Origin of the sequence: Pseudoalteromonas sp. NBT06-2 (assembly GCF_002276045.1) — a bacterium.
In the GTDB taxonomy this organism is placed as follows: Bacteria; Pseudomonadota; Gammaproteobacteria; order Enterobacterales; family Alteromonadaceae; genus Pseudoalteromonas.
This window is the reverse complement of the sequence record NZ_NQMR01000072.1, coordinates 1-45433: the sequence shown is the minus strand read 5'-3', so window position 1 is coordinate 45433 and position 45433 is coordinate 1. Positions and strand designations below refer to the sequence as shown.

Genomic DNA, 45433 nt, shown 5'->3' with positions numbered 1-45433 from the left:
AAGTGGTTTGGGTATATAAGTAAATCAAAGTGATTCATAAACCTACAGCTGTTTGTGATAGATCGTATTTAATACTTATTTTGTTTGCATTTTATTTAATAAATTTAAATAGATAAAGTCATGTTGAACTCATCCGAGCTGTAGTTTTTTTGTATAAATAGCGTTAATTCATGTTTTTATGTCATGTTTTTGGCAATTCTCAGTGAATATTCATTGCATTTTTTTATATAACCATAATAATTAACTATTGAATTGAACACATTAAAACGCTAGAGAGACAATGAATAATCAAAGCTACTTATATATCCCTTATTCGGGCCCAAGCCTATTAGAAACACCTTTATTGAATAAAGGTAGTGCATTCACAGAACGAGAAAGAGAAAGCTTTAATTTAACTGGTTTATTGCCTCCACGTTATGAAACAATCGAAGAACAAGTTGAGCGTTGTTATCAGCAATACACCAAGTTTGATGAAGATTTAAATAAACATATCTATTTACGTGCAATACATGACAATAATGAAACATTGTTTTACCGCTTAGTACGTGATCATTTAGAAGAAATGATGCCCATTATTTATACGCCAACCGTAGGTGATGCATGTGAACAATTTTCAGATATCTACCGCAGTTCACGTGGTTTATTTATATCTTATGAAGAACGTCATCAAATTGATGATATTTTACGTAACGCAACTAAAAATAGCGTAAAGGTAATTGTAGTTACTGACGGAGAACGAATCTTAGGTCTTGGAGATCAAGGCATAGGCGGAATGGGAATTCCAATTGGTAAATTATCTTTGTATACGGCATGTGGCGGTATTAGCCCTGCTTATACCTTACCAGTCATGCTTGATGTAGGTACTAATAATGAAAAGTTATTAAACGACCCTATGTATATGGGCGCACGTCATAAACGTATCAATCAAGATGAGTATGATGAGTTTGTATATTTATTTATCAATGCAATTAAACGTCGTTGGCCAAATGTTTTATTACAGTTTGAAGATTTTGCACAACCAAATGCAATGCCTCTACTAAAACGCTATAGAGATGAAATATGTTGTTTTAACGATGATATTCAAGGTACCGCTTCAGTAACTGTTGGTACTTTATTAGCTGCTTGTCGTGTTAAGGAAGTTAAACTATCAGATCAAAAAGTTGTATTTGTTGGGTCAGGATCTGCAGGTTGTGGTATTGCCGAACAAATAATTAGCCAAATGATCACTGAAGGCATTAGTGAAAAGCAAGCGCGTAGTCAAATCTTTATGGTTGACCGCTTTGGTTTATTAAGTGAAGGCATGGGTGGCTTACGCGATTTTCAAGCTGCATTAATACAGAATAAAGATGCGCTAAAAGACTGGAATTACAGTGGTGAATTTGCATCATTGTTAGATGTAATGCACTGCGCCAAGCCTGATATTTTAATAGGTGTTTCTGGACAGCCTGGTTTATTTACAGAGCAAGTAATCAAAACCATGCATCAAGGCTGTGATAAACCAGTCATATTTCCACTAAGTAATCCCTCAAAGCAAGTCGAAGCAACGCCTAAAGATGTTATTACTTGGACCGAAGGCCAGGCAATTGTTGCAACGGGTAGCCCATTTTCACCATTTGAATTTAAAGGTAAAGAATTCAAAATACCACAATGTAATAACAGTTATATTTTCCCGGGTATAGGATTAGGTGTCATTTCAGCTAATGCAAACCGTGTAACTGAAAGTATGTTAATGATTACGAGTGAAACACTTGCTGAAAACTCTCCACTAGCAAATACAGGTGAGGGAAGTTTACTTCCCGCATTGACTGATATTGAATCTTTAAGTAAAAAGATTGCTTTTAAAGTTGCTAAAAAGGCAATTGAAGAAGGTGTTGCATTAGAAATTTCCGATGATGCAATTAAAACTGCTATCGACAAGAATTACTGGTTACCAGAATATAGAAATTATAAGCGTTGTAGTTTATAAGCGGTTAAAAAACCCCCTGACACTGGTGTGTAAGGGGTTTATTTTATTTATGGGTTATGCAATTGATATTAATTCTTAGTTATTTTTTATTACTTGATACTCCCCATTTTCAATATTATCGATAGACCATTTACCAATACTGTACCTTATAAGTCTAAGTGTTGGGTGTCCTATATGTGCCGTCATTCTTCTTACTTGTCTATTTCTTCCTTCAGTTATTTTTATTTCTAACCAAGTTGTTGGGATATTTTTACGTTCACGTATTGGCGGGTTACGCTCCCAAACAACGGGGTTATTCATAACTTGTACTTTTGCAGGCAAAGTCATTCCATCTTTTAATTTGATGCCTTGGCACAAGACTAATATGAGTTCTTTGCTGGGCACTCCTTCTACTTGAACCCAGTAAGTTTTTTGTGTTTTATGTTTAGGAGAAGCTAGCTTATTTTGTAATTTTCCATCATTTGTTAAGATCAACAACCCTTCACTGTCTCTATCAAGTCTGCCTGCAGCATATATGTCTTTAATATCAATAAAGTCGGCTAAGGTTTTTCTGGATTTTTGTTCATTTTTTTCATCGGTAAATTGGCAAAGCACATCAAAAGGTTTGTTAAAAAGCACAACTTTAGCTGGGCCTTTCGGCTTTTTTTCAGTTGATTTATGAGACTTATATTTATTTGTTGGCTTTGAGGATTTATAACCAGATTTGGTAGGTCTTATTTTAATTTGTGACATTTAACATAAAATTTAAAGGCATCTTAAACTAATTATACTAAAAAAGGGCATCGTATGATGCCCTTTTATAAACAAAATCAATAATAGCAAATATTAAATATTGCTGATGATCTCATTTAAAGTAATACTCGGACGCATTTCTTTACTTACAAGTGCAGTATCTGCTTTGAAGTAACCTTTAATGTCAACTGATACACCTTGCGCATCGTTTAATTCAGCAACAATCTTTTGTTCATTATCAGTTAATAACTTAGCAGGTGTAGTAAATTTAGCTTTTAGTTCTACATCATCTTTTTGTGCAGCAAGTTCTTGTGCCCAAAATAATGTTAAGTAGAAATGGCTACCACGGTTATCAAGTTCGTTTACACGACGTGAAGGAGATTTATTTTCTTGTAAGAATTTAGCTGTAGCTAAGTCAAGCGTATCGCCTAATACTTTTGCTTTTGCGTTATCAGTTGTAACACTTAAGTGTTCAAATGATGCTGCTAATGCTAAGAATTCACCTAAAGAATCCCAACGTAAGTGGTTTTCTTTTTCGAATTGTTGAACGTGCTTAGGTGCTGAACCACCAGCACCTGTTTCAAATAAGCCACCACCGTTCATTAGAGGAACGATGGAAAGCATTTTAGCACTTGTACCTAACTCTAAAATTGGGAATAAATCAGTATTGTAATCACGTAATACGTTACCAGTTACTGAAATTGTGTCTAAACCTTGCTTGATACGAACTAAAGAGTATTTAGTTGCTTCAACAGGAGACATGATTTGAATATCTAAACCGGTTGTATCGTGAGTAGGTAAATATGTATTTACTTTTTTGATTATTTGCGCATCATGTGCACGGTTTTCATCTAACCAGAAAATAGCTGGAGTTTGAGAAGCACGTGCACGGTTGACAGCTAGTTTTACCCAATCTTGGATTGGTAAATCTTTCGCTTGACACATACGCCAGATATCACCTTTCTCTACTGTATGTTCAAGTAAAGTAGTGCCGTTAGAATCAACAACTCTTACAGAACCGGTAGCTTCAATTTCAAATGTTTTATCATGAGAACCGTATTCTTCAGCTTTTTGGGCCATTAAGCCAACGTTAGGTACACTACCCATAGTTGTTGGATCAAAAGCACCATTTTCTTTACAAAATTCAATGGTCGTTTGGAAAACACCTGCGTAACAACGATCAGGAATAGTTGCTTTAGTATCTTGAAGTTGACCTTCAGCATTCCACATTTGGCCTGAAGAACGGATACAAGCTGGCATAGATGCATCAATAATTACGTCACTAGGTACGTGTAAGTTAGTGATACCTTTATCAGAATCAACCATAGCCAGTGCAGGGCGTGTATCATAAACAGCTAAGATATCTGCTTCGATTTGTGCCTTTTGCTGTGCTGGAAGGTTTGAAATTTTAGTATAAACATCGCCAAGACCGTTTTTAACATCAACACCAAGTTCTGCAAATACTGCTGCGTGCTTTTCAAAAACATCTTTATAGTAAACAGTTACAACGTGGCCAAAGATGATGGGATCAGATACTTTCATCATAGTTGCTTTTAGGTGTAGCGAGAATAAAACACCTTGCTCTTTCGCTTCAGCCATTTGTGTTTCTAAAAAGTCACGTAATTGTGCAACACTTAATCTTGAAGCATCAATTACTTCGCCATCTAATATGGGTTGGCTTGCTTTTAACACAGTGATTGAACCATCTTGTGCGACATGTTCAATACGTGTATCTGTTGCTTTTTCAACTGTAACAGATTGCTCAGAACCAAAAAAATCTCCCTCACTCATTGCTGCAACATGAGATTTTGAATTACTTGACCAAACACCCATAGAATGTGGGTTTGTACGAGCATACTGCTTTACAGAAGCTGGTGCTCGGCGGTCAGAGTTACCCTCACGTAAAACTGGGTTTACAGCACTGCCTTTAATTTTATCATACGTTGCTTGTATTTTTGCAAGGGCTTCAGTGTTTGCATTTTCAGGATAATCTGGTAATGCATACCCTTGCAATTGAAGTTCAGCTATAACTGCTTTTAATTGTGGTACAGATGCACTTATGTTTGGTAATTTAATGATATTTGCATCAGGTGACTTAGCTAATTCACCTAGTTCAGTAAGTGCATCAGCAATACGTTGCTCTTCATTTAAATATTCTGGAAAGTTTGCAATTACGCGGCCTGCTAAAGAGATATCACGCGTCTCAACAGAAACATCAGATGCATTAGCAAATGCTTGAATAATGGGTAGCAATGAGTGTGTTGCTAACGCTGGTGCTTCATCTGTTTCTGTGTAAATGATTTTTGATGTTTTTGTAGTCATCATATTTCCTAATATTCCAAGGCGTTTAAGCCTATTTTCAACAATGCAATCATGGATACTAAATTTAGGTTATTCCGTTTTAAACGCCTAAATAGATAATTTATCGCCGGGTAGTATAGCAAAAAAGTGTCAAATAAAACAAATAGCAAAGAATAGTTTATAAAGATAGTGAAACGCTTTATTTACAGTAAACTTATACGGATTTACAGTGAATATAAAAATATTTCATACGCGTACTTTACTCTAGGATATACCCAAGCCACTTCAAGATGTGAGGTTCAGGACTGCTGAGCAATTCATGATCTAGGCGCATCTTTGCATTAATGGTTACTCCCTTAAAAAAAGATGGAGCAACGAGCATGATTTGCTCAGATGTCCCTGTAAGGTTGATTTATAAATACTTTATGCAGCGTTATTGATTTTGAAAAGGGAATAACCATGTTCTTCAATCAATACCTTGCCTAAAGCATTTCTAATTCCAACTGAATCCTGCATCTTGAAGTGGTTTGGGTATATATGAACAGAATTATTAAATTTTTTAATAATTGAGGAAACAGAAAGATTGGAGTACAAGGCTCCATAATGTAGAGCCTGACATCTTGATAATTTAAGTTAAAGTATCATCTGTAGGGGCTATATTTGTTGCATGCAACCCTTTAGGGCCTGCTTGCAACTCAAAAGTGACATCTTGACCTGCTTTAAGTGTTTTATATCCATCCATGACAATTGTTGAGTAATGAGCAAATATATCTTCATCGTCTTTATCATCTGCAACAATAAATCCGAAACCCTTTGCATTATTAAACCATTTAACTTTACCGCAAGCCATACTGCTAATCCTTCTATAAGTTGACTAATTAATATTTATATTGAATTTATATGTTATGTTGTCAATATATATAAATGTTATTAAGTTGTTCCTGTACAATGCTGATGTATACTTACTAATAGTATTTTATGATTCTTAAACTGCTATTAGTAAGTGGATATTTTCATTGAACTTACATGATATATCTTGAAGTTTCAGGTTAAACTGTTTATTGATTAACCAAACTTAATTCTGACTGTAGTTTATTTAGTCAAACAGTCAAGTTTTTTGATTAATTTTTAAAGGTTTATTTTTTTTACACTTTTTTGCAATCAAGTTTGCTTGACTGCATGAGAAATGACTATATTTAATTATGAGTGGTTTAAAACAAGCTGACGAGATTGATACGGTACGTGATAGTGAAAAGCAAAAATTGCAACCACCACGTAAGTATCAAGTAATTTTAAATAATGATGACTTTACCCCGATGGACTTTGTAGTTGAGGTTTTAATACAATTTTTCAACATGAATAGCGATCAAGCAGCAGAAATTATGTTGAAAGTACATTATGATGGTAAAGCAATTTGTGGTATTTATTCAGCGGATATTGCCCAAACAAGAGTTGAACAAGTAAATAAGTATGCCAGAGATAATGAACACCCTCTGTTGTGCCAATGTGAACAAGTTTGATCTTCCATCTTAGGAGAGTTGCCTATGCTAAATAAAGATCTTGAAATGACACTAAATTCAGCTTTTAGAGAAGCACGGACTCATCGCCATGAATTTATGACTGTCGAACATTTATTACTAGCCTTACTCGATAACCCTTCTGCGGCTGAAGCGTTAGGTGCATGCGGAGGTGACACTGCGATATTAAAAACAGCGTTATCAGAGTTTATTAATGAAACAACGCCGCTTATTCCTGAAATAGATCAAGATAGAGAAACACAACCAACACTAGGCTTTCAACGTGTATTGCAAAGAGCAGTGTTTCATGTGCAATCTTCGGGTAAAAATGAAGTAACAGGTGCCAATGTACTTGTCGCTATTTTTAGCGAGCAAGAAAGCCAAGCTGTTTATTTATTGAAAAAAAGTGATATTAGCCGTCTGGATATTGTGAATTTTATTTCGCATGGTATTTCAAAATTGGATTCATCTGATGAACAAATCAATAATGATGAAATGATAGAAGAGCCTATTGAAGCACCTAATGATGAAAATAATATGCTTGAAAACTTCACAACAAATTTAAATCAAGAAGCGGAGCAGGGCAGTATAGACCCTTTAATCGGTCGAGACTCTGAAGTTGAGCGTGTTGTGCAGGTACTCTGTCGTCGTAAAAAAAACAATCCGTTATTAGTAGGTGAGGCAGGAGTTGGTAAAACAGCAATAGCTGAAGGTCTAGCTTATAGAATCGTTAATGATGATGTGCCTGATGTTATTAATAATGCAGTGGTATTTTCTTTAGATATGGGCTCATTGCTAGCGGGTACAAAATATAGAGGGGATTTTGAAAAACGTTTTAAATCTTTATTAAAACAACTACAAAAAGAACCGGATGCTATTTTATTTATTGATGAAATTCACACTATTATCGGTGCCGGTGCTGCATCTGGTGGTGTGATGGATGCTTCCAATTTAATTAAACCATTGTTATCCAGTGGCAAATTACGCTGCATGGGTTCTACAACCTACGGTGAGTTTAAAAATATATTTGAAAAAGATCGTGCACTTGTAAGACGTTTTCAAAAAATAGATATACTCGAACCAAGTGTGTCCGATACAACAAAAATATTAAATGGTTTAAAAGAAAGATACGAGCAACATCACGGAATTCGTTATACTCAAAAAGCGCTGCGTGCTGCTGCAGAATTAAGTGCTAAATATATAAATGAGCGTCAGTTGCCGGATAAAGCGATTGATGTAATAGATGAGGCAGGTGCTAGTCAGAGGTTAATTCCTGTATCAAAACGTAAGAAAACCATTGGTGTGGCTGATATTGAGCAAATTATTGCAAAAATGGCACGTATTCCACAGCAAAGTGTTTCATCATCAGACAAAGATACACTTAAAAATTTAGACCGTAACTTGAAACTGCTTGTATTTGGCCAAGATGAGTCAATTGATGCATTAACATCTGCAATTCGTTTATCACGCTCAGGGTTATCAAGTGAAGATAAACCGATAGGTTCTTTTTTATTTGCAGGACCGACAGGTGTCGGTAAAACTGAAGTAACTAAGCAACTTGCAAAATGTATGGGAATTGAACTTGTTAGATTTGATATGTCAGAATATGTGGAACGTCATGCGATCAGTCGATTAATAGGTGCACCTCCTGGCTATGTTGGATTCGATCAAGGCGGTTTATTGACCGAAGCAGTAATTAAGCAACCCCATTGCGTTATTTTGCTTGATGAAATTGAAAAAGCGCATTCCGATATTTACAATATTTTATTACAAGTAATGGATCACGGTACATTAACGGATAATAATGGTCGCAAAGCTGATTTCAGAAATGTTGTCGTCGTAATGACCACAAATGCGGGAGTTACTGAAACAACACGTTCTACTATCGGTTTTAAACAGCAAGATCATAGTTTTGATGCGATGAGTGAAATTAATAAAACTTTCTCTCCTGAGTTTAGAAATCGCTTGGACAACATAATTTGGTTTAACCACTTAGACGAAGAAGTTATTTTGCATGTGGTTGATAAATTTATTGTGGAACTGCAAACACAGCTAGATAAAAAATCAGTTTGTTTAGAGATGACAGATCAAGCGCGTCAATGGTTAGCAATCGAAGGTTATGATAAAACAATGGGTGCAAGGCCGATGGCACGAATCATCCAAGAAAAACTGAAAAAACCGTTAGCGAACGAAATTCTTTTTGGATCTTTAAGTGATGGTGGAGTAGTGAAAATTAAAGTGAAAGCTAAAAAGTTGCATTTTGAATTTGAAAATGAATTAACACCGGCTTAGCTTTACAATGTTATAAAAAAACAAGCTCAGTTTTCACTGAGCTTGTTATTTTATCAAAAATTTACTTTCGATTCTTCTGGTGCTTAGCGGGCACGGAAAACGATACGTCCTTTTGATAGATCGTAAGGTGTTAATTCAACCGTTACTTTATCACCTGTCAGTATACGAATGTAGTTCTTACGCATTTTGCCAGAAATATGAGCTATAACAACATGACCATTCTCAAGCTCTACTTTGAACATAGTATTTGGTAAAGTGTCAAGGATTGTACCTTGCATTTCAATTACGTCTTCTTTCGCCATCTTAAGCGCATCACCTCTAGAATATTTTAAGGTGCAGATTTTGCCCAAAACTAGACGATAAGTAAAGGAGGATAAGTGATATTTGTTAATTAAATACTAATCCATCGGTCAAATTCCAATATTTGATGGTTTTTGAACTGATTTTTGTAATTCATCTTTTTACATTCATCAATTTGATAGCCTAAATATACAAAAAGCTTGTTTTGTTTTTTTGCTAATTTTATTTGTTCAATCACCATTACTGTGCCCAAACTAAATTGTTCAAACTCAGGGTCAAAAAAAGTATAGATTGCGGATAAAGAATTTGAGAGTTGATCTGTTACAGCAACAGCTATCAGTTTATCGTCTTTATAAAGTTCGATATAAGTAATAGGTAGCCAGGTACATAATAAAAAACTTTTATATTGTTTTTCATTCGCCGGAAACATACTGCTATCACTATGACGTTGATTTATATATTTTTCATATAATGAATAATACTCACTAGAAGCAGAGTTACTGTATTTTACTGTAAATTGTTTTTTTGCACTTTTGATTTTTCGTTTTTGCGAGCGACTAGGTATAAAATTATTTACGACTACGCGTATTGCTTTACATTTAAAACAAGGTGCACAATGCGGCCGGTATATTTGATCACCACTTCTACGAAACCCTAAAGATAATAAATGCTCATAACCAAATTCGGAATAGCAAGAAGGTTCGAGTATAACTAATAGCTGCTCTTCTTCATCGGCTAAATAACTACAAGGGAAACTTTGACTGAGTCCTAATTTACTTGGCAACTGTTTATTCATATATATTGTCTAATTGTTGTGGTTTCCACATATCTGATGGCATTTTAAACTTGTTTGCTAATTTAAGCTTAGTCAAAAAATCACATCTTGTGAGCTCTGTTGCACCAAGAGAGGTTAAGTATGGGTTAGTTAGCTGACAGTCAATAAAGTGTGCATTATGCTGTTTAAGCCAATTAACTAACGCCCAACTGGCTAGTTTTGATGTATTTGTCATAGTATGGAACATGGATTCACCACAAAATACGCCATTTTGCATTATTCCATACAAACCACCAACAAGTTTATCATTTAAACTCACTTCAATACTGTGTGCAATTTCTAATGTGTGGAGCGCTAAATAAGCTTGTTTCATGTCATCTGTGATCCAAGTACCTTCTTCATTTATACGCTGTTGCTGACATCCGTCAATAACCGATTTAAATTGTGTATTGATGCTGATTTTAAAGTTATTTTTTTGCTGATATTTTTTGAGGCTTTTGCTTATATGAAAATCAGATAGCTCAATTACCGCACGTGTAGACGGTGACCACCACATAATAGGTTCATCTTCACTAAACCAAGGGAAAATTCCCGATTTGTAGGCAAGCTTAAGTCTTTGAATCGTTAAGTCGCCACCAAAGGCTAATAAACCGTCTGGTTCATCTAACGCTAATTTTGGATCTGGAAATCCATATTGAACAGGGCCTAATTGATAAATTTGTTTAGACATGACTTTTCAAATAAAAAAGCCGAACATTTAAAAAGATGTTCGGCTTTTATAAAATTAATAAATAATTAAAGGTTGTCTAAATACTTTTCAGCATCCAGAGCAGCCATACAACCCGTACCCGCAGATGTAATTGCTTGACGGTAGATATGATCAGAAACATCACCTGCGGCATATATACCCTCTACACTTGTTTGTGTTGCATTACCGTGAGAACCGGTTTGAACAGCTAAGTAGCCATCGTTCATATCTAACTGACCAATAAACATATCTGTATTAGGTTTATGGCCAATCGCAATAAATACTCCCATTACAGCAAGTTCTATAGTATCGTTTGATTTAGTTGATTTAAGACGAACACCTGTTACGCCCATATCATCACCTAATACTTCATCAAGCGTGTTATCCGTATGTAATACAACATTTCCGTTTTTAACTTTTTCCATTAAACGGTCGATTAGGATTTTTTCACTTCTAAAAGTGTCTCTGCGGTGAACTAAATGTACTTTTGAAGCGATGTTAGAAAGATAAAGCGCTTCTTCAACAGCAGTATTACCACCACCAACTACTGCGACCTCTTGGTTACGATAAAAGAAACCGTCACACGTAGCACATGCAGATACACCACGGCCTTTAAATGCTTCTTCAGATTCCATGCCTAAATACTTAGCTGAGGCACCTGTTGCAATAATTAACGCATCACATGTATAAGTACCAGAATCACCCGTTAGAGTAAATGGGCGACTTTTAACATCTACAGTATTAATATGATCAAAAATAATTTCTGTTTCAAAACGCTCAGCATGTTCTTTCATTTGCTCCATTAAACCTGGACCAGTCATATCTGCACTACCACCAGGCCAGTTTTCAACTTCAGTCGTCGTAGTTAATTGACCACCTTGTTGCATGCCAGTAATTAAAACTGGGTTTAAATTTGCTCTTGCTGCATAAACAGCTGCAGTGTAACCCGCAGGGCCTGAACCTAAGATAAGTAATTTACTATGTTTTGATGTCATGAAAATATTCCAGATACTTTAAATATAAATTTATTTATTATTTTTTAGATGGTGGTTGATTCTAAGAAAAACAAGCTGCAAGTAAACAATTTTGCAAAATGTTTGAAAAGTTTATTTTATATAAAAAGCAAACTTGTGCATTTTTGTGTACTATTTCCGATTGTTATTCAGGCAATAAGTTGTTTTCACGCGCTAACTCAGATAAAAAATGGTTTTCGGTAATAACACGATGATATTCCAATGCTTGTTCAATGGCTGTAATGAATTCAAGGTTATGCCAAGGTTTATTAATAAAACGGTATATTTCTGCGTCATTTACTGCACTGACAATCGTATTTAAATCAGCACATCCTGATAAAATAATACGTTGTGATCTTGGATGGATTTCTTTTGTTTTTGAAAGAAACGTGACCCCATTCATTAAAGGCATATTATAATCAGAAATAAATAACTCAAATAACCCACTTTCAGCTCTTTCTAATGCTTTATTTGGTTCAGAAAAATATTCAACTTGTAGATGATTTTTTCTCGCCAATAGTCTTTTTAATGAATCTAAAATATTTAAATCGTCGTCGAGTATCATTATTCTAGCCATATAACATCCTACAAATAATAAATTGAACTTTATACCTATTCCCTAGAAGGGCTTACATATTTAAAGATAGTACAGCTTTGTAAAACTGTAATGTTTTAACAGTTAAATCACTGATTTATTGAAATAAGAATCTAATTATTGTCAAGTTATCAAATGATAACGACACATGTGAGCTATAGGGAGATACTGGTATTAGCATTTAAGAATCACAATTAACTAAAAATATGGAGTGTCGAATGTCACCGTCTAATACTCATTATCCAAAACTTTTTACACCATTGGATTTAGGTTTTACCCAATTAAGAAATCGGATAATAATGGGTTCAATGCATACAGGTTTAGAAGAACAACATAATGGTCTAGAACGTATGGCTGTATTTTTTGCTGAAAGAGCTAAGGGTGGGGTTGCATTAATTGTAACTGGTGGTTTTGGTCCCAACGCTGAAGGTGCAACCCATCCTCATACAAATTTAATTAGCACAAATGAGGAAGCATTAAAACATCAGATAATAACTGATGCAGTTCATAATGAAGGTGCAAAAATATGTATGCAAATATTACATACAGGCCGGTATGCGTTTAACAAAACTTTAGTCGCACCTTCAGCAATACAAGCTCCTATTAATCCATTTATACCTAAAGCACTTGATCATAATGGAATTGAAAAACAAATCTCGGATATTGTTAAAATGGCTCATTATGCACAAGTTGGCGGATATGACGGTGTTGAAATCATGGGTTCTGAAGGTTATTTCATAAATCAATTCTTAGTTAAAAGAACCAATCAACGAGAAGACAAGTGGGGAGGAAGTTATGAAAATAGAATGAAACTTGCTGTTGATGTTGTTAAAAGAACAAGAGAAGCAGTGGGCGATGAATTTATTATTATATATCGCTTATCGATGTTAGATTTAGTTGAAGGCGGAAGTACTTTTGAAGAAGTCGTTCAATTGGGTAAAGCTATCGAAGCGGCAGGGGCTACACTAATAAATACGGGAATTGGTTGGCATGAGGCAAGAGTACCAACGATCGCGACAAAAGTACCGAGAGCTGCGTTTACTTGGGTGACTGCTAAATTTAAAAAAGAACTATCAATTCCATTAATTACATCAAATCGTATTAATATGCCTGATGTTGCAGAAAAAGTACTTGATCGTGGTGATGCGGATTTGATTTCTATGGCGAGGCCTTTTTTAGCAGACTCTAAGTTTGTTGAAAAAGCAGAATTAGGATTATCTGAACAGATCAATACCTGTATAGGTTGTAATCAAGCATGTTTAGATCATGTTTTTAATGGAAAAATGACGAGCTGTTTAGTTAATCCAAGAGCTTGTCATGAATCAGAAATAAAAATAGAAGATACGCACAATAAAAAACACTTAGCTGTAATAGGTGCAGGCCCTGCGGGCTTAGCATTTGCAACTACGGCTGCAAAACGAGGTCACAAAGTAACTTTAATTGATGCAGACTCTAAAATTGGCGGGCAATTTAATGTTGCAAAACAAGTTCCAGGTAAAGAAGAGTTTAACGAAACGATCCGTTATTTTGATTCACAAATTAAAGCATATGATGTGAACTTACGTTTGAATGAAAAAGTAAATGTAGCGGATTTAAATAATGACAGTTTTGATGAAATTATTCTTGCAACAGGCATAGTACCAAGAAAAATTAATATTAAAGGAATAGATCATCCTAAGGTTTTAAATTACTTAGATGTATTAAAACATAAAAAAGAAGTGGGGAAAAAAGTTGCTGTTATAGGTGCTGGAGGTATCGGTTTTGATGTCAGTGAGTTTTTATGTCATCAAGGTGAATCAACAAGTCAAAATATACCTGCTTTTATGTCGCAGTGGGGTGTTGATATGTCATTGAAAGCAAGAGGCGGTATTGAAGGTATTGAAAAGCAATTAGTCGCTTCTCCCAGAGAGGTTTACCTATTGCAACGTAAAGCAACAAAAGTAGGTGCTGGTCTTGGTAAAACAACAGGCTGGATCCATCGTAGTGGGCTCAATAAAAAAGGGGTTAAAATGCTGTCATCTTGTGAATATTTAAAAATTGATGACTCAGGTTTACACATATCAGTTGATGGTAAAGAAGCGTTATTAGAAGTTGATAATATTATTCTGTGTGCAGGACAAGAACCTCTTAATGAATTGACAAATGGTTTAACTAAACCATATCACTTAATTGGCGGTGCATATGAAGCTGCTGAACTTGATGCAAAACGAGCAATTGATCAAGGTGTTAGATTAGCTGCTGTCATTTAATTTGTATGGGTATTTTATTCTCATATAAAAATGGGAGCACTATGGCTCCCTAATAAATCATACAAAGCTAAAATTGGTATCCTAAAGTTATTTTGTAGTTTCGACCTAGTTCACTAATATCACTCGACTCGCTAGCTGGAGCACGTAAGTATCTCTCATTTGTCAAATTATCAACTCCAATATTGATATTCAAACCAGATAGAAAATCATGTGCTTTATAGCTTGCATTTAAACTATAAACCTTATAGTTATTAGTGCCATAACCGGCATTTAAATATTGGTCAGGCAATCTTTTTTGTTCATTATAACTAAGCATCTGAGCACCTAAATTTAAGTTATCAAATAACTGGTAATTTAAATTTAGGCTTAATTTATTGGCAGGTGCTTCAGTATAAGGTTGTTTATTATGATCAATTGTTCCTAGGTAAAAATTAGGCATACCATAAGCATTCATATCAATTTCAGAATAACCCAGATATGTATCCAATTTCCCAAATGTATAACTTAGTTCAGCCTCCCACCCATTACTCTCTAAGCGTCCTATATTTTTAGCGCTGTAATCACGATGAGTCGCAACAGGCACGCCATTAGATGGTTCAGGGCCTGGTGAACCTTGCTTTTTAACTCCATTTCCATCTATGTAATACATAAATGGAACGTTATCAATAAAGTTATCAATTTTATTATTAAAATATATAACTTTTAAAGTTAAGCTATCAGCAAAATCGATATCCTGCCAAAAAAGGCCAAAGCCTGTTTCAAAATTTTCAGATGTTTCAGGTTTTAAATTAGGCTGCGGCTCCTGGTAACAAATTTTCCCCCCAATATGACAGCGCCAACCATCTTTTTTGTATAATTCTTGAACAGAAGGTGCTCGAAATGCCTCCGCATATTTAATATAAATATTAATGTTTTTAGATGCTTTAAAGGTTACACCTAGTTCATTTGAAAGTTCACCATCTGTATTACTATCGTAATCACTATAAGTACTATTACTACGTTTAAAAGTATCATAACGTAGTCCTGCTGTTACAAGTATCTGTTCATCATAAAAATTGGCCTGTTCTATAACTGATAAAGAAACATTTTGTGATTTACTGTTGCCATAAAATGTTGATATTTCAGAGCTTGAAGCGTCGGATTGTTTAAAACTTTCATTTTCATAGTTAACTTCAATTGCTAATTGATGGTCTATTAATCCGCTAAATTGCGATAAATTAGCTAAACGAATATTATACCGTTCAGTGCTGCCCTTACTCAAGTTTGTAAAGTCTCTTTTGTTTTCACCTCTTAAAATATAACCAACAGTATTTTTTTCATAGTTTTTATCTGAATAAACTAATTGTAGGTCAAAATCGATAAAATCATTATTCGGTTGATATACATAATTACTCATAAACTCTACATATTCATTGCTATAGTCTTCTGATAAAGTCGGGTAATGAATACCATAGCTCTGATTCTGACGATAAGGTTGATCTTTTGATTGTGTTTCTGCCCAATCAAATTTAGTTTGTAAACTATGTTCAGGCATAAAATACCAAGTATTTTTTAATGTTAAATTAGTGCGATAAGCGTTATTTTTAATTTTTGTCAACCTAGCTGAATCTTGTATAGGTGTGTCTTCAGAATCTTGCGAAGTATTTGGGATAACATCAACATCTGAAAAAGAGACTTTACTGACATTTAGTACCATATCGCTTATATCATTTAAATTAAATAGCGAGGTTGAAATACTGTTTGAATCAGAGACTGATTGATGTAAAACTTGTGCTCGTCCTCCAAATCCATTTTTATTACTTAAATAATCACTCGCATCTTTAGTTACTAACCGAATACTACCGCCAATAGCCCCTGAACCTACCGTTAGAGAATCAGCACCTCGTAAAATATGTACTTGTTTTACTTGCGAAGGATCTAAGCTTAAGCTATTGATAGTCGCTATATTACTTGTACCATCAGAATCAGTTTTACGTTTAACATTATCAATAGATATATGAATACGTTCCCCATATAGACCTCGAATAGAGGGCTGTGAAGATAGCGGAGAGACACTACCGTTTAACTCAATTCCTGGTAACTCACGCAGTACCTGACTTAATTCGGATTCTTGATTCCTTTGTATCGTTTCATCTGTTATTGAGGATATAGATGAAGCCACATCTCTGTTTAAAATTGAAAGTTTATGGCCAAATACTTCAATATGATCATCAACTTGTTGCTTTGATGTACTTTTATCTTTTGCTAAAACGGGAGTATGTATTGCTAAAAACACTGAAATAAATAATGAGCTACGTATAAGTTTCATAATAATCCATTTAAATGATAATGAGAATTAATTGTATTTTTGAGTTGCGACGCTAGAGTAAATCTTCTAATATTAAAAGGCAATAACAAATGTCGATTTAATATAACGAATTTATAATTATCTAAAACAATGACTTGTAAGTTTATTGTAAATAAAACACAGTGTTTATTTTAATCAGTTGAATGTCGAAACATCTAAAAAGGTAGGGGAAAAAATGGGAAACTGTTTTAAGTTGAGTTTAATTATCGGTTGCTCATTGATATTTACAAGTCATGTTTATAGCAAAGAAATTAATGGTGGAGCAGATATGAGTAAGTTAACCTCTATATCTACAATATTAACAAAACCTGAAAATTATTATAAAAATCCAACCACAATAACAGGAACAGTGGTCAAGGTCTGTCAAAAGCGTGGTTGTTGGATGCAGTTAGCTACAGATAAATCATATGACACATTAACAATTAAGGTTCCTGATGGTGAAATGGTTTTCCCAATGACAGCTATGGGTAAGACTGTATATGCAACCGGTACATTGAAAGCTATTGAAATGACTTTAGAGCAAACAAATATTAGGTTAGAGAGGCAAGATAAACCTACAGTTGAAAAACCAATGACTTTCTATCGCTTTTCACCAACAGGAGTAACGATAGTTGACTAAAAAAAAGTCAATTAAATTTTTAGAAATAAAAATGAAGCAAACAAATTTTGAATCTAACTTATTAGCGGAGCTTAATGAGGACGGAATAATAAAAGCACGCTTTTGGCAAGATAAAAATACACTTAAATTATTTATTCAAGATAAAACTTTATTAGTTATACCAGAAGAAAATCTTATTATCATAGAAGAAGTTAAGCCTCGCTTTCTATTGCGGCAACTTAATTTTCTTCATTTAAATGAAGCTAAAAAAGCATGGGTTTGGTTTTCAGACTTTTATGCAGTATTACTTTTATTATAGGTTTTAATATAGTAACTTTTAACTCAAGGTTATTTTAAAATTACAAATATATAAGTTAGTGAAATAGAGCTTATTGTTGGTTTTAAATTTTGCTATTGATATTAATAAAGCGATTATACCCAAACCACTTCAAGATGCAGGATTCAGTTGGAATTAGAAATACTTTAGGAAAGGCATTGATTGAAAAACATGGTTATTCCCTTTTCAAAATCAATAACGCTGCATAAAGTATTTCTAAACCAACCTTACAGGGACTTCTGAGCAAATCATGCTCGTTGTCCCATCTTTTTTTAAGGGAGTAACCATTAATACAAAGATGCGCCTAGATCATGAATTGCTCAGCAGTCCTGAACCTCACATCTTGAAGTGGCTTGGGTATATATAACGGATGATAAATCTAAATTGTGGGGTAAGAGCATCTTTGTTTATGGCTTTAACTCCTCTGTAACTTTAATTCGGGTATTCATGATTAACGAGTAGTTGTTTGTTTTTTTAATCAATTTTATTTTTTAATCTTGATAACGAGACTGGAGTTATACCTAAAAAAGAGGCTATATGGTACTGAGGCAATTTTTCATTAAGTTCCGGAAATTCTTTAATAAACCATTTATACCTTTGTTCTGCGTTGCCTAATAACAATTGTGCTTCACGTTTTGCATTTTTAATAAATACTGTTTGTAATAACTTAACCTCTAGCTGTAACCATTGGTTTTTATCACAGGTTAAACTCTTTAAGTCGTTATAATTTAAGAGTATTAAATCAACAGGCTCAAGGGCTTGAATATAATATTCACATGGTTGGGCTGAGATTAATGCGCTAATAGGAGCTAAGGCTTCATTGGCTTGATAAAAATGCTGATTTACTTCATTTCCATTACTATCAATATAATAAACACGTATCAGACCATTTAGAATAAAACCAATATCTTTACAAACATCTCCAGCATTTATCCAGTGTTGATTTTGGTTGAGTATTTTATGTTTGAAATTATCAGAAAAAGAAGACCAATCATCAAAAGGCTCATTTATTTGCTTTTCAAAATTAACTTTTAATTGTTGATATAAATCATGTTTGTTTTGTAATGTCATATAGATTAGAAGTTAATTAGTTTATCAAATCATAAAATTGATAATGTATAAAGTCTATTAAAAATTTAATTAATAAAAAACCCCAAATTTTATTGGGGTTTTTATTGTGAAAGTTTGTTATTTAAGCATTATTTGTTAAATAGCACTTTTAAATTTTCGATAATTGTATCTAATTCAAGCATCGTCTTTTCGCCAGTACGACGATTTTTCAATTCAACCTTGTTTTCATCAAGGTTACGCTCTCCTATTACTAATGTATATGGAATACCCATTAGTTCCATATCATTAAACATTACACCAGGGCGTTCTTTTCTATCGTCAAATAAAACTTCAATACCCGCTTGAGTAAGTTTGTCGTATATACCATTTGCGATATCTGGAATACGATGAGATTTATGCATATTCATCGGTACGATTGCTAATTGAAAAGGCGCAAGCGCTTCAGGCCAGATTATACCGTATTTATCGTTGTTTTGCTCAATTGCAGCGGCTACAATACGAGAAACGCCAATACCGTAACAACCCATAGCCATAGCTTGGTTTTTACCTAACTCATTTAAAACACCAGCATTCATCGTTTCAGAATATTTAGTACCTAACTGGAAGATATGACCTACTTCAATGCCACGTTTGATATTAACTATACCTTCCCCACATGGGCTTGGATCACCTTCAACAACATTACGAATATCAGCAATGGTGTAATCAGTGACATCTCTATCCCAATTAATACCACTATAATGTACTTGGTTTTTATTTGCACCAGCCACAAAGTCAGCCATAACAGCTGCACTGCTGTCAACAATAATCGGTATTTCAAGGCCTACAGGACCTAAAGAGCCAGGTGTTGCACCTATTGTGCTAATAATATCATCCTCTTTTGCAAGTTCGAATGGGCTATCAACTAACTCAAGTTTTTGTGCTTTTAATTCGTTCAGCTCATGATCGCCACGCACTATAAATGCAACTAATCCACGCTTACCTTCATCATCAGCTGTACCATAAGCAATTAATGTTTTAACGCCTTTATGTGGTTTAACACCATGTTTTTCTTTTAATTCTGCAATTGTTTTTGCTTCAGGTGTATTAAAAGTATTTAATTCTTTTGACGGTTCTGGACGAGTATCAGTCGTAATAGCTTCTGCTTTTTCTATGTTTGCTGCATAACCACTTTGTGAACTAAATGCAATTGCATCTTCACCAGATTCAGCTAGTACATGAAATTCATGTGAAACACTGCCACCAATAGAACCCGTATCTGCGATAACTGGACGGAATTCTAAATTCATTCGTTTGAAGATATTACAGTATGCAGCATGCATTTTTTGATAAGTTGCATTTAAACACTCATCACTTAAGTGAAATGAATATGCATCCTTCATCGAGAATTCACGTGCGCGCATTACACCAAAGCGAGGACGAACTTCATCACGTACTTTCGTTTGCACTTGATATAAAGCCAGAGGTAACTGTTTATAGCTTTTAATTTCTTTACGTACAAAATCAGTGATCACTTCTTCATGTGTCGGGCCCAATGCAAATTCACGATTATGACGGTCTTTAATACGAAGTAATTCAGGGCCAAACTCATCAAAACGACCTGATTCACGCCATAAATCAGCAGGTTGGATCACAGGCATCAACATTTCGATTGCACCCGCTTTGTTCATTTCTTCGCGAACAATGTTTTCAACTTTACGTAAAACACGTAAACCTGTGGGTAACCAAGTATATAAACCCGATGCTAGACGTCGAATCATGCCAGCTCTTAGCATTAGTTGGTGACTGATGATCTCAGCATCAGCAGGCGTTTCTTTTAGTGTCGCGAGTATATATTGACTGGTACGCATGTTTTTTCCGTTATATATTGGGGTATTAAATTTTTTAATTCATTAAGTGCACTAGTGTAGCAGTGCTTAGGGCTTCAAAAAAGCTTAAGTTATCTATTGGTGACTAATTTCTAGCACGGTATTAATATTATTCTCAATTTTCCACTTTATATTAAAATCATAAAGGCACATGCCATAGTTTTGTATGCCACCTTTACTCTTTTTATATGCAGGTCTAGGGTCTTGTTTTAAAACCTTTGCAATAAATTGATGTAAATCTGGAAATTTTTTTTGTTGCTTGATGCAAAATTCAGTTGCTTGTTCGCTAAAATACACTTCAAGTTCAGTTTCTGATCGGGTATCTGCAAATCCTGCAATGGCTTCTGGTATACTATCTGAGTAAGGTAAGTAAGGCTTAATATCAATGATGGGTGTGCCATCTAATAAGTCAATACCAGAAAGTTCAAGCCAGAGTTTGCCATTTATGTAACAAATATCTTCTAGTTTTACAGCACTCATCCCAATAGCATTAGGTCTAAAGGTCGCACGAGTCGCAAAAACGCCCTTTTTTGCATTACCACCTAATCTAGGAGGGCGTACTAAAGGCGACCAGCCTTTGTCGGCGGTTCCATGAAACCTAAATAATAACCAGATATGACTAAAATCTACTAGTCCACGAATAAATTCTTCACGCTTAAATTCACCTGAAAACTCTAACTGCGCGCGTGCCTCAGGTATTAATCGTGGTTGACGAGGAATTGCAAATTTTTGTTTATAAGGTGAACGTATAGTTCCAATCGGACTAATTTGATAGGTTTCCATGAGATATTTTTCAAAAAAATTTATAAGTTGATCATATCAAGAGAGATTAAATCTAGCTAGCGAATGAGTTTATGATTTATGCATTATTTAGATAAGAAAAGGTGAAACTAAATAGGATATACCAGTTAGCGTATAACTCACTGGTATATTTTAGGAAGTTATTTAGTAAGTTGCATTACCTTTTGTGCGAGGAAATGCAATTACATCACGTACATTACCCATACCAGTTACATAAGCAACTAAACGCTCAAAACCTAAACCAAAGCCAGAATGAGGGACAGTTCCGTATTTACGTAAATCACGGTACCAACTGTAATCGTCTTTATCTAACCCCATTTCTTCAAGGCGAGCATCAAGTACATCTAAGCGTTCTTCGCGTTGCGCACCACCAATGATTTCACCAATACCAGGTGCAACAACATCCATCGCAGCAACTGTTTTACCATCTTCATTTGCACGCATGTAGAAGGCTTTAATATCTTTAGGATAATTTTTGATAACGACAGGAGCATTAAAGTGTACTTCTGCTAAGTAACGCTCATGCTCAGATTGTAAGTCTACGCCCCATTCAACAGCATAGTCGAATTTTTTACCACAGGCTTTTAGTATTTCTACTGCTTCAGTGTAATCAACTTGAGCAAAGTCTTTATCAACAAAATTTTCTAAACGTTCAATCGCCGATTTCTCTACGCGTTGTGCAAAGAACTCCATGTCATCACGACGTTCATCGAGAACTGCTTTGAATACATACTTAAGCATATCTTCAGCTAGTTTTGCGATATCTTCTAAATCAGCAAAAGCAACTTCAGGTTCGACCATCCAGAACTCAGCTAAGTGTCGAGAAGTATTTGAATTTTCGGCTCTAAATGTCGGGCCAAAAGTATAAATATTGGACATGGCTGAACAGTAAGTTTCGCCATTTAATTGTCCTGAGACTGTTAGGAAGGCCTCTTTACCAAAGAAATCTTCAGTGTAATCAACGTCACCTTTATCAGTACGGGGTAAGTTTTCCATATCTAGAGTAGATACTTTAAACATTTCACCCGCACCTTCACAGTCACTTGCTGTGATGATTGGTGTGCTGATCCAAACAAAACCGCGGTCATTGTAAAAGCGATGAATCGCTTGTGCTAAACAGTTACGAACACGCGTTACAGCACCAATCATATTAGTACGAGGGCGAAGATGTGCATGTTCACGTAAATATTCAATACTATGACGCTTTGCTGACATTGGGTAAGTATCTGGGTTATCTATCCAACCAACAATGTTTACGGTGTCGGCTTGAATTTCAAAAGACTGACCTTTACCTTGTGATTTAACTAAAGTACCTGTAACTTCTACAGAGCAACCTGCTGTTAAACGTGTGATTTCTTCATAATTATTAAGTGAATTAGGAACCACAGCTTGGATAGGATCAAAACAAGAACCGTCATGAACGGCTAAGAAAGAGATTCCGGCTTTAGAATCACGACGTGTACGGATCCAGCCTTTAACTGTAACCATAGATTCGGCTTCTACTTTGCCTGCTAATAATGCTGTGATAGCTGTGTGGCTCATTTTCACTCCAATGATTCTGCAATGTATTTTTGTATAAACAATACAGATGTAAATATAATTTTAATTTTTCAGGCAGCTATATTACCTGTGTAACAGAAATAAAAAAAGTGTATTGGGCTATTTAAATCAGTATTTTATTGCATTATATATTGATATATTAAATTAAATTTAAAAGAGAGATTTATTCATTGCAAATAAAACGTAGTAATAAGCCCGACTTACTGTTGAAATTTGTATTTGGGTTAAATATTTTATCTTGGTTTATTTTCATTGCTGCATTGGTGATGTTTCATTTCGCTCGCCCTGAAATTGAATATGGAATTGTGAGGTATTTTGGTTTGTCGGTCAGAAAAGCTTGGTTATCAAATCCAAAAGATATTTTATTATTTTTGCTATATACATGTTCCTTTATATCGATTTTAGCCATGGTTATTGGGCGAGTTAGAAATAGAAGGCGGCATGATGCACAAAGGTATAATTTATTTATGCTGTTGTTAGTTTGTATTGGCTTTATTTTAGTCATGATTTTATAAATAAGTTTTTATTTGGTGTACCAAAACAGAGAAAAACACTCAAAACTTTCTCTCGAATATTATTGAGTGTTACAAAGGTTTATATATCTAAAATAGAATAAATAACATCGGCTAACTTTTTGATATCATTTTTAGGTGTGATATAAGGTGGCATAAGATATATCAATTTACCATAGGGTCTGATCCAAACACCTTGTTCAATACATTTTTTTTGAAATTGCGCAACATCTACAACCTTGTCTATTTCAACAACACCGATAGCACCCAAAATACGAACATTTTCAACTTGCTCTAAATCATTACAAGGCGCTAAAAATTGAGTTAACCAAGCGTTTAAATCCTGAACAGTATTTTGCCAATTAGATGCTAACAATAAATCTATACTGGCACATGCTACAGAGCAAGCAAGTGGGTTTCCCATAAATGTAGGACCATGCATCATGACTCCTGCTGCACCTTCACTAATCCCTTTTGCTATTTTATCACTGGTAAGGGTAGCTGAAAGTGTCATATAACCACCTGTGATTGCTTTACCTATACACATAATATCAGGAGTAATTTTTGCATGTTCTACCGCAAACATTTTACCGGTACGACCAAAACCAGTTGCAATTTCGTCACAAATTAATAAAACATTATATTTATCACATAGTTCACTCAATCCTGCAAGGTAATCAGGGTGATAAAAGTTCATACCGCCAGCATTTTGCACTATGGGTTCTATAATAAAAGCAGCAACATTTTCATGATGTGCAATAAAGTAATTTTCTAGAATATTTAGTTCATTTGCATCAAATTCAGCATCAAAACTAGAAATTGGTGCAGGTGCAAAAATATGTTGAGGTAAAAAATCTTGATAAAGAGCATGCATGGAGTTGATAGGATCACATATGCTCATAGCTGCGAAGGTATCTCCGTGATAACCTTTTGTAACAGTCATTAGTTTTGTTTTATTTTTAATATTTTGGCTTTGCCAGTACTGCAGGGCCATCTTTATAGCTACTTCTACAGCGACAGAACCGCTATCAGCTAAAAACACTTTAGTTAGCTGTTCGGGTGTTATTTCAATTAACTTCTTACATAAATTCACAGCGGGAGCATGCGTAATGCCACCAAACATGATGTGACTCATTTGAGATATTTGATTGGTAAGTGCTTCGTTCAATACAGGATGATTATACCCATGTATTGCACTCCACCAAGAAGCCATACCATCAATAAGATTCTCTCCTGATTCTAAAGTAATGATATTTTTATTAGCTGATACAACAGGATAAACAGGCAAGGGCGCTGTCATTGAAGTATATGGGTGCCAAATATGCTTTTTATCAAATTCTAAATCAACTGAAATTTGCGATTGTTTATTATTCACTTGTTAACCTTGCATTTTTTTTTAATGTTGACAATCAATCTTTGCTCCGTAGACTAACCCATCAGTATGTAGTGAGACAAATATAAAAAGAGAATAATATGCAAGTACGTCACGACTGGACGCATCAACAAGTAAAAGAATTGTTTGAAATGCCATTTAACGATTTATTATTTCAAGCAGCGACGGTTCACCGTGCTAATTTCAAACAAAATGAAGTTCAAATATCAACTTTATTATCTATCAAAACAGGTGCGTGCCCTGAAGATTGTGCGTACTGCCCACAGTCAGCTCGCCATAAAACAGCCTTAGAAAAAGAAAGACTGTTAGAAGTTGAAAAAGTTGTTGAACAAGCTAAAATTGCGAAAAACAAAGGCGCAACACGTTTTTGTATGGGGGCTGCTTGGTCAGATCCTAAAGATAGAGATATGCCTTATATTGAAAAAATGGTTAAAGAAGTAAAAGAACTCGGTCTAGAAACCTGTATGACGTTAGGTATGCTTACAAACGAAAAGGCACATACTCTACGCGAAGCAGGATTAGATTATTATAATCATAATTTAGATACTTCAGAAGATTATTACGATAAAATCATTACCACTCGTACATTCCAAGATAGATTAAACACTATTGATCACGTTCGTGATGCAGGAATGAAAGTGTGTTCAGGTGGTATTGTTGGTATGGGCGAAAAAGCCCATGATAGATATGGTTTGTTAATGCAGTTAGCTAACCTTGAAAAACAACCTGAAAGTGTGCCAATTAACATGTTGGTAAAAGTAAAAGGCACACCGCTGGAGAATGTCGACGATTTAGATGATTTTGAATTTATTCGTACAATTGCAGCTGCACGCATTATGATGCCACTTAGTTATGTACGTTTATCTGCCGGTCGTACAGAAATGAATCCTCAAATGCAATCTATGTGTTTCTTTGCGGGGGCAAACTCTATTTTCTATGGCGCTAAATTATTAACAACAGAAAACCCTGCTGCAGATACTGATATGGAACTTTTAAGAAAACTAGGTATAAAACCAGAGCAAAGACATGGTTGTTCTGATGAAGCGCATGAAGCCACAATTAGTAAAGCAATAGATGATAAAGCAACAGAACATTTGTTTTATCCTGCATAATTGAACTAAAGCATAAAGAGAGATTAGGGTAACGCTTACACCTCTTTATTATGTTTAAGGCGTTTAAGGTTTATTATGGCTTTTGAGTACTTATCTGAGCAAATCAATCAGCGAAAAAAACAATCATTGTTCCGACAACGTTTCGTTATTCAAACGAGTAGTGAGCGTTTTATTGAAATAGAAAACAAGCAATATCTTAATTTTGCCAGTAATGATTATTTATCTGTTAATGCCAGCTGTACTAAGCTTGATAGCAATACTAAACAGGGAAGTACGAGTTCTGCTTTAGTAACGGGCTTTCATCAAGAACATGTAGATCTCGAAAACTATTTATCAAAGTTAATGGGTTATGAATCGTGTTTACTGTTTAGTAGTGGTTTTAGTGCTAATGCAAGTGTATTAAAAACCTTAATGAGTAATAGCGATACCGAAATTTTTCAAGATAAATTAAATCATGCAAGTTTGATTGATGGTGGTTTAGCTAGTAAGGCAAAAATGTCACGTTTTAGACATAACGATTTAGAACACTTAACTACAAGATTAGAGAAATCAGATAGTCGTCATAAATTAATTGTGACTGAAGGTGTTTTTTCTATGGATGGTGATAAAGCGCCCGTATCTAAATTGAAGAGCTTAGCTCATAAATATAATGCTTGGTTAATGGTAGATGATGCGCATGGTTTTGGGATTTGTGGTAATACTGGTTTAGGAAGTTGTGAAGAAATAAAGCCCGAATTATTAATATTAACCTTTGGCAAAGCTGTTGCCAGTTCTGGAGCCTGTATTTTGTGTTGCAATGAGGTAAAAGATTACTTATTGCAATTTAACAGAGAATATATTTTTTCAACAGCCATGTCTCCTTTTATGGCAAAAGTTACGCAAGATGCAATTACTGAAGTCGTTAATGCAAATACCCAAAGAAATAAACTTAGACATAATATAAATTTATTCAAAATAAGTTTTAAAAAGAACTGTGCTCAATTTGATGTACAGCTACTTGATTCAGGTACTCCAATACAACCCATTATTGTTAAAGATCCACAATTAGCATTAGATATATCAAATCAAATGAAACAAAAAAAAATTTGGTTGACCGCAATAAGGCCTCCAACGGTGCCAAAAAATACAGCTAGATTAAGAATAACAATTACAGCAGCGCATAGTGAAAGTGATATAGCATGTTTAATAGATGCACTTGTTAGAGTATTTGAAAATAATTTATGAGTTTAGTAAACCCAGAGCAACAGTGTAAAATTGCAACACAAATAAAATTTTCACAAGCCGCACTTAAATATAAAGAACATGCTTGTGTGCAAAGTCAAAGTGCAAAAATATTATTAGATCACATTGTAGATAATAACTCTGGTAGATGTTTAGATATAGGAGCTGGTCCAGGTGTTAATACATTCGCTTTATCTCAAAAGTATTCTGAAGTGGTATCTCTCGATTTAAGCATTTCTATGTTAGATAAAATTAATACGATTAATGGCAAAGGTACATTTAAAGTGTGTGCGGATATGGATTGTTTACCTTTTAAAGATAATAGCTTTGATGCCATATTTAGTAATTTTGCCACTCAATGGTCACAAAACCTGCCTAAGTTGCTTAAAAATATTCATCAGATTTTAAAGCCTGGGGCAAAGTTCTATTTAACAATTGTCTGTGATGGTACTTTAAAAGAAATTGCACAGGCATGGCAAGCTGTAGATAAAGAAAAACATATAAATGATTTCGTTAAACCCAGAGATTTGCTCAAATATATTGAACAAGCGAAGTTTAAACTTAAAAGTTATGATTTAAACTGCCATCAAGATCATTTCTCAGATCCTTTATCAGCGATTAAATCTATCAAACAGATAGGCGCATCTAATATGGTACAAAAAAAAATGAATAAAGGTTTAATGGGGAAAAACCAGTTAAAAATCTTACTAAATGCTTATCCGAAGAGTGAAGCAAAGTTTGATGTGAGTTATCAAGTTGCATATTTAACATTAGAAAAAACAAAATAAAGAATTGAGAATGAATTTAATGAATCGCTATTTTATTACAGGTACAGATACAGATGTAGGTAAAACATTTATTACAAGCTTATTGATGAAATTTGTCAAAAAACAAAAACATAAAGTGCTGGGATTCAAACCTATTGCAGCAGGGGCTGAATATGCCTTTGGCGAACTTGTAAATGAAGATGCTCTAACACTGTTAGAAAGTGGTAATGTTTCGGTACAGTACAAGCTTATAAACCCATATATCTATGAACAAGCTATTGCACCACATATAGCATCAAAAATAGAAGATGAAACAATTACAGTTGAAGGAATCAATAAAGCATATTCGTTGATTAACAATGAAATTACAAAAGATGACTATTTGTTCACCGAAGGAGCGGGTGGTTGGGCATTACCTATAAATGATAAAGAATATTTATATGATTGGGTGTGTGAACAAAATATACCCGTTGTTTTAGTAGTGGGTTTAAAATTAGGTTGTTTAAATCATGCTTTACTAACTCAAGCACATATGAAGTCTCTGAGTATCAATTGCGTGGGTTGGATAGCAAATCATATAGATCCAAACATGGCAATGCAGCAACAAAATATTGAATCTCTAAAAGAAAGGCTCAATATGCCATTACTAGCGGTTGCGCCTTTTCATGATAAAAAATCAAATAGCATGCCAAAACTACAGATATATAAAGCACTAAAAGCAGTATTAAACTTAGAATAATTAAAGAGAATAAATATGAGTGGAACACAAAGAGCAAATATAAAATCGGGTCTGGAAGTCAAAATTGTTTTAAAACAAGACCAAAGAACAGGAAAATTAACCCAAGGGATCGTAAAAGATTTATTAACAAATTCATCTAATCATCCCCATGGTATCAAAGTGAGATTACAATCGGGAGAAGTAGGGCGTGTTAAAGAAATATTAAGTTAATATTTATTGGACAAATTAAGAATTTTAGACATATTAAAAACTCGTCTATTTATAAAGATATTTTAATGACTGAGCTTGAATTCAAAGATATAAACTTTATTACAAAAGAGCTTCTCGACAATACGTCTGCAGCGACTTATTTTGAGCAATTCGATCAATTGTTTAAATACATGTTTGATAAAGCACAATATGAAACAGATGAAGCAATGTACGAAATTGCCCGACTCAATAAAGAGCATAAAGTATAAAATCTTATTGATTTCAATAAGCTTTTATACAAATTTAAGATTTAAAAAGTGCCCCATACAGAGAGTTTAATCTCAGGTTCTCTTTTTCTTTTTTCGATCTGACTACCTTCGAATATACCAGAACGATCATCCTCATAAATAAATCTAGATCGTGTATATTCTCCAGTGTTAAGATGTTCTACTAGAAGTTGTACTTTAAGGCCATCAAAATAAGTCGTTTCAATAAATGCTTCAATACGATTATTTCCCTCAAAAGTACGAATTTCATCTACAAGATAAAAAGTATCAGTAAAATGACTGATTAACTCAACTCCCCAAGCTAATTTGTACTCTGTTAAATCCTGTCTAAATTCAATATTAAACTGCTCAGGAGTATAATCATTGATAATACGATCTTGATTGATAATAGAATCAAAATACTCGGAGCGATTATATTCATAAGAAATTTCAAGTAAACCATTAGGAATAAAGCTATCTAAAGGTAAATTAAGATCCGTTTCAAAACCCCAAAAAATGGCATCGCCAGCATTTCCTATAGCATGACTTACATTACCGTTATCTGATGGTAATATAATGTACTCTAATATATCTGTATGCCATTTATAATAAAGGTTAACAGATAAGCTTCCTTTCTCACTGAATCCCCAATCAAGCTTAGTACTTAATTCAGTATATTGATTTGGTGCGAGGTTTGGGTTCCCCGCTGTATTCCGATCGTCAGTGGTATCTGTACTTGCTGCAAAATCATTAAAATTAAGTTGCCCTACGTTATGCTCAGCCAAGATATTTAATTGTAAGTCGGAATTAATACTATAGTTAGCTGATAATCTCGGCTTTAAAAATTTGAATGTTTGTTCGTTTGTTGCATCACCGGTCAATTCGATTTTTGAAATTTCACCAGTTAAGCCACCCTCAATTGATAAATCATCTGTTGCGGTGTATACAAAAGTTACAAAGGCTTCACCTCTAAATTCTTCTACGACAACATTAGCAGCCTCAAGATTTAGGACTTGGTTATTCTCAATATACTCTAATTCTGTATCAAGTTTATTGTTTGCTATCTCAAAGCCATATTCAGGTTTAAACTTACTATCGCTAATTTTTCCATAGGTATTTCTAAATATATACTCTGTTTTATGTCGATCTTGTTTGAATTTACTATCAGAGTTATTATCTTGGGATAAATAGTTTTGGTGAAAAGCATTTTCATAATTTTGTTTTTTGTTAACAGCTAAACCTAATATGTGCCATTTCCAGTCATTATCATTTCCAACCCAATCTATACCAAACTCAAGCTCTGTATTTGTATTATTTTCATTGAGTAGCCAAAATTCATCAATTTGTACAGTGGGTGAGTCGCTATGAGTGATATCTCTTGTTATATCTCCTTGCCATTGTTCACCACCCACTCGACCATTGAGTGTGAGTTTACCTGTTGTAAATTTTTTTGCACCTTGGGTATTAATATATCCAAAGTTATTTTTTTCATCTCGAATTTCATTGGCACTTTTTGTTATTTCGTCTTCACTATCTTTATTTTCAACAATAGCTGTTCTATAACCGACCCAACCACCAATGTCCGTATCAAAAGTAGTATCCCATTGACCTATTTGCGTTGTGATCGCAGCCTCTATATTTGGCCTTAAATCATCATCTGGTGCTCTTCTTGCTTTAATAGCCCAAGTGCCACTTGTGATATTTTTTTTACGTATGATATTTGCGATAACAGATTGTCCAGCTACTTCACTTGAGCCTTTACCACCTCGAATTATTTCAATTTTTTCAACTTGCTCTACTGGAATTCTGATTAAAGCGGCCCTGAGGCCACCTGATTTCGAAGTAGGGCGCGACCCATCAATTAATACATTTCCAGCATTACCGCCAAAACCACGTTCATTTGAGCCACCATCAAACGAAAAACCGGGCAGTCTATCTATCATATCGTAGGCATTTTGAGGATGGTATTGCATGAAAAATGAAGATAGATAAGAGGATGAATTATGTGAAACGTTTGATTCATTGGCACTAAGATATAAAGAAGGTAAAATAAAGAGACTAATCAAACCAGACTTACGCTTAAAGGGGGCTTTAAAATTCATGATATTTATATAAACTGTTTAATTGAAACGTATTTTACAATTGTAACTGATTTGTACAATGATATTCAGGGAAAACTGTTTCAAATTATGTCTTTGTATTAATATTAGATGTTTATTTATTCATTAAATATGCTTTACGATTAATTTCATTTAAAATAGCTTTTATTCCATTACCACGAGATGGGCTTAGGTGTTTTAAAAGAGCCATTTCCTCAAATTCTTTATTGGCATCGATCAAAAGGATTTGATTAGGTGTTAAATCAGAATATAAGTACAAAATAATACTTAAGAGTCCTTTTACTATTCGGGTATCTGAATCTGCGGCTATCAATAACTTACGCTCTTCATTATTAAAATTGATATACAACCAGACATTGCTTTCACAGCCATCAACTATTGCACTATCAACCTTAAGTTCTTGAGGAAGAACTGGAAGTTCTTTACCTAGGGTCATAATTTCACGATATTTTTCTTGCCATGAACCTGCTTGAGTTATTTGATTTTTTACATTTATATAAGAATCATTCATATTAGTACTTGTTTGTTAATCTAATAGCGATAAACACTGTTTTAGATGTATAATAAATTGTTGAATTTCATTTTTTGTATTATAAAAAGCTAAGCTGATACGGACTGTTCCTTCAATATTTAAACATCTCATTAAAGGCTGTGTACAGTGATTGCCAACTCTTACAGCAATACCGCATTGGTCTAATAAAGTTGCGATATCAAAAGGGTGCTCATTTTTGTAATTAAAACTAATAGTACCTATATTTAGTTCTAAATCACCATATAATATAATACCTGAAATTTTTTCAAGTTGGGATTTTAAATATATAAAAAGTGACTTCTCGTGTGTTTTTTGATCTAAAAAGTCTATTTTGTTCATAAAATCTATGGCACAACCAAATGAAATTACCCCTGATATATTGGGTGTACCCGCTTCAAACTTTCCAGGAGCATCGGTAAAAGTACTAGTGTCGAAGCTGACTGATTTAATCATTTCCCCTCCGGTTTGATAAACGGGTAAGGAATTTAATAGTTCATATTTACCATATAAACCACCTAAACCTGTTGGACCAAGCGATTTATGGGCAGAAAACACATAAAAATCACAATTTAATTTTAACATGTCAGGCCTTAAGTGCATAAAAGCTTGAGCACCATCAATAATTGTAATTGTCTGGTATTTTTTGCTGTATTGAATGATATCCGTTATAGGTTGAATGTTTCCTAAAGTGTTCGAAGCATGAGAAATACTCAGTATTTTAGGTTTATAAAGATCAATTAGTTGGTATGTAGTTTCTAATTTTATTTTTTCAGTAGTCTCATCTAGAGGGATTATTTTTAAAATAGCGCCAGTGTTAGCACAAACTTGTTGCCAAGGGACTATATTTGCATGATGTTCTAACGCACTGATTAATATTACATCCCCTGGATGTAAAAAGTTCGAAAGACCATTAGCTAATAAGTTAAGAGATTCCGTAGCTCCTTTAGTCCATACAATTTCTTTAGCTTGAGCATTTATAAACTTTGCTACTTTATTACGTGCCTCTTCATATGAAACAGTCGCACGATCACCTAAGGTATGTATACCACGATGAACATTTGAATTTGAATTTGAGTAAAAATAATTTATTGAATCTATAACACATTGTGGTTTTTGACTTGTGGCACCTGAGTCGAAATATATAAGAGGTTGCTTGTTAACTACTTGTTTTAAAATAGGAAATTTTTTTCGTACTTTATCAATATCTAGCATTATATAAAATCAAACAGAAAATAAAGCGGTATATTAAGGGAATTGTACAATAAAAGCGAGATAGAAGTAATAGTTGAATTATAAGAATAAGGTACATTCTAGGTGTACCTTATTCATTATTGACTAATAATTATCTTTTATCAGCGTTATCGTAGTCACGCTTAGTATAACCAGTATACATTTGGCGAGGACGGCCAATTTTTTGACCAGGTTGAGATAACATTTCATCCCAATGTGAAATCCAACCAACAGTGCGTGCCATCGCGAAGATAACAGTGAACATACTTGTTGGAATACCAATTGCTTTTAATATGATACCTGAGTAGAAATCTACATTAGGGTATAGTTTTTTCTCAATAAAGTACGGGTCTTCTAAAGCAATTTTTTCTAGGCCCATAGCAACTTCTAGTAATGGATCTTGTATATTTAACTCTTTTAAAACTTCATGGCAAGTTTGACGCATAACTGTCGCACGTGGATCGAAGTTTTTATAAACACGATGACCAAAGCCCATTAGACGGAATGGGTCATTTTTATCTTTAGCTTTAGCAACATACTCTTGAATACGGTCAGCAGTACCTATTTCTTCAAGCATAGTTAAACATGCTTCGTTCGCACCACCATGAGCAGGACCCCAAAGTGAAGCAACGCCAGCAGCGATACAAGCATATGGATTAGCGCCTGAAGAGCCTGCGATACGTACTGTTGAAGTTGAAGCATTTTGCTCATGATCTGCATGAAGCATGAAAATGCGGTCCATTGCTTTGGCAAGAACAGGACTTACTTTGTATTCTTCAGCAGGTACAGAAAACATCATATGTAAAAAGTTTTCTGCGTAGCTTAACTCATTTTTAGGGTAAACAAATGGTTGACCTATTGTGTATTTGTAAGCCATTGCAGATATTGTTGGTAATTTTGCAACTAATTTAACAGCGCTACGTTTACGTTGTTCTGGATCAGTGATATCTAAATCATCATGATAGAATGAAGATAAAGCACCAACAACACCACATAGCATAGCCATAGGGTGTGCATCTACACGAAAACCTTGGAAAAATGCACCTATTTTCTCGTGCATCATAGTATTTGTAGTTATCTCATTTTCGAAAATAGCCATCTGCTTTTTGTTTGGCAATTCGCCTTCAAGTAACAAGTAACATAATTCAAGGTAGTTAGACTGTTCTGCAAGTTGGTCTATTGGATAACCACGATGTAAAAGAACACCTTTAGCACCGTCGATGAAAGTGATAGCTGATTCACAAGAACCTGTAGACATAAAGCCTGGGTCGTATGTGAAATGGTTGTGAGCGCCTAAAGTACGTACGTCGATTACATCTTGACCAGCTGTGCCTGAATAAATTGGTAACTCAATTGGTTCAAGACCATCGATATGAAGTACTGCTTTCTTGTCTGCCATCTAAATCATCTCCTGTTATAACAAATCAATTGTTATGATTTTAAGTCTATTGTTAAGCAAATTAGTTCTATTTTAACGTATAAATGGGGATAAAAGTCAATATTAATGGAAAATAATGCAAAAAAGTATGATAAATATTCAGAAAAGATTGAATAGTATACTAAAGGCTAATTTGCAAGGTATTATAATTAAACAAAAATTGTAAAATCTTCAGGGGGAATATATACTAAGTAAGGTTTATTCTTATGAATTAAACCTACTGCATCTGAAGTAAACGTGTAGTACCTGTTTTGGCTCGTCACCTTAGTGGGTTTGTTTATTTTGATAGTTCCATTTTATTTTATTAAATTCAATAAGATTAGATGGGTGTGTAAAAACAATAGTTGGGTCCTAAATGGGCCAGATGGGCAAGTAACTGTGAAAAAGCAAAGACCTGTAAATCTCGATCTATCGACTATTTCTATGCCTGCAACTGCTAAAGCGTCAATTTTGCACCGTGTAACCGGTGTTGCGTTGTTTTTTGCTTTAACTTTTGTAATTTGGGCTTGGTCAGAGTCTCTTTCATCACCAGAAAATTTTGAATTTGTAAAGGGCCTATTTAGTGGGTTCGTTGCCAAGTTCATTGCATGGGGTACTGTCACTGTATTGGCATATCACATTATCGGTGGTATCCGTCATATCATTATGGATATGGGATATTGGGAAGAACTTGAATCAGGCAATAACAGCGCAACAATCTCACTTATTTTGTGGGCTGTAGCTGCAGTATTAGCAGGGGTATGGATATGGTTGTAAATCAAGCATCTCTAAAACGTAATGGCGTACAAGATTTTGTATCTTTACGTGTTACAGCATTAATATTAACGGCATATTCGTTATTCATTATTGGTTATTTCTTAACAACTCCACAAGTCACTTTCGAGGCTTGGCAGGGATTATTTTCAAACTTAGCTGTTAAAGTTTTTACATTTTCAGCTTTAGTCTGCATGATGTTACATACACAAATAGGTTTATGGCAAGTACTAACTGATTACGTTAAATCTGCAAAATTACGTGCAGTATTAGGCTTTATTTTGAACATGATGTCATTTGTGTATGTTGCGGTTGGTTTATTTGTATTGTGGGGTGTGTAAGTGAATTATTCAGTTCGTGAATTTGACTCAGTTGTAATTGGTGCTGGCGGTGCCGGCATGCGTGCAGCGCTTGCTATTACAGAATCAGGTAAAACCTGTGCACTTATTTCTAAAGTTTTTCCTACACGTTCTCATACAGTATCAGCACAAGGTGGTATCACTGTTGCGCTAGGTAATAGTCATGAAGATCATTGGGAGCAGCACATGTATGATACTGTTAAGGGTTCCGATTTTATCGGTGACCAAGATGCTATCGAATATATGTGTAAAACAGGTCCAGAAGCAATTATCGAATTAGATAAGATGGGTCTGCCTTTTTCTCGTTTTGAAAATGGTACTATCTATCAAAGACCATTTGGTGGCCAATCGAGAAACTTTGGTGGTGAGCAAGCAGCACGTACAGCAGCAGCAGCAGACCGTACAGGCCATGCTTTACTTCATTGTTTATACCAGCAAAATGTTAAAAATAAAACAAACGTATTTTCTGAATGGTACGCACTTGATTTAGTCAAAAATCAAGAAGGTGCCGTTATAGGTTGTACTGCAATTGATATTGAATCAGGTGAAGTGGTTTTCTTTAAATCTCGTGCAACTGTTTTGGCAACAGGTGGCGCAGGTCGTATTTTTGCATCAACAACCAATGCACACATCAATACAGGTGATGGTGTTGGTATGTCACTTCGTGCAGACATACAAATGCAAGATATGGAAATGTGGCAGTTCCATCCAACTGGTATAGCGGGAGCTGGTGTACTTGTTACAGAAGGTTGTCGTGGTGAAGGCGGTTATCTTTTAAATAAAGATGGCGAGCGTTTCATGGAGCGCTATGCTCCAAATGCTAAAGATCTTGCTGGTCGTGATGTTGTGGCACGTTCTATGATGACAGAGATCCGTGAAGGTCGTGGTTGTGATGGTCCTTGGGGTCCACATATAAAGCTTAAACTTGATCATTTAGGTCAAGAAACATTAGAAAAGCGTTTACCAGGAGTGTGTGATTTATCAAGAACATTCGCCCACGTTGATCCTGTTAAAGAACCAATTCCAGTTATTCCTACATGTCATTACCAAATGGGTGGTGTACCGTGTAATGTAAACGGTCAAGCATTATCTATTGATCATAACGGTAACGAAAAAATCGTTGACGGTTTATTTGCAGTAGGCGAAATTGCATGTGTATCTGTACATGGTGCTAACCGTTTAGGCGGAAACTCATTATTAGATTTAGTTGTATTTGGTCGTGCTGCGGGTAATTTCCTTGGTACATACTTGAATGATACACAATCTTCAGAACATTCTAATTCAGATGTTGAATCAGCTCTTGCTCGTTTCAATAGGTGGGAAAGCTCTAAACCTGGACAAGGTGAAGATCCTGTTCAAATCAAAAAAGACCTTCAACAATGTATGCAATTAAACTTCTCGGTATTCCGTGAAGGTGATGCTATGGCACAAGGCATGAAAGAGTTAACTGAAATTCGTGAACGTTTGCAGCATGCACGTCTTGATGATAAATCAACAGAGTTCAATACGCAGCGTATTGAATGTTTAGAGCTGGATAACTTAATGGAAACTGCTTTCTGTTCTGCAAAAGCTGCTAACTTTCGTACTGAATCTCGTGGTGCACATGCCCGTCAAGATTTCACTGAACGTGATGATAAAAACTGGTTATGCCATTCTATCTATTCACCTTCTACTGAAGAAATGACAAAGCGTGATGTAAACATGGCGCCAGTGCATCGTGAAGCTTTTCCACCTAAAGCACGTACATACTAGGAGCAGTTCGATGAACTTAGCATTTTCAATCTATCGTTATAATCCTGATGTTGATACGGCACCACGTATGCAAGAATACCAACTTGTATTAGAAGATGGTAGCGATATTATGGTACTGGATGCATTAATCCAGTTAAAAGAGCAAGATCCAACCCTATCCTTTAGACGTTCATGTCGAGAAGGTGTATGTGGTTCTGATGGTCTTAACATGAATGGTAAAAATGGATTAGCCTGTATTACGCCTTTATCGACTCTGAAAAGAGGCAATAAAGCAATTGTAATACGTCCACTTCCTGGTCTACCTGTAGTACGTGATTTAGTAATTGATATGACGCAATTCTATACTCAGTACGAAAAAGTAAAACCTTATTTGATCAACAATGATATTAATCCTCCAGCGCGTGAGCACCTTCAAAGTATTGAAGAGCGTGATAAGCTAGATGGATTATACGAATGTATTTTATGTGCATGTTGTTCAACGTCTTGTCCATCATTTTGGTGGAATCCAGACAAGTTTATAGGACCTGCTGGTCTTCTTCATGCGTATCGTTTTCTTGTGGATTCTCGCGATACAGCAACAGAAGAACGTTTAGCAGATCTTGATGATGCATTTAGTGTTTTCCGTTGTCACGGGATCATGAATTGTGTCAGTGTGTGTCCAAAAGGCCTTAATCCAACTAAGGCTATTGGTAATATCAAATCTATGTTACTTAACCGTTCTATCTAAGTAACCAGATTTAACAATATTTAGATGGCTATATATCAATCTTATGGCTATCTTTGTGTTAAACTATTTCTGCGCTAGAGAAAAGGGCTTATAAATGCACGAAGGTGTAATGAAGGCATGGTTAGATTCATCTCACATGAATGGCGGAAACGTCGCTTATGTAGAAGACCTATATGAAGCGTATTTAGATGATGCGACTTCGGTGCCAAATGAATGGCGTGAAGTGTTCGACCACTTACCAAAAGTAGATGGTGTTGATGTTGAGGCGAAACACTCAGATATCAGAGCACAATTTCAAACGCTTGCAAAAAACAAACATAAAGAAGTCGTTGTTGCGACCGGTGGAGCAGCTGATGCGAAGCAGGTCAAAGTTCTACAACTAATTAATGCATTTCGATTTAGAGGCCATCAAAGTGCCAATCTTGATCCTCTCGATTTGTGGAAACGAGATAAAATTCGTGAATTAGAGCTTTCGCATCACGACTTATCTGAATCAGACTTCGAACGCGAATTTAATGTAGGTTCTTTTGCCATTGGCAAAGATACCATGCCTTTAGGTGAGCTATATAAAGCACTAAAAACTACCTACTGTGGTTCTATTGGCGTTGAATATATGCATATCACTTCGACAGAAGAAAAACGTTGGTTACAACATCGTTTTGAGTCAGTCCAGTCTACGCCAAACTTCACTAAAGAATCGAAACTGCGAATCCTTCAGGGATTAACAGCAGCTGATGGTCTTGAAAAATATTTAGGTGCGAAGTTCCCAGGTGCAAAACGTTTCTCACTTGAAGGTGGTGATTCGTTAGTTCCAATGTTAAAAGAACTTGTTCACCGTGCTGGCGAAAGCGGGCAAAAAGAAGTTGTTATTGGTATGGCTCACCGTGGTCGTCTTAACGTACTTTTAAATGTGCTAGGTAAAAACCCATCAAATTTATTCGATGAATTTGCTGGTAAAGCACAAGTTAATTTAGGTTCAGGAGATGTTAAGTATCATATGGGTTATTCATGTGATTTTGCTACCAAAGGTGGCAATGTTCATATGGCATTATCATTTAACCCATCTCACTTAGAAATCGTAAATCCTGTTGTAATGGGCTCTGTTCGTGCGCGTCTTGATCGCTTAGGTTGTAAAGATGGCTCAAAAGCATTACCCATTACTTTACATGGAGATTCTGCAATTGCAGGTCAAGGTGTTGTACAAGAAACATTTAATTTATCACAAACACGCGCCTTTAGCGTAGGTGGAACAATTCGCATAGTTGTAAATAACCAAGTTGGTTTTACAACATCGAAGCAAGAAGATGTGCGTTCTACTGAGTACTGTACTGATATTGCAAAAATGGTTCAAGCGCCTATCTTTCACGTAAATTCGGATGATCCTGAAGCGGTTACTTTAGTAACGCAAATTGCGCTTGATTACCGTAATAAATTTAAACGTGACATCGTAATTGATTTAGTGTGTTATCGCCGTCACGGTCATAATGAAGCTGATGAGCCAAATGCAACTCAGCCTATTATGTATCAAAAAATTAAAAAACATCCAGTTCCTCGTCAGATTTATGCTGAACAACTTAATGCTGAAAATGTTATTTCACTTGAAGAATCCAAGAAAATTGCAAATGATTATCGCAACAGTTTAGATGAGGGAAAATGTGTTGTTGAAGAAAAACTACCTGAAACATCACATTCATCTGACTGGAGTAGTTTTGTTGGTCATGATTGGGATGCAGAATACGATGGTAGCCTTTCAGTTGAAAAACTTAGAACACTTGCTACAAATATCTCAAAATATCCTGATGATACTAAAGCACAATCACGTGTAGCAAAAATTTACGTTGATCGTAAATTAATGGCTGCTGGTGAAAAGCCTTTAGATTGGGGCATGGCTGAAAACTTAGCATATGCTTCAATTGTCAATGATGGTAATGATATTCGTATGACAGGTCAAGATTCTGGTCGTGGCACATTCTTCCATCGTCATGCTGTTATTCATAATCAAAAAGATGGTACTACCTTTACACCTTTAGAAAACATTCGTGAAGGTCAAGGTAAATTTGAAGTATATGATTCAGTTTTATCTGAAGTTGCTGTTCTTGCTTTTGAATATGGTTATGCTACAGCGGAACCTACTACATTAGTTATGTGGGAAGCACAGTTCGGTGATTTCGCTAACGGTGCTCAAGTTGTTTTTGATCAATTTTTAAGTTCCGGTGAGCAAAAGTGGGGTCGTTTATGTGGTTTAACTTGTATGCTACCTCATGGTTATGAAGGTCAAGGACCAGAACATTCATCTGCTCGTCTAGAACGCTTTTTACAACTGTGTGCCGATCATAATATGCAAGTTTGTGTGCCATCAACACCTGCCCAAGTTTATGCTATGTTACGCCGCCAATCAGTTAGACCACTGCGTCGTCCACTGATTGTAATGACACCTAAATCATTATTACGTCATCCTTTAGCTGTTTCTTCTTTAGAAGAATTATCTGAAGGTGTTTTCCATAATGTAATAGATGAAATTGATGATCTTAAAGTTAACGATGTCGAACGGGTTGTATTTTGTAGTGGTAAAGTATATTACGAATTATTACAAGAGCGTCGTGCAAAAGAGCTAAATAACATCGCCATTGTTCGTATGGAACAGCTATACCCATTTCCTCATGCGGAAATGGAAAATATAGTCAAACGTTATAGTCACGTAAAAGATTTTGTTTGGTGTCAAGAAGAGCCACAAAACCAAGGCGCATGGTATTGTTCTCAGCATCACTTTAGACAAGCAATTCCAGCCGGTACATATCTAAAATATGCTGGGCGTCCAGCTTCTGCAGCACCTGCATGTGGCTCTAAATCTTTACACGACATTGAACAAGCAACATTAGTTGCAGACGCTCTTACAATTAATAAATAAAGGACCAGAGATGACAATCGAAATTAAGGTTCCAGTTCTTCCTGAATCTGTAGCAGATGCAACAATCGCAACTTGGCATGTAAAAGTTGGTGATACTGTTAGCCGCGATCAGAACTTAGTAGATATCGAAACAGATAAAGTTGTACTTGAAGTTGTTTCACCAGAAGATGGTGTTGTAACCGAAATTAGCCAAGAAGAAGGTGCTACCGTATTAGGTGAGCAACTTATCGCATTAGTTGGTGCAGCTGGTGCTGTAGCAACTCCAGCAAATACACAAGCGTCTGCAGCTGCAGCGCCAGCATCAGAAGGTAACCCAGTGGATATTAATGTTCCAGTACTTCCAGAGTCAGTTGCAGATGCAACAATCGCTACATGGCATGTTCAACCAGGTGAAGCTATATCACGTGATCAAAATCTAGTTGATATTGAAACTGATAAAGTTGTTCTTGAAGTTGTTGCACCTGAAGATGGTGTTATGGGCGAACATCTTCATGCTGAAGGCGATACAGTTCTTGGAGAACAATTAATCGGTAAAATCCTTGCTGGCGCAGCACCTGCTTCTGAGGTGTCAGTAAGCGCTCCAGCGGTTTCAGATGAAAGCTCAGATGTATTAACTCCTTCTGTACGTCGCCTAATAGCAGAAAAAGGTCTAGATGCTTCTAAAATTAATGGTACCGGTAAAAATGGCCGTGTCACTAAAGAAGACGTCGATAAGTTCTTAAAAGCACCTGCACCAGTAGCTAAAAAAGCACCAGAGTCTGTGGTTGCAGCACCCGTTGGTGAGCGTACGCAAAAACGCGTACCTATGACTCGTTTACGTAAAACAATTGCTACACGTTTACTTGAAGCTAAAAACTCTACTGCAATGTTAACAACATTTAACGAAGTAAACATGAAACCAATCATGGATCTTCGTAAGCAGTACAAAGATGCATTTGAAAAGCGTCATGATATCCGTTTAGGCTTCATGTCCTTCTATGTAAAAGCGGTAACAGAAGCGCTTAAACGCTTCCCTGCGGTTAATGCATCAATTGATGGCGATGATATTGTTTACCATAACTTCTTTGATATGAGCATTGCAGTATCAACTCCACGTGGTCTAGTAACACCTGTACTGCGTGATTGTGATAAAATGTCTTGCGCAGAAATTGAAAAGAATATTCGTGAACTCGCGCTTAAAGGCCGTGATGGTAAATTAACCATCGATGATATGACAGGTGGTAACTTCACCATCACTAATGGTGGTGTATTTGGTTCATTACTTTCAACTCCTATCTTAAACTTACCACAAGCAGCTATTCTTGGAATGCATAAAATCCAAGATCGTCCTATGGCAGTTAACGGTAAAGTTGAAATCTTACCTATGATGTACTTAGCATTATCTTATGATCATAGATTAATTGATGGTAAAGAATCAGTTGGTTTCTTAGTAACAATTAAAGAGTTACTAGAAGATCCTGCTCGTTTATTACTCGATGTATAATACATTAGATTAATACTTAAGCTGCACTTTAGGTTGCAGCTTTTTTTTGATTGATTTTTAGCTCTTATTTAGATTGAAAATTAACAACTGCGAATAAATATCAATTTTATTGGCAATTCTTGATACAGGGTATTTCTTTGTATCGTGCGGGGATCTATACTATCCGCGCAATTTGGGAAGCTGAATAAAAATTCAGCTTGATTAGTACAAATAAATTGGATAAAGCATCATGAATTTGCATGAGTACCAGGCAAAACAACTTTTTGCCGAATATGGTTTACCAGTGTCGGAGGGGTTCGCTTGTGATACTCCTCACGAAGCTGCTGAAGCCGCCGACAAAATCGGTGGTAATATGTGGGTTGTTAAAACTCAAGTTCACGCAGGCGGTCGCGGTAAAGCTGGCGGTGTTAAGTTAGTTAAAACTAAAGAAGAAATTAAAAATTTCGCACAACATTGGTTAGGTAAAAACTTAGTTACTTACCAAACTGATGAAAATGGTCAACCTGTAGCTAAAATTTTAGTTGAAAGCTGTACTGACATCGCTAACGAGTTATATCTTGGTGCTGTTGTTGACCGTGCTTCACAAAAAATCGTTTTTATGGCTTCTACCGAAGGCGGTGTGGACATTGAAAAGATTGCAGAAGAGACTCCTGAATTAATTCATCAAGCTGAGATTGATCCACTTGTTGGCGCTCAACCTTACCAAGCACGTGAATTAGGTTTCAAATTAGATTTAAATCCGACTCAAATGAAGCAATTTGTTAAGATCTTTATGGGTCTTGCTAAAATGTTCCAAGATTTCGATTTTGCTTTATTAGAAATCAACCCGTTAGTTATTACTGACGAAGGTAATCTTCACTGTTTAGACGGCAAAATTGGTATTGATGGTAACGCTTTATACCGTCAACCTAAAATCCGTGCGTTCCACGATCCATCTCAAGAAGATGAGCGTGAAGCACAAGCTGCACAATGGGAACTAAACTACGTTGCTCTTGATGGTAACGTGGGTTGTATGGTGAATGGTGCAGGCCTTGCGATGGGTACTATGGACATCGTAAACCTACATGGTGGCAAGCCAGCTAACTTCCTTGATGTTGGTGGCGGCGCAACGAAAGAGCGTGTTGCAGAAGCATTTAAGATAATTCTTTCTGATGAAAACGTTAAAGCTGTTTTAGTTAACATTTTTGGCGGAATCGTACGTTGTGACATGATTGCTGAAGGTATCATTGGTGCAGTTAAAGAAGTTGGAGTCAGTGTACCAGTTGTTGTACGTCTTGAGGGTACTAACGCTGAAGCTGGTCGTGAAGTATTAGCAAACTCTGATGTTGACATCATTGCTGCAGTGTCTTTAACTGATGCTGCTGAAAAAGTAGTTGCTGCTGCGGAGGGCAAATAATGTCTGTATTAATCAATAAAGATACAAAAGTAATCTGTCAAGGTTTTACTGGCGGCCAAGGCACTTTCCACTCTGAGCAAGCGCTTGAGTATGGTACGCAAATGGTTGGTGGCGTTTCTCCTGGTAAAGGTGGACAAACTCACCTTGGTTTACCTGTATTTAATACAGTTCGTGATGCTGTAGAAACTACGGGTGCAACAGCATCTGTTATCTATGTACCAGCACCTTTCTGTAAAGATGCAATCTTAGAAGCAATCGATGCTGGCATCGAACTGATCGTGTGTATCACTGAAGGTATTCCTACATTAGATATGGTTGATGTAAAAGTTAAACTAGATACTTCTGGTGTTCGAATGATTGGTCCTAACTGTCCAGGTGTTATCACTCCAGGTGAGACTAAGATTGGTATTATGCCTGGCCACATTCATAAGCCAGGTAAAGTAGGCATCGTATCGCGTTCGGGGACTTTAACTTATGAAGCTGTTAAACAAACTACTGATGCTGGTTTCGGTCAATCTACTTGTGTTGGTATCGGCGGAGATCCAATTCCAGGTACTAACTTTATCGACGTTCTAGAAATGTTCGAAAAAGATCCACAGACAGAAGCAATCGTAATGATTGGTGAAATAGGTGGAACTGCGGAAGAAGAAGCTGCAGAATACATCAAAGCAAACGTGACTAAACCTGTTGTATCTTACATTGCTGGTGTTACTGCTCCAGAGGGTAAGCGCATGGGTCACGCTGGAGCTATTATCGCTGGCGGTAAAGGTACTGCTGACGAGAAATTTGCTGCATTAGAAGCTGCTGGTGTTAAAACTGTACGCTCACTTGCTGAGATCGGTAAAGCTCTTACAGAAAAAACTGGCTGGTAATCAACCATTTAGTTTATGTTTATAAAAAGGTCACTTAGGTGGCCTTTTTTAATGTGTAAAATAAAGTTATTTAACAAATTAAAATATTAATGTTAGTATCGAAAACATGAAAATAAATACTAAAATAACTAATAATAAAAAGCTTCACTCTTGCTGCTGCTGTAAATCACTGCGGCAAACTTTTAGTATCTAATTTTAAAATAAATTTTTAAAAAGGCCGTAGAGAAATCTATGGCCTTTTTTTGTGCCTTATTATAAATATAAATAGTGAGATGATAATGGAATATAAAACCAAAAAATTAGAAATATATGATACATATGAACGAAAAATTCGACCATTTAAATCGATAAATAAAAATAATGTCGGCTTATACGCTTGTGGGCCAACAGTTTATGATTATGCACATCTTGGAAATTTAAGAACATATATCTTTACAGATGTACTCAGAAGAGTATTAGAAATTAATGATTATAATGTCAAGCATGTAATGAATATCACAGATGTCGGTCATTTGGTTTCGGATGGAGATACAGGTGAGGATAAAATGGCTAAGGGAGCTAAAAAGCAAAATAATACCAATCAGATTATTTAAA

General features: G+C 35.4%; 41 protein-coding genes. 22 read left to right on the top strand and 19 right to left on the bottom strand.

The features are described 5' to 3' along the window. Positions 1 to 280: 280 nt before the first annotated feature. Positions 281 to 1966: an NAD-dependent malic enzyme gene (locus CJF42_RS14765; RefSeq protein ID WP_095367429.1), complete on the top strand. Its 1686-nt coding sequence runs from the start codon at positions 281 to 283 to the stop codon at positions 1964 to 1966. A gap of 75 nt (positions 1967 to 2041) precedes the next feature. Here CJF42_RS14765 and CJF42_RS14760 read toward each other — a convergent pair whose 3' ends face one another. The 4 genes from CJF42_RS14760 to cspD form a co-directional block, all read right to left on the bottom strand. Beyond that, positions 2042 to 2698 (bottom strand): pseudouridine synthase, encoded by a 657-nt coding sequence (locus CJF42_RS14760; protein ID WP_095367428.1) that lies wholly within the window; start codon positions 2696 to 2698, stop codon positions 2042 to 2044. 93 nt (positions 2699 to 2791) lie between these two features. Further along, a complete protein-coding gene (locus CJF42_RS14755) occupies positions 2792 to 5020 on the bottom strand; it encodes an NADP-dependent isocitrate dehydrogenase (protein ID WP_095367427.1) in 2229 nt (742 codons plus the stop codon). A gap of 238 nt (positions 5021 to 5258) precedes the next feature. Continuing rightward, positions 5259 to 5381 (bottom strand): hypothetical protein, encoded by a 123-nt coding sequence (locus tag CJF42_RS29095; RefSeq protein ID WP_286203502.1) that lies wholly within the window; start codon positions 5379 to 5381, stop codon positions 5259 to 5261. Positions 5382 to 5627: 246 nt separating this feature from the next. Then, positions 5628 to 5849 (bottom strand): cold shock domain-containing protein CspD, encoded by a 222-nt coding sequence (gene cspD, locus CJF42_RS14750; RefSeq protein ID WP_095367426.1) that lies wholly within the window; start codon positions 5847 to 5849, stop codon positions 5628 to 5630. Between the two features lie 352 nt (positions 5850 to 6201). Here cspD and clpS point away from each other — a divergent pair, with 352 nt between their 5' ends. Both clpS and clpA read left to right on the top strand, forming a co-directional pair. Next, entirely contained in the window at positions 6202 to 6519 is a 318-nt protein-coding gene (gene clpS / locus CJF42_RS14745; RefSeq protein WP_095367425.1) for an ATP-dependent Clp protease adapter ClpS, read from the top strand. Positions 6520 to 6543: 24 nt separating this feature from the next. Continuing rightward, a complete protein-coding gene (gene clpA, locus CJF42_RS14740; RefSeq protein ID WP_095367424.1) occupies positions 6544 to 8808 on the top strand; it encodes an ATP-dependent Clp protease ATP-binding subunit ClpA in 2265 nt (754 codons plus the stop codon). Positions 8809 to 8891: 83 nt separating this feature from the next. On the opposite strand, the gene infA is transcribed toward clpA, so the two are convergent. The 5 genes from infA to CJF42_RS14715 all read right to left on the bottom strand — a co-directional run bounded on the left by infA (position 8892) and on the right by CJF42_RS14715 (position 12221). Further along, entirely contained in the window at positions 8892 to 9110 is a 219-nt protein-coding gene (gene infA / locus CJF42_RS14735) for a translation initiation factor IF-1 (protein WP_042144174.1), read from the bottom strand. An 89-nt stretch (positions 9111 to 9199) separates the two neighbouring features. Continuing rightward, entirely contained in the window at positions 9200 to 9904 is a 705-nt protein-coding gene (locus tag CJF42_RS14730; protein WP_095367423.1) for an arginyltransferase, read from the bottom strand. After that, the gene (gene aat, locus CJF42_RS14725; protein ID WP_095367422.1) at positions 9897 to 10613 is read right to left on the bottom strand and encodes a leucyl/phenylalanyl-tRNA--protein transferase; all 717 of its coding nucleotides are present in this window, start codon (positions 10611 to 10613) and stop codon (positions 9897 to 9899) included. Before aat ends, CJF42_RS14730 begins: the two co-directional genes overlap by 8 nt. 65 nt (positions 10614 to 10678) lie before the next feature. Then, complete coding sequence (gene trxB / locus CJF42_RS14720) at positions 10679 to 11626, bottom strand: thioredoxin-disulfide reductase (RefSeq protein WP_095367421.1); 948 nt, start codon at positions 11624 to 11626, stop codon at positions 10679 to 10681. Between the two features lie 163 nt (positions 11627 to 11789). Next, positions 11790 to 12221, bottom strand: coding sequence for a response regulator (locus CJF42_RS14715; protein WP_095367420.1), 432 nt, complete (start codon positions 12219 to 12221; stop codon positions 11790 to 11792). Between the two features lie 236 nt (positions 12222 to 12457). Here CJF42_RS14715 and CJF42_RS14710 point away from each other — a divergent pair, with 236 nt between their 5' ends. Next, positions 12458 to 14488: an NADPH-dependent 2,4-dienoyl-CoA reductase gene (locus tag CJF42_RS14710; RefSeq protein WP_095367419.1), complete on the top strand. Its 2031-nt coding sequence runs from the start codon at positions 12458 to 12460 to the stop codon at positions 14486 to 14488. Positions 14489 to 14555: 67 nt separating this feature from the next. Here CJF42_RS14710 and CJF42_RS14705 read toward each other — a convergent pair whose 3' ends face one another. Then, a complete protein-coding gene (locus tag CJF42_RS14705) occupies positions 14556 to 16796 on the bottom strand; it encodes a TonB-dependent receptor domain-containing protein (RefSeq protein WP_095367418.1) in 2241 nt (746 codons plus the stop codon). Between the two features lie 214 nt (positions 16797 to 17010). On the opposite strand from CJF42_RS14705, the gene CJF42_RS14700 reads away from it, so the two are divergent. Beyond that, on the top strand, positions 17011 to 17454 hold the full coding sequence (locus CJF42_RS14700; protein WP_095367417.1) for a DUF4920 domain-containing protein: 444 nt from the start codon (positions 17011 to 17013) through the stop codon (positions 17452 to 17454). A gap of 31 nt (positions 17455 to 17485) precedes the next feature. Further along, complete coding sequence (locus CJF42_RS14695; RefSeq protein WP_141235566.1) at positions 17486 to 17752, top strand: hypothetical protein; 267 nt, start codon at positions 17486 to 17488, stop codon at positions 17750 to 17752. 492 nt (positions 17753 to 18244) lie between these two features. Here CJF42_RS14695 and CJF42_RS14685 read toward each other — a convergent pair whose 3' ends face one another. From CJF42_RS14685 to asnS, 4 genes are all read right to left on the bottom strand, one after another. Beyond that, a complete protein-coding gene (locus CJF42_RS14685) occupies positions 18245 to 18841 on the bottom strand; it encodes a Crp/Fnr family transcriptional regulator (protein ID WP_095367415.1) in 597 nt (198 codons plus the stop codon). A 128-nt stretch (positions 18842 to 18969) separates the two neighbouring features. Then, positions 18970 to 20691, bottom strand: coding sequence for a proline--tRNA ligase (locus CJF42_RS14680; RefSeq protein ID WP_095367414.1), 1722 nt, complete (start codon positions 20689 to 20691; stop codon positions 18970 to 18972). Between the two features lie 93 nt (positions 20692 to 20784). Next, on the bottom strand, positions 20785 to 21492 hold the full coding sequence (tsaA, locus tag CJF42_RS14675; RefSeq protein WP_095367413.1) for a tRNA (N6-threonylcarbamoyladenosine(37)-N6)-methyltransferase TrmO: 708 nt from the start codon (positions 21490 to 21492) through the stop codon (positions 20785 to 20787). A 162-nt stretch (positions 21493 to 21654) separates the two neighbouring features. Further along, the gene (gene asnS, locus CJF42_RS14670) at positions 21655 to 23052 is read right to left on the bottom strand and encodes an asparagine--tRNA ligase (RefSeq protein ID WP_095367412.1); all 1398 of its coding nucleotides are present in this window, start codon (positions 23050 to 23052) and stop codon (positions 21655 to 21657) included. 188 nt (positions 23053 to 23240) lie between these two features. Between asnS and CJF42_RS14665 the strand changes: the two genes are divergently transcribed. Then, positions 23241 to 23585, top strand: a complete 345-nt coding sequence (locus tag CJF42_RS14665) for a hypothetical protein (protein ID WP_095367411.1) — start codon at positions 23241 to 23243, stop codon at positions 23583 to 23585. 79 nt (positions 23586 to 23664) lie between these two features. On the opposite strand, the gene bioA is transcribed toward CJF42_RS14665, so the two are convergent. Beyond that, the gene (gene bioA, locus CJF42_RS14660; protein WP_095367410.1) at positions 23665 to 24957 is read right to left on the bottom strand and encodes an adenosylmethionine--8-amino-7-oxononanoate transaminase; all 1293 of its coding nucleotides are present in this window, start codon (positions 24955 to 24957) and stop codon (positions 23665 to 23667) included. Between the two features lie 98 nt (positions 24958 to 25055). On the opposite strand from bioA, the gene bioB reads away from it, so the two are divergent. From bioB to CJF42_RS14630, 6 genes are all read left to right on the top strand, one after another. Beyond that, a complete protein-coding gene (gene bioB / locus CJF42_RS14655) occupies positions 25056 to 26087 on the top strand; it encodes a biotin synthase BioB (RefSeq protein ID WP_095367409.1) in 1032 nt (343 codons plus the stop codon). Positions 26088 to 26162: 75 nt separating this feature from the next. Continuing rightward, entirely contained in the window at positions 26163 to 27311 is a 1149-nt protein-coding gene (locus tag CJF42_RS14650) for an 8-amino-7-oxononanoate synthase (RefSeq protein WP_095367408.1), read from the top strand. After that, positions 27308 to 28096, top strand: a complete 789-nt coding sequence (locus CJF42_RS14645) for a methyltransferase domain-containing protein (RefSeq protein WP_095367407.1) — start codon at positions 27308 to 27310, stop codon at positions 28094 to 28096. The genes CJF42_RS14650 and CJF42_RS14645 overlap by 4 nt, the downstream gene beginning before the upstream one ends. 19 nt (positions 28097 to 28115) lie before the next feature. Beyond that, the gene (gene bioD, locus CJF42_RS14640) at positions 28116 to 28814 is read left to right on the top strand and encodes a dethiobiotin synthase (RefSeq protein ID WP_095367431.1); all 699 of its coding nucleotides are present in this window, start codon (positions 28116 to 28118) and stop codon (positions 28812 to 28814) included. A gap of 15 nt (positions 28815 to 28829) precedes the next feature. Further along, the gene (locus tag CJF42_RS14635; protein ID WP_095367406.1) at positions 28830 to 29024 is read left to right on the top strand and encodes a YwbE family protein; all 195 of its coding nucleotides are present in this window, start codon (positions 28830 to 28832) and stop codon (positions 29022 to 29024) included. 65 nt (positions 29025 to 29089) lie between these two features. Beyond that, positions 29090 to 29272 (top strand): hypothetical protein, encoded by a 183-nt coding sequence (locus CJF42_RS14630; protein ID WP_095367405.1) that lies wholly within the window; start codon positions 29090 to 29092, stop codon positions 29270 to 29272. A gap of 41 nt (positions 29273 to 29313) precedes the next feature. Here the strand turns inward: CJF42_RS14630 and CJF42_RS14625 are convergent, their stop codons facing one another. From CJF42_RS14625 to CJF42_RS14610, 4 genes are all read right to left on the bottom strand, one after another. Continuing rightward, entirely contained in the window at positions 29314 to 31371 is a 2058-nt protein-coding gene (locus tag CJF42_RS14625; protein ID WP_095367404.1) for a TonB-dependent receptor domain-containing protein, read from the bottom strand. Between the two features lie 112 nt (positions 31372 to 31483). Next, positions 31484 to 31900: a SufE family protein gene (locus tag CJF42_RS14620; protein ID WP_095367403.1), complete on the bottom strand. Its 417-nt coding sequence runs from the start codon at positions 31898 to 31900 to the stop codon at positions 31484 to 31486. 15 nt (positions 31901 to 31915) lie between these two features. Next, positions 31916 to 33133, bottom strand: coding sequence for an aminotransferase class V-fold PLP-dependent enzyme (locus tag CJF42_RS14615; RefSeq protein ID WP_095367402.1), 1218 nt, complete (start codon positions 33131 to 33133; stop codon positions 31916 to 31918). A gap of 130 nt (positions 33134 to 33263) precedes the next feature. Further along, the gene (locus tag CJF42_RS14610; RefSeq protein ID WP_095367401.1) at positions 33264 to 34550 is read right to left on the bottom strand and encodes a citrate synthase; all 1287 of its coding nucleotides are present in this window, start codon (positions 34548 to 34550) and stop codon (positions 33264 to 33266) included. A gap of 417 nt (positions 34551 to 34967) precedes the next feature. Between CJF42_RS14610 and sdhC the strand changes: the two genes are divergently transcribed. From sdhC to CJF42_RS14565, 9 genes are all read left to right on the top strand, one after another. Continuing rightward, a complete protein-coding gene (sdhC, locus tag CJF42_RS14605) occupies positions 34968 to 35345 on the top strand; it encodes a succinate dehydrogenase, cytochrome b556 subunit (protein WP_095367430.1) in 378 nt (125 codons plus the stop codon). Then, complete coding sequence (gene sdhD, locus CJF42_RS14600; RefSeq protein WP_095367400.1) at positions 35336 to 35683, top strand: succinate dehydrogenase, hydrophobic membrane anchor protein; 348 nt, start codon at positions 35336 to 35338, stop codon at positions 35681 to 35683. The genes sdhC and sdhD overlap by 10 nt, the downstream gene beginning before the upstream one ends. Then, entirely contained in the window at positions 35684 to 37453 is a 1770-nt protein-coding gene (gene sdhA, locus CJF42_RS14595; protein ID WP_095367399.1) for a succinate dehydrogenase flavoprotein subunit, read from the top strand. A gap of 10 nt (positions 37454 to 37463) precedes the next feature. Then, entirely contained in the window at positions 37464 to 38180 is a 717-nt protein-coding gene (locus CJF42_RS14590) for a succinate dehydrogenase iron-sulfur subunit (RefSeq protein WP_095367398.1), read from the top strand. 94 nt (positions 38181 to 38274) lie between these two features. Beyond that, on the top strand, positions 38275 to 41088 hold the full coding sequence (gene sucA / locus CJF42_RS14585) for a 2-oxoglutarate dehydrogenase E1 component (RefSeq protein ID WP_095367397.1): 2814 nt from the start codon (positions 38275 to 38277) through the stop codon (positions 41086 to 41088). Positions 41089 to 41098: 10 nt separating this feature from the next. Continuing rightward, on the top strand, positions 41099 to 42571 hold the full coding sequence (odhB, locus tag CJF42_RS14580; protein ID WP_095367396.1) for a 2-oxoglutarate dehydrogenase complex dihydrolipoyllysine-residue succinyltransferase: 1473 nt from the start codon (positions 41099 to 41101) through the stop codon (positions 42569 to 42571). Positions 42572 to 42800: 229 nt separating this feature from the next. Beyond that, complete coding sequence (gene sucC / locus CJF42_RS14575; protein ID WP_095367395.1) at positions 42801 to 43967, top strand: ADP-forming succinate--CoA ligase subunit beta; 1167 nt, start codon at positions 42801 to 42803, stop codon at positions 43965 to 43967. After that, a complete protein-coding gene (gene sucD / locus CJF42_RS14570; protein ID WP_095367394.1) occupies positions 43967 to 44839 on the top strand; it encodes a succinate--CoA ligase subunit alpha in 873 nt (290 codons plus the stop codon). The genes sucC and sucD overlap by 1 nt, the downstream gene beginning before the upstream one ends. Positions 44840 to 45117: 278 nt before the next feature. Continuing rightward, the gene (locus CJF42_RS14565; protein WP_095367393.1) at positions 45118 to 45432 is read left to right on the top strand and encodes a hypothetical protein; all 315 of its coding nucleotides are present in this window, start codon (positions 45118 to 45120) and stop codon (positions 45430 to 45432) included. Position 45433 lies beyond the last annotated feature (1 nt).

Coding starts and splice junctions, on each gene's coding strand:
- CJF42_RS14565 (WP_095367393.1), top strand. CDS start 45,118: ATGGAATATAAAACCAAAAAATTAGAAATATATGATACATATGAACGA.
- CJF42_RS29095 (WP_286203502.1), bottom strand. CDS start 5,381: ATGCTCGTTGCTCCATCTTTTTTTAAGGGAGTAACCATTAATGCAAAG.
- CJF42_RS14700 (WP_095367417.1), top strand. CDS start 17,011: ATGGGAAACTGTTTTAAGTTGAGTTTAATTATCGGTTGCTCATTGATA.
- sucD (WP_095367394.1), top strand. CDS start 43,967: ATGTCTGTATTAATCAATAAAGATACAAAAGTAATCTGTCAAGGTTTT.
- trxB (WP_095367421.1), bottom strand. CDS start 11,626: ATGACATCAAAACATAGTAAATTACTTATCTTAGGTTCAGGCCCTGCG.
- CJF42_RS14680 (WP_095367414.1), bottom strand. CDS start 20,691: ATGCGTACCAGTCAATATATACTCGCGACACTAAAAGAAACGCCTGCT.
- CJF42_RS14625 (WP_095367404.1), bottom strand. CDS start 31,371: ATGAATTTTAAAGCCCCCTTTAAGCGTAAGTCTGGTTTGATTAGTCTC.
- CJF42_RS14685 (WP_095367415.1), bottom strand. CDS start 18,841: ATGACATTACAAAACAAACATGATTTATATCAACAATTAAAAGTTAAT.
- bioB (WP_095367409.1), top strand. CDS start 25,056: ATGCAAGTACGTCACGACTGGACGCATCAACAAGTAAAAGAATTGTTT.
- CJF42_RS14760 (WP_095367428.1), bottom strand. CDS start 2,698: ATGTCACAAATTAAAATAAGACCTACCAAATCTGGTTATAAATCCTCA.
- bioD (WP_095367431.1), top strand. CDS start 28,116: ATGAATCGCTATTTTATTACAGGTACAGATACAGATGTAGGTAAAACA.
- CJF42_RS14705 (WP_095367418.1), bottom strand. CDS start 16,796: ATGAAACTTATACGTAGCTCATTATTTATTTCAGTGTTTTTAGCAATA.
- CJF42_RS14695 (WP_141235566.1), top strand. CDS start 17,486: ATGAAGCAAACAAATTTTGAATCTAACTTATTAGCGGAGCTTAATGAG.
- sdhD (WP_095367400.1), top strand. CDS start 35,336: ATGGTTGTAAATCAAGCATCTCTAAAACGTAATGGCGTACAAGATTTT.
- sucA (WP_095367397.1), top strand. CDS start 38,275: ATGCACGAAGGTGTAATGAAGGCATGGTTAGATTCATCTCACATGAAT.
- CJF42_RS14715 (WP_095367420.1), bottom strand. CDS start 12,221: ATGGCTAGAATAATGATACTCGACGACGATTTAAATATTTTAGATTCA.
- infA (WP_042144174.1), bottom strand. CDS start 9,110: ATGGCGAAAGAAGACGTAATTGAAATGCAAGGTACAATCCTTGACACT.
- CJF42_RS14765 (WP_095367429.1), top strand. CDS start 281: ATGAATAATCAAAGCTACTTATATATCCCTTATTCGGGCCCAAGCCTA.
- CJF42_RS14710 (WP_095367419.1), top strand. CDS start 12,458: ATGTCACCGTCTAATACTCATTATCCAAAACTTTTTACACCATTGGAT.
- odhB (WP_095367396.1), top strand. CDS start 41,099: ATGACAATCGAAATTAAGGTTCCAGTTCTTCCTGAATCTGTAGCAGAT.
- asnS (WP_095367412.1), bottom strand. CDS start 23,052: ATGAGCCACACAGCTATCACAGCATTATTAGCAGGCAAAGTAGAAGCC.
- CJF42_RS14620 (WP_095367403.1), bottom strand. CDS start 31,900: ATGAATGATTCTTATATAAATGTAAAAAATCAAATAACTCAAGCAGGT.
- CJF42_RS14590 (WP_095367398.1), top strand. CDS start 37,464: ATGAACTTAGCATTTTCAATCTATCGTTATAATCCTGATGTTGATACG.
- CJF42_RS14610 (WP_095367401.1), bottom strand. CDS start 34,550: ATGGCAGACAAGAAAGCAGTACTTCATATCGATGGTCTTGAACCAATT.
- sucC (WP_095367395.1), top strand. CDS start 42,801: ATGAATTTGCATGAGTACCAGGCAAAACAACTTTTTGCCGAATATGGT.
- tsaA (WP_095367413.1), bottom strand. CDS start 21,492: ATGGAAACCTATCAAATTAGTCCGATTGGAACTATACGTTCACCTTAT.
- CJF42_RS14645 (WP_095367407.1), top strand. CDS start 27,308: ATGAGTTTAGTAAACCCAGAGCAACAGTGTAAAATTGCAACACAAATA.
- clpA (WP_095367424.1), top strand. CDS start 6,544: ATGCTAAATAAAGATCTTGAAATGACACTAAATTCAGCTTTTAGAGAA.
- cspD (WP_095367426.1), bottom strand. CDS start 5,849: ATGGCTTGCGGTAAAGTTAAATGGTTTAATAATGCAAAGGGTTTCGGA.
- CJF42_RS14630 (WP_095367405.1), top strand. CDS start 29,090: ATGACTGAGCTTGAATTCAAAGATATAAACTTTATTACAAAAGAGCTT.
- clpS (WP_095367425.1), top strand. CDS start 6,202: ATGAGTGGTTTAAAACAAGCTGACGAGATTGATACGGTACGTGATAGT.
- CJF42_RS14730 (WP_095367423.1), bottom strand. CDS start 9,904: ATGAATAAACAGTTGCCAAGTAAATTAGGACTCAGTCAAAGTTTCCCT.
- CJF42_RS14650 (WP_095367408.1), top strand. CDS start 26,163: ATGGCTTTTGAGTACTTATCTGAGCAAATCAATCAGCGAAAAAAACAA.
- CJF42_RS14615 (WP_095367402.1), bottom strand. CDS start 33,133: ATGCTAGATATTGATAAAGTACGAAAAAAATTTCCTATTTTAAAACAA.
- CJF42_RS14635 (WP_095367406.1), top strand. CDS start 28,830: ATGAGTGGAACACAAAGAGCAAATATAAAATCGGGTCTGGAAGTCAAA.
- CJF42_RS14755 (WP_095367427.1), bottom strand. CDS start 5,020: ATGACTACAAAAACATCAAAAATCATTTACACAGAAACAGATGAAGCA.
- aat (WP_095367422.1), bottom strand. CDS start 10,613: ATGTCTAAACAAATTTATCAATTAGGCCCTGTTCAATATGGATTTCCA.